Below are 48,248 nucleotides of genomic sequence, written 5' to 3'. Positions count from 1 at the left end.
AAGTTGCCAACTTAAGGATTCTTATACTTTTTTATTTCTTTTCGCCTAATCCCAACATATTATATCATAATTCTACATACATTTCCACTATTTATTTATTTTACCCCCACCCTGTATTTTTTAGTGTTTTCTCAGTTGCCAATTTACTCTATATACAAACTATTCTTCCAATCCCTTATAATCAAATTCAATAGGCACAAACAAATAATAATAATCTCCGGTTGCTGCAACCTTATATTTGTTCATATCAAATCCATACTCCAGAAGATGAATGATAAAGCAATCTTCCTCTAATTGATTAGCCTCCTCATATGTGATATGTTGAATTTCTCTATCTTCCAACTGATATTGTATCCGTTCTACACTCCAGTTTACCCCTTCCATATCCGGATTATATACAAAATAAACCGGGATATCTTTATCATTTGCTTCTATCACAGAGGATATATTGCATAGTTCCGATACTCCTTCCTGCCATATATTCACTGTGTTTTTCAACACATTATTAGAAGATACACTCCAAAATATAACGATAGGAATCACTCCAAGACAGCTTACATATTTCTTTTTTGCTCTGCTCAACAATATAAATATGATTCCCAAAAGAACTGGTATTCCAAAGGCATATCGTACTGCAAACTCATCTAACTCTTTATTATAAAATAAACTCGTTCCCACACTCATTGTAGCAAGATAATCACTTCCCTGATGGATATATCCTTTGATAAACATTCCTAACAAAAGGAAAACTCCTACTGAAAAACCAATTGTCTTTTTAGATAGTTTCTTATTCCTAAAAAGACTTGAAATCCCCATCAATAAGAATGGACCTATCACAAATTCTGTATACCGTCCGTAAAGGATCGCATCAATTCTATATGTCCGAACATTAAATATTGTATTAATTCCCAGCGTTGTCAAAACAGACAGTATGCAAAATAGTGACTCTGCTGAAATTTGCATTCTTCTTCGAAATGTAATCAATATTTCTTTACTAAATACAATTACTCCCCAGACAAATAACATACAGGTAGACGCACACAGATAAAAAACCTTTGCACAAAAACCTTTTACTGCAAACATAAACATTTCACCATCAGAAAAAATTACTTTTAATTTATACATCTGACCTGAATATTCATTAACCCCTACTCGCATTGCATCTGGAGCGTTCCAAAGTGCTTCCTGAATACCGGATTTTATCATAGTATGACATAACAATCCCATGAGCAATGTGAGAAAGAAATAAGCCAATTCTTTCAAAGTGATTTTATGCTTCCATTTTAAAATCAGCAAAACCAAACACACTGATATCACTACACCTACAGACCGCTGGTGTACAGCATACATATATCCTGATAAAAATGCCAAAAGGATGAAATATCTTTTCAGCGGCTTCTCTTTTATAAGAAGCAATACATAAAATATCGCCCAAAAAAGTAAATATAGCAGCCCTTCTCCCCATGCAAGGTTTGCCTGCAAAAGGTTATTTGAATATAATGCTGCTGCAATACAAATAAATATGGATATGTATTGCTTTAAGGATGGGTATATCCTTCTTATGCAGGCGTAGGATATCAGATAGCTCCCAAGATATAGCACCGCATTTATCACAAGAGCTGACTGATATCTTATAATCGGATTTTTAGTCAAAAACAATGGCATCAACAGTATACTGTACCCCCATGAATAATAAGGCGACATAAAAGACACCCCGGACCAGTCATATCCATAGAAATACGCCGCGTTTGCCCAATATCCAAATTCATCATTTAACACCGACATTTGTGTTGTATTTTTGATATTATATAAGGATAACAACATAATCAAGACACCGCCTGCAAATAAGACACCGTGGTCCTTTTTCCCTTGATTTATTATTTTATTCACTTGGCTGCATCTATTTAAATCCCCCATCACTTCTCCTTATTCTTCTTGACTTGTAAGATTTCTTCAATCTGCCATCCCTTTATCGATTTTTTTAATGCAAATTTCACCTTGTAATTTTCTTGTGCATATTCATACGATGCAATATATATATTCTCATTCTCCGAATCCTGTTCTACCCCCCATAACTGTATAAAAAACATATTATCCGGATTTAGCTTTGCAACAACAGTGCCCGCTGATTCACCTAACTCGTTCAGCGTTTTTCCCTCCGCTCCATCCGCTCCCCTAAGAAGATTAAAATAAAAGTTTTTCACCTGAGCTGCAAAATCGCTTTGATTAGCTAATATATCACTTGATGTATGCAGCTTTTCTCTATCATCATCCATCCTCCCATAGCATAACACCATTTGCAAATCTCTTTTTTGTATGTGTTTTGTGAACTCTCCGATCAGATCCTCCGGACTCTTTCCATATGTGGGATTTACAACATAATAATTTGCCGGAAGAAGTGCCTCTCCTGAACAAATCAGTTCTTTTTCCTCTTTTTTTATTTCCTTCTTTTCTTTTCTAACTGTCTCATTAATACTCTCCTCAAGTAACTTTTCTACATCAGCCGCTGCTTTTTTGTCAGTCAGATTTTCATATTCTTCTAACGTTATTTCGCGAATTGCCTTATCTTCTGTAGTTCCACATAATTCTGAAGTCAAAGAGCACACCCGCCAATATCCATCATAGGAAAGCAAACTAAATCCCATCAGATATCTCTGAGAACCATTTTTCAAAAGTACGCTCATTTCCGTCACTGCAGATGCCTGCCATTTTCCGCACAATTCTTGAAATTCAAGCTGCGCCTTTGATTCCAATTGTTCTTGCGGCTTTGCAAAATCAATCCGTTCCACGCTTAATTCGCCTAAATCAGCAGTCTGTTTTTCTACTGTCTCGAATTCTTTTGCAAAAGCACTTGTTAATTCTGCTGAAGTAAGTGGGAAATAATCTGTATATGTTCCTGAAGGAGCCAGCACTGTAGTATACGAAAACACATCCGTTGGCTCAAGCATTTCTGTAACATTTACATATAATCCCATCTCATCAATAGGGAAGCCTCTAAGCCCCATATCTAAATCATTTTTTTTCAAAGCCTCTGCCATATAAAGCGCCATATTTTCTGGATTCATAACTTTCTCTATTGTATACTCTCTGGAAAGCTCCTCCGTCACAATCTTCGGATCAATCATTTTATAATATATATACTTTTGATAGAAAGCCGTTGTCCCAATCAAAAATAATATCAGAACAATCCCAATAACTGTAGTATATCTACTTTTTTTTCTCACCCGATTACACCTGTCCTTTTCCCTTGTATCTTTTTCGTCAGCATACCTATTTTATAACTGATGTTCCCAGAATGTTTTGCTGCTATTCCGGTATATGAAAGCGCAGCCAGCAAGAACGGATTATATGCAATATCAGTCATATGATGTTCTACCATACACTGTACCGCTATAATACCTATCACCAAAAGCATAGGGATATCATCTTCATTTTTTGCACGGACTCCAATAAAAAGCCAGATACATAAAAATACACCCATTATAATCAAGCCGTATTGTAGAATTATAAAAAGATACGAACAATCCATGAAGAAATAGTATTTAGGCTCATTTGTGGAACCTCCCATGCCATATAACTGAATATATCTTCCCCATACAGAAAATCCAAAAACATCAATGCCCTTCTTCCCAAGCCATAGCCTGTTATTTAGAACGTGATCCAAAAAAACCATGACTTTGTTTTCAGGGTTATATAATATCGTAAGTCCGATCATAACGATTGCGCATAATGTTGTAGAAATTGCAAACAGAGTAGTAATCAATTCTTTTAGAACAGACTCTTGTTTTTGTTTCTTCAAAGTCAATTTATAAATCAAAAATACTGCTGCTGCTAACAATAGTGTAATTGTATTAAGGCGTGCATCACAGAACCAGTATACGAATCCCGCAATCCCCACAACCGCACCTATTTCTAAATATGTGATTTTTCTGGAACGTAAATATAACCAGGATATAACACTATAAAATACATGTGCTGAAAAATCCGTTGGATAAATAATTCCAAAAGACTGTCTTGTACGGCGTCCCTCCTGATAATAAACCAGATTTTCTGTAATTCCGGTCAAAGATGCGAGTATTGTATATAATAGCAGGCCTCCGGTAGTAAACAGGTATACTTTTAATATCCGCCGAAAAGATATCCCTTTTGCTCCTACCATTAGAATCAGTAAATTTAACAATTCTTCATACTCATTTCTTCTCCATGCAAATAAGAATGTAATTACCAAAGCAATCAGAAAAAAAGTTTCTTTTAAATCATACCTTTCACTTAAACTGATTCTGGCCATTAATAAAGCCAGCAGAATGGTTCTGACGTTATAATAAAAATACTCTGGCAATTCATAGATAAACGTAGTTGTTCTTAAAAAGAAATATCCTACAAAAACTGCAAACACAAATAAATATATTATTTCCAGAATATTCTCTGCCTGACTCTTTGTTATATTTATCCTTTTATACTTATTCATTCTTTCATCCTCTCAGCAAGCTCTCACCTTTTTTGGCAGCTTCTTGTATTTGCCTCCCTGATTTTATCCTTTCTGATAGTTCACAAATATTTTTCTTCATTTTCTCATAAGCTTCTTGAGTAACACTTTTTATAATCGACTCAAGATGATTCAGATTGTCAATCTCTATTCCTATCCCTTTGCTTGTCACATAATGCGCCAGCGCTGCTTCCTTCCAGATCAGTATTGGCATACCGGCGGCAATATATAGGGATACTTTATGCGGGTTATTATATTTCATATAATTTCCGGTATTTCCCGCGCATGTTGTAATTGAATCTCCATCCCACACAAGACCGAAACGTCCCTCAATAATCCCCGGAAGCTCATCCGGCGGATATGCCCCTTTATACCGAATCGTATCTGTATGCAGCTTGTCCTCCGGAAAGTTAATGCCATAAATGTTAAATGATATGTTTCTAACCTGCTCTAGCAGTTCATATACATATCCCGATTTTTCTGGTGAAAAATTTCCCGCTAAAGCAATGTCTGTTTCCGATGTTATTTTCCCATGAGTTTGTTTTTTATCACTTAATTTCTCCGCTGACACAAGATAGTCGAACACCTCTAAATTGATTAATTTGTTTTCTTCAACATTTCTTTTTTTTATTAAATATTGTATCATCTGAAAATTATGTGCGATAATCACATCTGCAATCTTTAACATGATATCATCTAATTTCCAAAACATAGCACGAAATTCCGGCATAAGCCCCCTCAATGACTCCAAATCGTGAATAATAACTATAATTTTAAATTTTTTTATTTTTTTTGCCATTTTCAAATGCTGCATATATCTAGTCCCAATATAATACGGATGCTGCATAACAAGTATATCTTTTTCTCCAAGACTGTATAACGTTTTATAATTCCATTCATTTTTCAGTTTTCCTAACAGAGTGTCCCCGGAATATCTTTTTAAATGCAAAAGCTCATATCCTTGTGCTATAAGCGCCTGCTCACAATCTGCCATGGCTTTTGAACCTGCGTGATATGCATGGTCACTATCCAGATGTAAAATTTTCTTACCCACTTCTATTTCCTCACTCAGCTTTCAATAACTGTTCCAATTTTTTTACTTCTGATGAAAAATCCATTTCTTCTAAACTTAAATTTTTTTGTACGCTCTTTATAAGCTCTGAATTGCGTTTGATTTCACAAATTCTATCCGCTATAGATTCAGCATTTAATTTACACAAAAAGCCGTTCTCACCATCTTTAATCAACTCTCTATTGCTTGGAATATCTGATACTAGAATGATACATTGCAGCGCTTTTGCCTCTAATACTGTAGTTGAATATCCTTCCGAACGAGAGGGCTGCACATAAAGGTCACAGTTCTTCATATATGGAAGGGGATTTTCCTTTCTTCCAAGAAATATAAAACTAGATTTTAAATTATACGCATCCACCATCCGCTTCAATTGGTTTTTATCTTCTCCATCGCCGATTACAAACCATGTAAACTCAAATTGCCGTTCCCTTAGTATTCTTGCCGCCTCAATTGCATAATCATATCCCTTTTGATCTACCAGTCTGCCTACCGTAAGTATTTTAAATTTCCCCACATACACAGAATCACTCAAAGGCTCTCTCCCCCGCTCCCGGATACGCTCTATATCTGTCAGATTATAAAAAGTCTCTGCCTTTTCTGCATATCTTGGACACTGTGAAACAAATGCAGATTTTACAGCATTTGATACACAATATATTCGCTGAAAATGTAGAAAATATTCACTTATCTTGCCTATCCAGTGTATATTTTCATCATGGATCCACACTGCCTTTCTTTTAGCGGCTATTTTCTCTGCCAGATATGCCGTAGCAAATCCTCCATATCCATAGAAATCAAGAGCCAGATCAAATTCCTCCGTAATGCAATCTGTATATTTTAATATTTTGTGATATAACATATTTTTATCACCGTTTTCCGGATATCTTTTCATATATATTTTTTTTAACAATTTGAACACCGCTATTTTTATACTGCTTGTGGGAACTCTTTTCCCATTTACTACAAAACGGTAAAACTCATTTTGAAATGGAATTTCTTCTATACATATTTCTTTCGGAAACTTTTCAAGAAGTACCCCGGCTTTCCGAATACACATGATTTTCACTTGATATTCTTCTTTTATTAATGCTTGTACAAGCGACAACATCGCAGTTTCCGTACCGCCGCCGTCAAAAGCTCTTGTTAAAATAAGAACCTTTTTCATCTCTCTCACTCCACACTCTCGTATTTTACCAGAATCATACTAACCGCCTTAATTGGAATATATGCCAGTTTCAATTTCAACCACCAATTTGATTTTAAAAAATCTGCTTCTGTTGTCCTGATTACTGTAAGGATTTTTCTCATCTCTTTCCCTGAAAAGTTTTTATTCTTTTTCAATAAACGCTTAAACAACTGTATACAGATGACAATATAATGTCTGTTTATATTTCTGTACAATTCATCATCTTGAAATATTTTGGATGTCTGCTGCATTTTCTCAAATGCATATACAGAGCTAAACCGCCTGTCATTATATTCACTTCTGGTCGCACTTCCTTCTGCCATAACATAATGATACAATGGTTCTCTTATAAAATTAACATGTCTGACATATTTTCCGTATTGGAAACAAAAAAGAAGATCTTCACATATATGGATTGTTTCATCCAACATAATTCCATTGTTCTTAATCGTATCTGTTTTAAATAATTTATTAAACAGAAAGCCTTTGATACCGTACGGTTCAAAAATTTCTCTTAAGAAATCTATTTGCTCCATCTCACTTTTTCCAGACAATTCTGGAATCACATGTTCGCTTCCATGTACTTCATCATATCCACAGACCACCAAATCATTCGAAGGGTTTTCCATATAGACCTGACACATTTTTTCAATAAATGTATCCTCTATATAATCATCTGCATCCAAAAAACTGAGATACTTTCCCACAGCATACGCAATCCCCTTGTTTCTCGCTGCTGAAACACCTCTGTTTTCTTGCTCAAATATTTTTACTCTTGAGTCCTTTTGCTCATATTCAGCACATATTTGCATTGTCCGGTCTGTGGACCCATCATTAATAACCAAAACTTCCAAATTTGAATAAGTCTGACACAATACACATCCTAAACACTTTTCAATTGTTTTTTCCGCATTATATGCCGGTATGATAATTGTAACTAATTCCACGTCTATCGTCTCCTATTCCGGTATTTATTTCCTTTTCTGTAACATATTAAATACATCACACATTACAATCAGTCCATAATACAAACGATGGCGCATCAAAAAAACAAATATCCCGGATTTCCAATCTATGTGTTCTACCCTGATTGTATCAAAAGCATCTTCAAAACCATATTGTCTTAATTTTTGTTTTAATTGAGCAGCTCTCTTTCTCAAACTCCCCTGCGCTTTTGATTCATTCAAAATCGCATGTTTAATCCGAAATGCTTTATGATATTTAAGCTGCTCCTCCATATTGTATTGAGAAGATTTCAATACTTTATCCATATATGTGAGTAAAATCTGGTATTTCTCAAACCGATTTTCATCATATGCATTTGTCATAGACGCTGGATTCTGTCTGTAATGATAAAAATACTCCTTCATGACAAATAGAGTCTTTGCATCTAACAGGCTGGCATATACACAGGCAGCGTCATCCCCCATTGTAATCCGATAATCTGTGCATTGATTTTTTACAAGAATCTCTTTCTTGACAATTTTGTTCCAAACAGGCGGATAAATACCAAACTTATAAAAATTCACATTTTTATCATACAGCATAATCGGATAAATATCTCTCTCCATCGCTTTTTTATCATAAAAACCGTCTGTAACAAGCAACTCTACTTTTTCAACTTGCTTTGGGTAATCCAAATATGTATTGTATGTGATGACATCCGGCTGGTGCGCTTTCACCACTTCTGATACTTTTAACAGCCAATCGTCTTCCACCCAGTCATCCCCGTCAGCATACCCCACATACTCCCCTTGTGCCATTTTCAAGCCCTCTTCTCTGGCTTTGACCGCCCCTTCGTTCTGCTTATGCAAAACTCTGATTCTTTTATCTTTTTCTGCATATTCATCACATATGGCAGGACATTTATCCGGAGATCCGTCATCAATCAGCAGCACTTCAAAATCTTTATATTTTTGTCTGAGAATACTATCCAGACATTGAGGAAGGTATTCTTCCACTTTATAAATCGGAACAATGATACTAAATATTGGTTTCATAACTGCCCTTTCCCTAAAAATACTTTTTGATATTCATTTGAAATATATTCCCAACTATAAAACTCTTTAATTCTTGCCTTTGCCTTTGTGCTTAAAGCATTGATCTCTTCTGTCTGCATCTTATCCGACTTGTCAATCAAAGTGGAAAGATTTCCTTCCTTTTTGCTCCAATACATTGCCCCGTCTTCAGCAACTTCACGGTTGAACCCTACATTTAATAACAAATTCAATTCTGTGGATCCTAATGCTTCTAACAAACTCGGATTCGTTCCGCCGACTTCATGTCCATGAAAATATCCATATGCGTTTTCACGAATTTTCATTAATAATTCTGAATCATAAACTGTACCCACAAAACAAATTCTCTCGTCTGCACGAAATCCTGTTTTTTCTTCCAATTCTGTCAGAAATTTCTCACTTACATTCGTAATCAATGCAAATTTCTTATCAGTTTTACTTCTCATGAACTCACGAATCATCGTTTCATAATTATTTTCTGGTACAAAACGTCCAACAACCAGATAATACTGTTTAGGTTTTAAGCCTTTATTTTGATACCATTCATTGAGCTGCTGATCATCATTTTTAAGCATACTTTTCCTTGTTTCCGCTCCATATGCAATAAATGTCGTTTTGGGGTGATATTTTTTATATTCCCGCTGAATGTATTTCTCTATATTTTTACTATCACATATTAACAAATCTGCATGTTTTGTCATGAGCCTCTCTGATATTTTCCAATATTTTCTTACCGGCGGTGCCCATTTTGCCCTCATCCACTCATGACCATCCGGATTTATATATATTTTTCCGCCAAGACGATGCACTTTTTTTTCAAAATGTGCCATAAACGGCCCGATTCTACAAGCTAAAATATAAATAACCGGCTCTGAAATTTTATGTTCTTTAATATATTTACAACAATATTTCAAAGCAGCAACATCATAGTAAATTGCCTGCGCAGGACCAATATCGGGAACTTTGATTTTAAAGCAATGTGCGTTATGATAACGAAACTCACCATTTTCTTTATCCTTACATGCAACATGATATTGTATATCTTCTAAATTTTGATGATATTCTGTAAGTTTATCTACAAATGTTTCATATCCTCCATATGCTCCCGGAATCCCTTTTGAGCCAATAATAAAAACATGTTGTCTACTCATATTATCTTTCATCCCCCTGTCAAACAGACCCTTCTCTTTTCAATACAGTCTTTATTGTCTGTAGTAATATTTTAATATCCAAACCAATATTCCATTCTGAAATATATTTTGTATCAAGACGCACTACTTCTTCAAAATCCACAATGTTACTTCTTCCACTAGCCTGCCACATCCCGGTCAATCCCGGCTTCACAGCAAGCCGTGCTTTATGATGCATTTCATACTGCTCATATTCATCGACTGTCGGAGGACGTGTTCCTACCAGACTCATATCCCCTTTTAGCACATTCCAAAACTGGGGGAACTCATCCAAAGATGTTTTCCGCATAAAACGGCCAATCGGAATAATTCTTGGATCATTGTCCATTTTAAACATCAAGCCTTGCATTTTGTTTTGCGCCATCAATTCCTTCTTTCGCTCTTCCGCATCCGGATACATAGAACGGAATTTATATATTTTGAATCTTCTTCCATTACGTCCGATCCGCTCTTGAGAAAAGAAAATCGGTCCCGGACTCTGTATGTAAATAATCGGCCCGAATATAATCATTATCAATACCGTTATACAAAGTCCTGCTACCCCGCCTGCTACATCCATAATTCTCTTAAAAAACAGTTGTCTAGAATCCGCAAAACGAATACTTGATGTCAAAACCATATGCTCTGCATAATTATCTACAATCATATTTCCGTTTTGCTCATCTATTGGTCCCAGATTCAGATGTGTCGTAATTCCCATCTCACGGCAATACTTTTGAATCTTTTTCGTCCTCTTCTCATAAATTGGAATATCTAAAAACACTTCGTCTACTACTACCTTTTTCAAAATATCATCTGCAGCTTCGGTGCTCCCCAAAACAGGTATGTTCAAAATTACTTTTGAATCCGGCAGTTCCCCTTCAATCAATATACCACTGATTTCATACCCAGAATATTCTTTTTTTTGCATTGTATGGATCACTTCTTCTGCATGATCTTTCCTCGTAACCAAAATCATATGGCTTAACTGCTCATGATCCCTCATCCTTTTTCGTATTACTTCTTTCCAGACTACTCTTTCAACATACAGTGAAAAAATCCCCAGCCCCCATGACCACATCAATGTAATTCTCGAAAATTCACTGGAACTTTGATTCATAAAAAGAATAACAAATACCATCATAAAATTGATACTTACATAAAAGGTTGTCTTCTTAAACTCTTCAAAATACCCTCTTCTTAAAATATCTCGATAATTATTCATAAAAAAACCAACACATATCTGTGTCAAAAACAGAATAACTTCCAATCCCAAGTACTGTTCAAGAAAATAACTGATATTCCATCCATGGCGAATAACATATGCAAAGATATACATTGTATGCATACAAATAATATCCATTAAAATAAAATCAATATGTTTTTCCCATACTCCTTTTTCTTGTTTGTACATAGCGAGCCTCCTGTTATCCTCTTTTTATCTTCCCCGAATTTTGTTCCACACACTTTGCACAACTTCAATAAACAAATTTTCTTTTGCAGCAGCCAAAACCATTGCATAACATAAAAAGAATAAAACCGCTGTAGCCGTCAAAGTCAGAAACCATGACACAATTCCGTCTATTGGCAATATACCGCCGCACAAATATTTTCCATATACACACAACAATGTAGAAAGTCCAGCTGCAGTCAGTATCTTCCATACCTGTACACTCTTAAATAATCCAAACCCTTGATTACGTAACGCCCATATCTGTACTATCAATACAACCATTTCTGCTGCCAACGTTCCTAAAGCTGCCCCCGATGCTCCCCATTTTGGAATCAGAGCCGCATTGATTATTAAATCTACAACGGCGCCCGCCACTTCTGAGATAAACACCAAGTGCTCCTTTCCCAGTGGAAGAAGTATTTGTATTCCCAATACATTGGACAAGCCAATCAATAATACCGTCGGCATAATAATCTGCATCGGAATAATAGAACCACCATATGCCTTTCCTGATATTAAGAAAATGGACTCTCTTGCCATAATCATAAAATACAGCATAACCGGAACACCAAGAATCCATACAAAATGATATGCTTTCTTAATCAATCGTTTAAATTCATCCATCTGACCATGTTCGATATAATATGTTGCCCTTGGAAGCAATACAGGCCCCAGACTGGTTACTATTGTAACCAGAATATTTTTTATTTTCACTGCTGCATCATAATATCCAACTTCTGTCTGATTCGTCATAAATCCTAACATTACATTATCAAGATTTGTATAAATCGTTGTTGCAACCGACATCGCAAAAAAAACAAGAATTGGTTTCAGATGTTTTTTTAAATTGTAATATTTTACAGGATATAAATATATATGCTTCCTCAAATTAATAAGATTAAAAATATTTGACCCTGTACCTGCAACAATTGTAATTGCACCATACACAACATAATCTGACTTTTCATGTACGAAAAGAAACATAAGTATCAATGCCAAAATTTTGAATGCGATTGAACGTATCGTAATATATGAATATTGTTCTAATCCTCTATATAGCCAATCCACTCCGATCACATTAAGAATGATTGTCAAACTCATAATGCGATAAAGCACAACTTCATCATGCATCTTATCTATATTCAGCACAGCCCAGAAGTAAGCAATATACACCAATACTGTCAGAACCAGATTTATTATTAAAATTTCCTGGACAGTCCTGGATAGTTCTTCCTTATTGTCCCTCACCTTTGAACATGCCCGGATTCCATATGTCGGCACCCCCAGCGATGCTATCATCGTAAAATACGTTACAATAGAATTTGCAAAGCTGACTGCTCCTGTTCCCTCCGGCTGTAGGATTCTTGATACATATGGAAATGTAATCAGCGGAAATATAAAGCTGGATAAGGTCAGTATCGTATTCATAATCGCATTAAACTTGACAGATCGTATCTTTACCTTCTTCTGTTCGTTATTCAAATTTGATATTCCCATTCTTATCTTCACTTTCTGTAAATCATACCTTATCATACGCAGCACGCCCATGTGGAGCATTTAAGTTACGGGATGTCTGAAAGGGTGTACTTTTTCAATCACATCTTCCATGTGATTCTTCTTCTGCCCCATTCGTATAATGAGCATATAGCAAATCACATAAAAACATGTTTTTCGCAGCAAACGGAGAATACCGCTTTCTTTTCCAGATAATTCATACATCCATTCACTGCTGTTTCTGATTCTTCTGTCATATTTTATAAACTGCTGCCGTACAGATTTATCCCCCGCCGGATAACTCATAAAAATCGTCACCTGATCACCGATCATCTGCGCCACACGTTTCCCGATATAATCAACCTTTTTCTGATTTTTCCCTGCTGCCCGCTGTCGGTATGCTTCCGCAAACTTCGTCAGGTTAAGCGAAACCGTAATATGATTTTCTATATGCTTACGGAATCCTGCCATGCTCACACTCTGGGTAACCTGTCCCAGACGGTACATATACACATGCAGGTCATAATATGCCGCTGTCTTAACAAACGGAAGAGGATATAAGATATACTCCACATCAACATAAAAGCAATGCTCGTCCAGCCGGATCTGATGTTCTTTCAAAATGCTTGTTTTCAGTACGAGCGCATGCATGGATGGAATGACTTTTCCTACAATGTCTTCAAATGTTCCATGCCACTCATCTTCCTTTGAATTTTTCAGCAGTCTCTTATATTCTACAGGTGTTTTTGCTCCGCTCTGATCGTCAACTTCATAATAATTCGAGATCACATAATCTGCCTCACAATTCTCCAGCTTCTCTACGAGACTTTTGAAGTCTGCAGTATTAACCCAGTCATCTCCGTCTACAACCTTGAAATATCTTCCTGTGCACTCCTTGATTCCCCGATTAATCGTAGAGCCATGCCCTCCGTTCTCTTTTGAGATTACGCGGAAAGTCTGCGGATATTTATTTTCATATTCTTTACCGATCATCTCCGTTCCATCTTTGGAGCCATCATTGACAATTAATACCTCTATTTTGTCCAAAATGCTTTCTTCCACGAATGATTCCAATGTCTGCCGAAGAAATTTTTCTACATTGTAGGATGGAATCACTACCGATAATATTTTTTCCATGTCATTCTCCTTACTTTCTGTTACGCAGCAAATCCACTCGTTTTCTTATCGCAGATAACCACGTAATCCCCCAATACATTCTTCTTTTCATCAAAGACAGCAGAATCTTATCTTTCTTTGACAGCCACTTTCTGACATATGGATTTTTATCTGCCTGCGGAAATACTCTGAATACATACTGCCGGAATTGATCCCTATATTCACTCTGTGCATCATAATAAATGACTTCTTTGGTTGGTACAAAGTACACTTGTTCAAACATCAGGTATTCCAGTTCATTTTTAAAGGTATCAAATGCTTTTTTTTCTTTAAAATACGCCATCACATCTTCCAGAGCCGCTTTTCTGTTATACAGACTCTTCTTAAAATTCTGGCTTCGCATAATTGAGCCTTCCCGCAAAATGTAATGATATAGTGGTTTACTATCCATATAAACAATGCTTTCTGCATTCAGTAAAAGCTGCGGTGTGATTGTCAGATCCTCGTAAACCCGCCCCACCGGATACCGAAGCCCGCATCTGTCCCAGACTGATTTCCGATACAGCTTATTCCATGCACAGGGTGTTGCAATCAAAAGAGACGGGCATTCTTTTACCGTCAGTTTCTTTTCCCGTGGAATCTCCATGCTCCAGCGTTCTCTCCGTCCGGTCGATTCTTCAATTTCCTGATAATCAAAAATCACAACCTCTGCTTCATGATGTTTTGCACATTCGACTGCTTTTTCCACACATTCCGGCGCAATATAATCATCACCGTCCACATAGAGCAGGTATGTTCCGGAAGCTTCTTCCAGTCCCACATTGCGGACATCAGAAAGACCGCCGTTGATCTTATGGATCACCCGGATCCTGTCATCTGCTTTTGCATAACGGTCACAGATATTTCCGCTCTCATCTGTTGAACCATCGTCTACAAGCAGAATTTCCATCTCTTTCCATGTCTGTCTAATAATACTTTGAATACATTTCTCTATATATTTTTCAATATTATATACGGCAACAACAACCGTTACTGTCAGCATACAATCCTCCTCAACTGGCTGATCTGCTTTTCCAGATCATAGTTCTTTGCTTCTTTCAAGAACTGAACCTGTTCTCTGTCATATTTTTTATGTTTTAATATAAATTCCGCCCATTTTTTAGGTCCTCGTTCCAAATCAAGAAAATAACATTCCTTCTGTATCTGTGTCTCTTTCGTCACTTCACTGCTGAACACACACTGTAATCCGGTATACTGGGCCTCCACACCTACGATCGGCAGTCCCTCAAATCTGGATGGAAGCAGAAATGTATCCATTGCCTGGTAAAGCCGCCCCGTATCGTTTCTCCAGCCCAGAAACCGCACAGAATCCTGAAGATTTTTATCGCTGACAAGCTGCTTTATTTCTTCAAATTCTACACCAGTTCCAATGAGCAAAAGTACAGTTTGTTTATCTAACAAGTGAATCTGTTCAAATACTTCTATCAGAAACCGGCAATTTTTAGGATAGCAGAAGTTTCCTACATGTCCGATAACATAGTTTTCTTCCAGCTCTAGTTCTTCCCTCATTTTAAGCCGGATGTCCGGCTGATAGCAGAACCGGCTTCTGTCCACAGCATTGTAGATTACTTCAAATTTATCGGAATGTACAATTTTTTTTGGATACAGCCACTCTCCTGCTTTGACAGAACATGCATAATAAACAGTTCCTGCTTTGTAGAGAAACAAGCGGCAGATTCTATGAATAAAATTATAAATCATCCTGGACAGTGCACTCTGCCTGTCATTTCCACTGGAATGACTGTGCAGCGCCCTCTCCGGCACCTTCATCTTTTTTGCCGCAAACGCTGCAATACATTCGATTGCAGTAGAGAGATTTAAATACACCATATCATACGTATTTTTCTTCATTACAGCACATACCTGCCTGTATTGCCTGATCGGATGCTTAAGTGTTGTGACTGCATACAGTTTTGAGCCATACTGTTTCAAATTATTTTCCAATTCTTGACTGACTTCATTTGTCAAAAAATCAATTTGTATATTCTCTCCATGAACAGCTTCCAGAAAATTCAGCAGATACCGATCAACACCGCCTGCTTTTCCATCGCCTATAAAACCTGCCAATATCCGTTTCATAGATTTGGCGCCTCCTTTTCTTTCGTCAGCGCATGCATCCCATATCCCAGGAAAAGCCAGAAGCAGAAACTCTGCGGCGCATTGACATAAAAAATAAAGGATAAAAATGTAGAAGCCACCCCCAACGCCAACGCTGCTGAAAGCATAACTGCAATAAAATGATCATCTGCGTTCTGCAATACTGAAGCTCTTCGTATGATTTTCCAAAGCATATGTATCAACAATGCCAGAAAAATTATCATACCTGCAATTCCCTGACTTACCAGCACATCCATCTCTAGATTGTGCATGGAATCATAACGGATTCTGGCTGCATTTTTTACCATATAGGAATCAGGAAAATGCTGCTGTGCATATCCGCTCATATTTCGATACCCTACTCCGATTACAGGAGAAGATTCCATAATCTCCAATCCGCTGCCCCACAATTCCATTCTGCCGTTACTATAATCTTGTTTTAGCTTCTGTTTTCGCCCGTTATTGACCGATGATGAAATATTTTGTGCCTCTCTCTTTCTCATCATTGCATCTACCGGTGCATATGCTGCTTTCAACGCCACATCCCCTGCAAATATTACTGCGGCTGTTACAGTTAAAATCAGTATCCTTTTCCCGGCTGTGCGCCTGTCTCTCACGATCTGCAAAATTGTATAAAGCACCAGCCCTGTTACAAGACACAACATACCCGTTCTGGAATCAGAGAGGGCGATATAAGCATACTGGATAATACCGCAAATAACAAGCAGTATTTTCTGCCACAACTTCCTTGTCTTTCCAAACAAATAAATCAATAATAAGACTGCGATTGCACTAATTGTTGCCCCATGGTTTGGGTCGTCATAAATTCCCCACAGCCGTCCCCATCGATAACCGATAGAATGGATTGTCCCTGCCGGATCTGTATAATCATACTTCCATCCCCATGCAAGCATACTCAGACTGATAGCATCTGCCGCAGTACAGTACACAATATACAGACTGGCAAGACTTGTTAATTCTTTGTGCATTTCTTCCCCGCTCATATCAAACGCTGAAGCATACAACACTATACTTGGAAGCACCAGCCAAATAAAACCTTTGGCATTTTCCGCTATCCCAGCATAAGAAATATGAGTAACTGCACTGACAGCATAACTTAGTGCAAACAATTCCAATAAAACAATGCCTACTGCTTTCTTATACCTTTTCCATCGCAGGAATATCCAGATGCACAAAATTCCTCCCCCGGCTGTAATTCCATAAGCAGCCAGATTCATCCATGACATTCCGTTCACAAATGCATTGAATGCAAGAAGCAGATACATCAAATATATCATCTTAAATCCAAACAAGCATCTTTTTAACTGATCCACTTTCCTCTACCTTCCTGACTTTACCTTAGAATATAGCATTGGCATTCCGCCCCGGATTACATGAATTCCTCTCCCCATCATCAGACACAGCATCGTTTTTTTCCATCGGAGAAGAACCAATGCGATTGACAGCACTTTACTGTCCTTTGCCCGTGCAGACGGAATCAAATCTTCAAATAACCCATCACAAAACACAGCTCTGCACCACCGATAGCGCCGTGTATGAGACATTCCAGAACGTTTATCACAGTTTCGCTCTAATGCAGAAACTATATAACGTCCATACAGACTTCCCAGTGTCTGCCTCACTTCTTCTGTACACAGATTCCAGTATTTATGCTGTTCATACAATAATTCAATTCTGCGCCTGTGTACCTCAAAATATTCCGGCACAAACTTATTGGTCAGATTCGCGCTCAAACGTTTTGCATAATGGTATGGTGTGATTCCCAGCACATTCAGCCGTCTGATATCCATAAAGAACCTGATATTGAATTCAATATCTTCTATCAGTTTGACATTCTGGTACAAAAAGTGATTTTCCTTCAAATACTGCAAACTGTAGATTTTATTCCACGCATATCCATATAATGTTTCCTGCTCATAATGAATTACTGCATTCCGTAATTCCTCCTGATTGTCATACAGTTGTTCTATAGGACGGATGGCATGAGTATAATCCAGTTCTCCATTTTGATCGTAGTATTCTTCAATCAATCCAAACATCACAACTTCTGCCGGATTCTTATTCAAAGATGTTTTCACTTTCTCCAATACATCGGCATCTACATAATCATCCGGATCCATAAACCATACATACTTTCCTGCTGCTTCCCGGATTCCGGTATTTCGCGCAGCGCTCAGTCCTTGGTTCTTTTCATGATGTATGATCCGGATCCTGTTGTCCTTCCCTGCCATCTGTTCTGCAATTTTTACACTTGTATCTGGAGAACAGTCATTCACGATAACAATCTCCCAATCTTGATATGTTTGTTTCATAATGCTTAGAATTGCATGTTCTATATACGCTTCCACTCCGTAAACCGGCATTACAATACTGAAAAAAGGCTGTTCTTTCACTTTACTTGTCCTCTGTATTTCCTAATTTCTTGTAGCAGTTCAGCCAAAGGCTGAACTGTTGCTTTCTTTCTGTTATTTCAGCAGTTCCTGAATCAATTCTTCTATCTTCCTATAAGAATGCGGTCTGTCAAACTGTTGTTCCGCAATTTTCCGGGCCTTTTCACCCATTTCTTTACACTTTTCCGGATCCTCATAAAAATCTTCGATTGCATCCGCAAGAATTTTCACATCCTCCGGCATAATATTGACTCCGAATCCGTCATGTTCTACTTTGGCACGGAACTCCGGACTCATACATGTATTGATCATAGGCCTGCCTGCTGCCAGATAATCTCCGATCTTAGTCACAATACTCTGAGGCGCTTTTTTCACAAAAGAGTTTACAAGCACATCAGATTTTTTCAGGTAAGCTGCCATCTTTTCATATGGTGCATATCCGACAAATTCAACATTAAAAATCTGCTTTACATCTGCCATACTGCGCAGTTCCTCTTTCATTGGACCACCACCCAGTATCTTAATTCTGATATTTGGCATTCCTCTGTTAGCAAGCTCTTCAGCCGCCAGCACCATGGTTTTGATGTCATAGCTTGTTCCGATCGTTCCGGCATAAGTTACCCAAAACTCATCTTCACCTTTAAAGACTTCTTCCTGATTTTTCTCTGCTCCTTCATCGAATACCGACAATTCATTACCTACATAAACGGTCCGTTTCGGGATATTCCGCTGCTGATTCCGAAATGGTCGGTCTCGGTATTCATCAGAAGTTCCGATGACACCGGAAACAAGACGGTATACTTTTTCTGCGTCTCTCTGAAGCGGATAGAATAGAATATCGCTGACCACCGGAATATCCAATACCATCCTCATTGCTTCCGGCCACAGGTCATTGACGTCTGCTACAAAAGGAATCCCCTTTTCTTTGGCATACTCTGCCGCTGCAAGAGCCACGTCATTTGGGGGAATCTCAGCATAGACCAAATCATAATTTCCTTCTTTTTCCAACAGGGTACGCAGATTCTTCGCCGCAATCCGATGACTGCGGATTCGTTTCAAATCCACATTTTTCTTATATCCCGGTTCATAAATGAATTTGATATTAAATTTGTAGTCCTCTTGTTTGATTTTTGCAATATTACGCTGTTCTTTTTCCCAGTGCTGGAACGTAGTTGTTATCAAATCCACCTCATATCCCGCATCTGTCAGAAATTCACATATATAACGAAATCTAGTATATCCTGGTTCGTCATTTAACCGGACTCCCATTGTAACTACAGCTATCTTCTTCATATCTGCTCCTCTCGGTATCTGTCGATATCTTTTATCTCAGTATCACTTGACGGCTCTGTCTTATATCATCTAGTGTATCACAGCAAGCACCGTATCAATCATAATCTTCAAATCTCCTAACACACTAAATTTTTTCAGGTATTGAAGGTTGTATTTCATTTTTTCGGGAAGAACATAGCGGATATAGACTTCATCCACGCTCTCTCCGGTCTCTTTCAGATATTTCTCCATCACTTCATCTTCATCTTTATAAACTATACTTGTTCTAGAAGTAATTCCTGCCGGCAATAATAATGTTGCTGTCATCTCATCAGTATAAGCATCCACGTACTTCTTTACTTCTGGTCTGGTTCCTACAAAGCTCATGTCACCGGTCAATACATTAAATAATTGCGGCAGTTCATCCAGACGGCATTTACGCAGGACATTCCCCATTCTCGTAATACGTCTGTCTCCGCTCTGAGTGATTGCCGGACCTCTTTTGTCTGCATCTGCGACCATGGTACGAAACTTAAAAATGCGGTACATTTTCCCATACTGTGTGACTCTTTCCTGACGATAAAACACCGGACCTCTGCTGTCGATTTTGATACAGACGGCAAGTATCAGCATCACCGGAGAGAGTACGGCCGTCAGACAAAAAGCAAGCACAAAATCCAGTATCCGTTTTATGCGGATACTGGTTTTGTGCTTGCTTAACATCTGATAATAAGGTTTTATTTTCTCATTTTGAAACTGCACTGGCAGTTCATTCCACTGTTTATAATGCATCTTTAAACTCCTTAATCACATACTCTATCTGCTCATTGCTTAAGCAGGTATGAAGCGGCAGTGTAATCTCATTTGCAAACTGCCTATATGCGTTCGGATAATTTTGTATATCAAATCCCCTATTTTTATATGCTGTAAGTAATGGCAGCGGCTTATAATGTACATTAGAAGCAATATCCTTCTTCGCCAGCCTCTCAATGACTGCATTGCACTCCTCCCGTGTCTTTCCGGTTAGACGTACCATGTAGAGGTGTCCGCTGGAAATGTTCTGCCCATCATAATGTGTAAGCACTTCAACAGGCAGATCTTTCAAAGCCCAATCATATTTTCCAATGATTTTTCTTCTTTTTTCCAGAATTTCTGGATAACGCTTCAACTGTACCAGACCGATAGCAGCCATAATATCCGTCATATTACATTTATAATAAGGATCTGTAATATCGTACTCCCACGCTCCCGCCTGAGTCTTCGCCAGGGCATCCTTTGACTGTCCGTGCAAGGATAAAAGCATATAATCTCTATATAACTTTTCGCTGTCTATTCCAGATTCAGTAACTGTTTTTGACCAGACAGCCGCGCCGCCCTCTGCAGTTGTCAGATTCTTCACTGCATGGAAAGAAAAACAGGTGAAATCTGCAATCTGTCCGCATATTTTTCCATTCTGCTTTGCACCGAATGCATGCGCGGCATCTGACATCACCATGATTCTGCCTAATGCCTGCTGACGTTCATTTGACGGATGGAACAATACTTTCTTTTCTTCCGCAATTTGAAAAATTTCATCATACTTACTATAGATGATTCCTGCCAGATCTACACAGATAATTGCTTTTGTTTTCTCTGTAACAGCATTCCTGACCTGCTGCGGATCCATCTCAAATGTGCCCGGCAGCGTATCCACCAGTACAGGTGTCGCACCCACATGGCAAATGCAGCTGCAAGTCGCAGTGTAAGTGTATGCTGTTGTTATAACTTCGTCTCCGGCGCCGATTCCCATAACACGCAGAGACTGTTCCAGACATGCCGTTGCAGAGTTCAGGCAAACCGCTTTTTCCGTTCCACAGTATTCAGCGATCTGACGCTCGAATTCCTTGGTCCTTGGTCCCGTTGTAATCCATCCGCTTCTGAGCGCTTCAGCAACCTCATTGATTTCTTCTTCTGTAATATCCGGCGGTGAAAATGGTACTTTCATTGTTCTTTATTTCCTTTCACATCCATATCTGCCACTCCCCTGTTCAAAAACGCATCCGGAAGATTAGAGCTTGCATCTGAAAATGTCTGTTTCCAGCCTTCCTATATCTTCTGGTCGCGAATCACATCTGCCTGCCGCAAGTGGTAGGTTGGGACGATTTTATTTATAATCGTTTTCATATGATCTGTCTCAGCATAGGCTGCCTGATACAACTCTTCCAAATCTTTGAGAAATTCGTCTTCATCAAAGTCAATTGGTTTACCGATATGAATCAATTCATTCTCTGTATTCTGAAGTCCTTCCTCATCCATCAAAAGCTCTTCATAGAGCTTCTCACCCGGACGAAGTCCGGTATACTTAATTTCAATTTCTACGCCTTCCTTGTATCCCGACAGACGGATCAGGTTCTTGGCAAGATCGGCAATCTTTACAGGCTGTCCCATATCCAGCACGAAAATTTCTCCGCCCTTTGCACTGGCTCCCGCCTGAAGGACCAGTGAAACCGCCTCGGGGATCGTCATAAAATAACGAATGATATCCGGATGGGTCACAGTCACCGGTCCTCCTTCCTCAATCTGTTTCTTGAACAGCGGAATCACACTACCGTTGCTTCCCAGCACATTTCCAAAACGAACAGCCACATACTCTGTCTTAGAACGGCTGCTAAAGAGTTGAATGATCATCTCGCACATTCGTTTGGAAGCGCCCATGATATTCGTTGGATTGACTGCCTTATCTGTAGAAATAAGCACAAACTTACTTGTTCCATACTTATCTGCTGCCAGTGCCACCTTATAGGTTCCGAATACATTATTCTTAATCGCCTCATTCGGACTGTCTTCCATAAGAGGTACATGCTTATGCGCAGCCGCGTGATAAACGATATCGGGTTGATATTTCTCAAACACACTGTTAACTTTACGTCCATTACGTACAGAACCGATCAGCACGACTAAATCCAGATTTGGATAAGTCCTCTTCAATTCCTGCTGAATGTCATATGCATTGTTCTCATATATATCAAAGATAATGAGCTGGCGCACACCGTTTGCCGCAATCTGACGGCACAATTCACTCCCGATGCTTCCGCCTCCGCCTGTAACGAGCACGACCTTATCCGATACATATCTTCCAATCTTTTCTGTTGTAATCTGGATCGGGTCTCTGCCCAGCAGATCTTCAATTTCCACATTACGAAGCTTTGACACACTCACCTCTCCGTTTACCAATTGGTACACACCCGGAAGAATCTTCAACTCACATCTCGGCACCTGCTGACAGATTTTCAAAATCTTCCTCTGTTCTCTCTTATCCGCACTTGGAATTGCAACAATAATTTCATTGACTCCATATTTATTCGCAACGGGTACAATCTGGTCTCTGCCGCCCATGACCTTCACTCCATGAATGTAGGTGCCGTACTTTCTCGGATTATCATCAATAATCGCACAGATACGGGAATCCAGCTCTGTACTCAGTTCCAGCTCTTTCATGACCACATTGCAGGCTTCACCGGCCCCGATAATCATCGTATTACGCACATGACCTCCATGAATATGGCTGCGGTACAAAAGGCGTACCAGACGATAAGAAAAACGGCTGATGCAAGTCAGAATGAACAGTCCGGCGCCATACAGTATAAAGTAGCTTCTGTAAATCGGCTTATAAGTGAAGAAGTACAGGAAAATATTGACCAGTACCGAACCTGCACATCCCTCAATTACATAAACCAGTTCTTTAATGCTTGCAAACCTCCACAGGCTGCTGTATAGCTTCAAGACCGCAAATATTGCCAGTGTAATTATTGTATTCCATACTGCCACATCTAATACCGACTCCATATACCACGATTCGATTTCTGAAATATGCATATTAAACCGAAGCCAGAGTGCCAGAAAGGAACTTAGGTTAATAAAAACTGCATCTAATACCACAAGAAAGTATTTGTACGTAACAGATAAATCTATTTTTTCCTTCCACTTTCTTTTCAACTCTTTCATCTATTTTCCCTCTGTATTCTGTATATTTTAGGTAATGTCCTGATTTAAATATGTTCCGGGCTTTCTTTCCTGCTTACTGCGCTACTTCTGAATCTTGGAACACTTCTCCTGCTTCTACCGCGTCAATAGCTTGCTGAATTGCCGTGATGGAGTTCATATCCGGCTGCGTTACATACAGAAGCGTTTCCCCTGAAGAATAGCAGTACTGCTCATCCCCTGTTCCTTCTGCCGCCATAGATTTGATGTTCCATGCCGCAGGATTTGACAACTGACTCCTGATCAACGTCTGGATCTGTTCATGGCTCATATTTGTATCCACATTGCCGCTGACGCTTTCCAATATACCGTTTGCCCCCATCAGGATTGCCGGTGATACGGCCTTTTTAATCATAGCAGTGATTACCGCCTGCTGATTCTTTCCTCGCTGGAAATCGCCGCCGTCCACATTCTGACGCTCTCTGGAGAATGCCAGCGCCTGTTGTCCGTTGAAATGGTTCACGCCCTGCACTACATCCATTACCAGCCCCGAATCATAGCTTGTTGTAAATGACTGCTCGGAATTGACTTCCACTCCGCCCAGCGCATCAATCATTGTGACAAGCGATGTAAAGTTCACACGCGCATAAAAATCAATGTCTGTGTCATACAATGCGCCCAATGTAGACATTGACGCATCTACACCATAGATTCCCGCATGAGTCAGCTTATCTTTTGCCCCTCCGGAAATACCCGGTATTTCTACATAGAAATCTCTCGGCGTTGTCACAAGCAGAATCTGATGTGAAGTCGGATTCACTACTGCCATAATATTCACATCACTTCGGCTGTTAGTCTCAATTGCGCCATAGACGTCAATACCACTGATGTATACAGTAAAACTGTCATCCTCAACTTTCACTTCTGCCGCCTTATTCTCCACTTTGCTTTCAATGTTATGTGTGTAGATTATTTTTACATTGCTGCTAAAGTCGCCAAACTCTTCTTCCAGAATACTAAGGTATGCTTCATTATATATAATCGCCTGCACATCACCATTGTGGAGAGCAGCCGCCTGTGCCTGTACACTCTTATACTCTGTTGTCGTAATCTCATTTCCAAGCTCTGTATTAATGGCTTCAACTGTTTCACGCACATCATCGCCTCTCATTGCATATTGCACGCCGAAGATGTAATCTGCTGCATCCTGTATCGTCTCTGCCGGATCATCTGCAAGAACAGCAACAACCATTTTATCTAATTTAACACCGCCATTGCTGATTGCCTGTACAGTATTGTTTGTCTTAAAGATATAAAAAGAACCAACTGCCAGTACAATAGACATCAACACACTGATCGCTTTACCCGTAATTCCTTTTTTCTTTGACAGCAGCTGACTGAACAGCACTGCCAGAAATACAATGAAAAGAAGCAGCGCCACTGTCCCCAAATACTTCATCGGAAGCATATTCAGTACAAACAGCGACAGCATAAAAATCAAGGAGATTACGAGCTGAATACCTGCCAATGCCATGCCAATATTTCTGCTAAGCTGATTTTTACTCCTCTTCTTCGCTGTAGATTTTGAAGCACCATGTACGGTCTTGGCAGGATTACCGCTAGCTGCTTGCTTTCTGCGTTCCTGTGTTTTACTTTGCCGCCGTTGTTGTTCTCCTTTCGTCATAGGACGATTGCTCTGACTTTCTCTTTTTGTTGTAGCTTGTTTTTTATTGTTTCGATTTTGTCTATTCCTATTCTCAGCCATAAACATATCCTTTCGTAATTTTCCCCAAAATCATTTACATTAATATTCACTTGAATTATATCAGTTTTATATAATATCATTTTTTAACATTTTCCGCAATCACTTAAACAATTTTTGCAACAATTTTGTAAAATTTGGCAATATATTCCTTATTTTTATCATATCACAATGTCAAATCTATTCGTCCATCCATAATTTTTAATACAACATGTGATATCTATTCCGTACAATACCATAATATTAATAAAACACCCCATTATTTTCTTTTCGGGGTGTTTTATATCTTCTATTCTACTTATTCCACAAAAATCATAACCATCAGAGATCTATGAAGTCAACATCATACTTCTGTTTTCGGTCATCATCGTCATCATCGTCATAGTCGTCTTCGTACTCATCATCATCATAGTCGTCTTCATACTCATCATCGTCATAGTCATCATCGTACTCATCATCATAGTTGTCTTCGTACTCATCATTGTCATAGCCATCGTCATCTTCATAATCATCATCAGAGAATTCTTCACCCGATTCATCATCGTCATCATAATCATCATAAAAACTATCCAGCTCAGCATTTCTGCGGCTCAATTTCACTGTCAATACAATAATGACAATAAACAGAATCAATAAAAGTGCTGCTATGACTGCTGCCATAATCAGGAAATAATGGTCAACCAGCTCTTTTACCTTAGCAAGTACGGGACTGTCCTCCTTTGTCTTTTCCGCTTTCTCCATCGACTCAAACACATATCTCTGATATGTCCCTTCTATCGAATCATACTCATAATACCCTTTTGTTCCTCCGCTGCTCAACGCATACACAAGATAATATTCCTTGGCATTCATATTCTGCCATGCTGGAAAATTGGTCCCGTTGATTTCGATATTTGCCTCCTGAAACTGTTCCGGTAAAGTGCTCGCATCACCTTCACTTAAGACAAACACAAAAAATTCATCGCTGATTCCTATCTGCTCAGCTATCACAAAGCTGCTCTTTTCTTCATTATATACAGCCATTACCGGATCATTTTCCCCCGCAATCAGGTAAACCATAATTTCACCGGATACGTCCTGTATAATTGCATTGTGTTCTCCGCCGTTATAATTGATTGTTGTTTTTGAAAATCCTTCCGGTATCAAAGCTTCTGTGAAATTTTCATAAATTCCGTACATTGTACCGAGGACTTCCACATTTGCCTCACTTACCTGCCGTTCTCCTGATTTCCCGGTCTCAGAATCTGTTCCTGCTGCTGTTGTTCCGTCTGCTCCTTCAATCGTGACCACTCCAGTCCCTGGTGTCAGATTGAGCGTTTCATCTGAAAACAAATAAGCAGTAGAACTTGTCACTTCAATGTTTGTACTTCCCTCTGCCAGCGCCTTAAAATTCAGTTCAAATGCCAGTTCTGTTTCTGTCCCCGTCCCTGATGCAGATAATTCTATTGTTCCATTTCCCCCTGTTGCATTGGTTCCGTTGACAAACTCTAGCTTTGTACTATCATATGAGATGGTTGCCTGTCCGTCTCCGATCGCAGATCCTCCGGCCTCCATCTTCACTTTAACCAGTATCTCCTCTCCAACTTTTCCAGTTGGATCAGAAAACGCAATTGTTCCCTCCGCTGCATAGCTCACGATTGCCGGTATAAACAACACTGCGCATATCATCAGACTGATCGTTTTCAGTTTTTTTACTATTTTATTCATATTAGACCTCTTCTTGTATGTTTTCTCATGCTGCTGTGCATCCGTAATTAATATCCAGATTCCCCGCTGCCGTCACCGTACACTCCCGAATCGTTCCACGTATCATTACCGCCTGTTGTATCTGTTCCGTTCCACTGTGAATCCATACCGTCATTGCTTCCAGTACTGTTTCCTGTTTCATAGCCGCTATTCACAGCGCCCATATCTCCCTCATAGCCATTTCCGGCAGTATTACCGTTATAATAGTCCTCTGTGCCAGTATATGTGCTAGTACCTGCTGAACCCACATCTGTATATATTTCCGTATCGTTTCCTGCAAATCCAGTCTGATCTACGATTATCTCACTGATTGTTTGAACCGTAGAAGTCGGGGTATAACTCTCTTCTGCACCAAACAGATATTTGTGAAGTTCAATAACATTCCCTTCCAATGTGACCGGTATAACAGAGTCTCCCTGCCCCGGATAGGACATCGTATCCTTTTCCATCGGAAATCCAAGTGTTTCGCCCAGCTTGTACTTCTTCACATCCTTGGCATATGCCAGAATTTCAGTCAATGTGAAGTTGGTCTTCAGCTTCGGGAATACCTTGTCAACAATCTTATTCAACGTTGCGATATCAGCTGTCTGTGCTTTTTCCGCCACCTTTGTCAATACCGTACGCTGTCTCTCTGCACGCTTAAAATCATCCCCCAATGTCTGGCGGATACGGCAGTAAGAAGTTGCCTGAACTCCGTCCAACACCTGAAGACCTGCGTTATATACATAATCTGTAATCACGCCCGTCTCAGCGGCAACTTCGGTTCCATACCCGTTGATAAAATCAACCTCTTCCTCAGTAACATCAATTTCAACACCGCCCAGTGCATTGATTACATCAACCAATGCTGAGAAATCTACTGTAACATATTTTTGAATATCCAGATCCAGATTCCTGTTCAGCATGGAGATAGCTTCTTCTTCCTCGCCAAACGCGTACGCTGCATTTGCTTTCTGTAGATCTACATCTGAATAATTGTAGTATTCACCTTCTTTGACTTTTACATCCGTCATCTGCAACAATGTATCCCTGTATACAGATGCAAGCTTGACCTCTTTGGTCTCACGGTTCAGACTTGCGATCATAATTGTATCACTTCGCGATACTCCTGATAAATCCTCATTCTTCTCTCTTGTATCTAATCCGAAGAGAGCTACATTGAGATAGCCTGTCTGATCCATCTCCAACTCGTCCGAAATGCTCAGATTATCCGTATCAATATGATCCGTATTCAGCTTGCTCAGCTTACTTGCCATCACACCAATGGCTGCAAGCACAAAAACCAGAAGAATGACGCAGAAAGCAATTGCCGCCTTGCTTCCAGCCGACATACCTTTTCTTCTTCTCTTCCTGCCAGATGCGTTATTTCTTCCTTTTCCCGGTGCTCTCCCACGATTCTCCGTAGAACGCTTTCCACTCGACGCGCTGCGCTTTGCTTCCTTTCTTTTCAATTCTGTCTCTCGACCAGAAGATCGTCTTTTATTTGCCATAATCTTTCATCTCCACTGTTTACTTTCAACAAAACTGCATATTATTATACAATATTTTGTCTCGAACATCAATCATCAATCTTCTTTCACATCTGTAACTGTTAACCAGTATCCCGGATTCATTGTACATCTCCTGATCATCCAGCGGGGCAGTTTTTTGTAATTCCGCCCACACCTGTATCCTAAATATTTAAATCCGCTTGTAATGACCAATGACGGAATCAACCATGGTCTTCCCCTATTTATCAAATATTTTGCAGTATCCTTTACAAGCCGGATACCTTCTGTTTCAGATTTGACAGCCTCAAAAATCTCTGGATGATCGCTTTGAGAGACCGCCAGATCAAAATTCCTCTGAAACTGCTGTATCCATCCGTAATTATGGGAATGAATTACTCTGGCTTCTGCCGCATATGCAACCCGGTATCCTGTCTGTATAACTCTCGCCGCCATGATCATATCTTCATTAAAAATTGCTCTGCGCTCAAACCCCCCCAATTCTTCATAAACAGATTTCCGGTATGCCGCACATACATCGGAACAAAAGTATGTCTTAATTCCCATCTGCTTCAAATCCGCTGCCGATTTCACAAATCCCTTTTCCGGATAATTAAAACTCCTTGTATATCGTTCGATAAATTTACAGTCTGCTGCCGGCATCTGCCTCCCGTATGCAATCGCAACCGTTTCATCTTCAAAAGGCTGCAAAAGTTTCTCGATCATCCGTTCATCCACCGGGACTGCATCCTGTGTCATATAAATCAGGAAATCTGCTCCAGATGTCTCTGCTCCAAAATGCCTTGTTCCGCCATGATCAAACTTCGTTTTCGGAATGTGTGTAACCCGCACCTTTTCTAAACAATATAACTCCTCTGGAAACACTCCTGTTTCTGTATTGATCAAATGAATTTCATGAATCGGATATGTCTGTTTTAGCAATCGCTTCACCAGCATAACAACTGTTTCATCTGGTTTATATGTGGGTATAATCACATCCGCTTTCTTCTGTCTTGTAAACATCTGCTCCCTTTCTGTCTCTTTTCAAAGCTTTATCTTCTTTAATCAATATGCATTTTTATTAATGAACCCTTTAAAGAATGTCAAAAAGATAATTTTAAAATCAAATCCCGGTGTCCAGTTTTCAATGTAATACAGATCGTACTCAATCCTTTTCTTAATCGAAGTATCGCCCCTGTATCCATTGACCTGCGCCCACCCGGTAATTCCCGGACGTACCTGATGCTTGACCATGTATCTTGGGATCTCTTCTTTAAAGCTCTCTACAAACTGCGGCCGTTCCGGTCTCGGACCAACAAGACTCATATCGCCCTTTAACACGTTAAAAAACTGCGGCAGTTCATCAATGCTTGTCCCACGCATAAACCTGCCGAAAGGCGTCACCCTCGGATCGTTCTTTTTCGTCCATTCTTTCTCCTCGTCACACTCTTGCTGAACAATCATAGAACGAAACTTGTACATATAGAACGGCTTGTTCTTCCAGCCAATCCTTTCCTGTTTAAACACAACCGGCCCTGAGTCCGTCAATTTCAAAATTATAACAACAAACAGCATCACCGGTGAAAACAAAACAATTGCTAACAATGCGCCGAAAATATCAATGCTTCTTTTTAGCATCCGGTTCAGCGTATCCATCAATGGAACATGCCGGATATTAACTACCGGAAGCCCTTGTATATCCTCTGTATACGGCTTCGTGGGGATGATATTATTATAATCTGGTATAAACTTCGTGTGTATTCCAGATTTCTCACACATAGACACAATTTCTTCCAGCCGATAGTATTCATTCAGCCCAAGTGTAATCGCAATCTCATCTAATCGGTTCTGAGGTAAGATTGTCAGCAGGTTTTCAATTGTGCCGATGATTTTGATTCCTTTATATTCAGTTCCTGCCGGATGATTATCATCCAAAATCCCCCTTACATTATAGCCCCACTCCGGATTGGCTTTAATACGGTCGATATACTGCTCTGCCGCACGGCTGTAGCCTACCAGAATCATATGCTTTTGATTATATCCATTTCTACGGATGTTCCTCAGTATCATACGCAGAACATTACGTTCCAGTACTTCCAGAAATATATTAACACATAAAAAGATAAATAGCATCTGTCTGGATATATCTGACTTTTTTGTCAGATACAAAAACAGTATCAAAACCATAACACCAATCACATTGGCCTGAACAACACGCCATGCTTCTAAACGTCTTCCAAGAACTCGTTTCGGTACATACAAATGAAACAGGTAATACAAAATCAAATACTCAGGTATAATCAGTATGAGCAGACGCATATATTCCCCACGGGAGTAATACCATTCATCCAACACAAAGAGTCCACTTTCAAATCGGAGATACCAGGACAGAAAATAAGCCAAAACAAGTACAAATGCATCTAACAGCACTTGAATCCGGTTCAGCATTTTTTGATTTTTCTTTATCATTTATAAACATCTTCCTTTATATTCCACCTTTATTTTCCGTATTATAATACTATATTTCATTCAAAATCTCAACTAGAAATACAAAAGACATATATTTTTAAGTAATATTTTTGTAACATTTTAAATTTTTTTGAAATATTCATTTATATTTGATATACTATATGCAAACAGAATGAATGAAACTCAAAATAGAAATGAGGGCACTATGAAAGTAACAATTATTATTCCTAATTATAATGGAAAACATTTTATGAAACCTTGTCTGGAGTCTCTTGAAAGTCAGACGAATAAAGACTTTCAGATTCTGGTAGTAGATAACCATTCCACCGACGGAACAATCGAATACATGAAAGAAACCTATCCAGAAATTGAGCTGATTGCATTAAAAGAAAATTATGGATTCAGCACTGCTGTAAATGTGGGAATCCGCCGTGCCAAAACACCTTATGTTATCCTGTTAAACAATGATACCATCGTTGACGAACACTACGTTGAAGAAATGATCTGCGCCATCGAAGCATCTCCTCATATCTTTTCTGTCAGCAGTAAGATGATTCAGATGTACAAACCGTCTCTGATCGACAGCGCCGGAGATATTTTCACGATTTTAGGATGGGGCATCTGCCGCGGCAGCAATAAATCTGTCAAACAGTATACCAAACCAGATTCTGTATTTTCCGCCTGTGCCGGCGCAGCCATCTATAAGCGCAGTGTATTTGAAAAAATCGGATATTTTGATGAACTCCACTTTGCATATCTTGAAGATATTGATATCGGTTTCCGCGCCAGAATCCTAGGTTATAAAAACACATACTGTCCGACTGCTCTCGTTCAGCATGTAGGCAGCGGAACAAGCGGATCCAAGTACAATACATTCAAAGTGAAACTTTCTGCACGTAACAATATTTGGCTGCTTTATAAGAATATGCCTCCATTACTGCTGCTGATAAATGCATTCCCTCTGCTGCTTGGCTTTCTTGTCAAAACGGTTTTCTTCTATAAAAAAGGATTTGGACAAGAATATGTCTCCGGCTTGAAAGAAGGGTTAAGGCGATGCAGAGAATGCCGAAAAGTCCCCTTCCGCATACAGAATCTTCCGCATTATATTCTTATCGAACTGCAATTAATCAGATATACATTCTCTTATGTAATAAGCCGGTTTTATTGAGCAGTCGTCATTAAAAAAGACCTCTGGGTATCCATCTCCATAATCAAACACCCGGGGTCTTTTTTATACTCGTTCCTAATTTAGATATATATTAAAATCTCCTTCAGAATAACTTCTCCGGATACATTCCTGCATCCACAAGCGCCCTGACGGATGCAACCACACTGTCCTTATCTTCTTTGTAGGTCACTCCAAACCACTTATCATTTGACTCCAGTACTTTGACTGCTATCTTATCTTCCTCCAGAAGACCGCCGATAATGGTAGGCAAAAGATATTCTGCTTTCAAATTGCCTTCTTCAATATTGGAAAGAAATATATCGAATCCACTCTTCAGAATTTGAAAGAATTCCGGATAAAGTCCCCACATATTCATGGAAACAACTGAATTTGCGTCTACAGCTCTTTCTCCCGTTTCACTGCGGATGACTGCTCCGTTATTACTCTTTTCAACTCCTTGCGTCTCTACGATATCCGTCAGCATTCTATTCCCATCCACATGGCAGATCCCTCTTGTCACGCTGCCGTTCTCACTCAATGTATTCTTCAGGACAAATCCCACCATACATATTTCCATCTTGTCAGATTTCTTTTTCTCTGTCAGATAATGGAATGCTTCTACATATGCCTGTTTTCCATAATAGTCGTCAGCATTGATTACAAGAAACGGAGAATCTACTACTTCTTTACAACACAGGATTGCCTGTCCGGTTCCCCATGGCTTTGTGCGTTCTTTGTACTGTTCTGCATAGTGTGATGGAATATCTGATGTTTCCTGGTATGCATACGCCGTATCTACAACTTTTTCAATCCGATCGCCTATCACTTCTTTGAAATCCTTCTCCAAATCTTTTCGGATAACAAAAACAACTTTATCAAATCCTGCCTCCATTGCATCATAAATCGAATAATCCATAATAATCTCGCCATTTGGTCCTATCGGCTCCAACTGTTTGATTCCTCCGCCGAAACGGCTTCCAATTCCCGCTGCCATAATGACTAACGTTGCTTTATTCATGTGTATTTTCTCCTTTTTACTCTTGCATATCTGATTTTCTGACTATTCTCCAAGTCCGTCTTCTACAATCTGAACCATAGCTTTCAATGCGTCTTCCTCGTCCTTTCCTTCACAGGCAATGGTAATCTCATCACCACTTTTGATACATGAACCAAGAACACTCAAAACACTTTTCGCATTGGCATAAATTTCCTCTCCCTGATTTTTCCTTTCTATGGTAATTTTGCACTCAAACTGTATTGCAGTCTTACAAAAGAGTCCGGCCGGTCTTAAGTGCAGCCCCGTCGGATTTTTAATTATAACCTCTTGTCTTACCATCGGGGAATCCCTCCTATCTTATTACTCTGTTGTCCCGGTTGATTCATTTTCCTCTGCCTTTTGTGCCAGAGTAACCGTAACTACTGGATTATTCATCAAAACAACATCGGAATCTACTGCTATATAGACCGGAACTTCATAAGTCCCAGGTTCTGTATAATCACGCAGATCAATAGAAGCCGCATTTTTGATGTCCAGTTTCTCCAGAAGCTCTTCTTTTCCTGTAAAATATACTTCCAGGTCTCCGCTTACTTCCATTGTCGCACTGAGATTTTCAGCAAGATTATTAATCCTGATCGAGCCTACCTGAAGCAGGAATGTTCTGGTTCCATCTTTCTCTACCATAACTGTAACAATCACATTATTGGCAGTCTCATCTGTCAGCGCCACACCTTCTGGAAGATATGGTGAAATATCAATCGTATATTCCCTCTTTGAATCTACGCCGCTGATATCAATTACCTTTGCAGGTATTTTAATAGAATCCAGTCCTTTCAGCGCCTCCTTTGTACCATATACCTTAATCGTCTCCGGCACACTGCTCAGTCCTGTATAATAATAACCTTCCGCAGGATTGCCTGATACCTCAAACTCCAGCTTCACTTTTTTACTCGGCAGAATCTGCACATTGACACTGACACCCTTGTCTCCAAGATTCATCTGTAAGCCATTCTGATCCATCTCATTGCCATTTCCATCAAAAATATGCAGACTTGCCTTAATCTCACAATCCTCTGATATACCAATTACATCTATTTTCGCAACAACTTTCTGGATATCCTCTATGGTACTTTCGGAACCGCTGATTTCAACCCGTTCGGGATTAACCTTCATTTCTCCCAGTTCATACCCATCCCTTGGATTATTCTCAGTCATAACAGAAATCGGAAAACTCTTGCTCGCCTCATTCTCCACCTTAATCAAAATATTATTCGGGTTAGTTTCTGTTGTTATCTTCAGACTCTCCTCATAGCCAGACACTACTGCTTTAATCGGGACTACCCCGGTATTGGAATCCCGCTGTCTCAGATCTACAACTGCTGTGATATCTCTTCTATTAATGTTGTTCAGAATAGAACGGGGTGCACGGACAACTACACGCACAGAGTCAATGTCATCCATAATCTTAAACTTTTTACCGTCATTCGTAATAATTTCTTCATTCTTGAGTGTAAACGGAATGTTACTGAATGCTTCGCTCTTAACCGGGTCGTCAATAAATCCAACCGCAAGCCAGAGTATCGCAGAAAATACAAGAGCAATGATTTTAAGTCCAAGATTGCTGGAAAACTTATGCAAATTAGTTTTCTTCATCTTTATGCCGTCCTTTCCGCAGACTAAACCGCTTCCTTGTATCCGGCATCCGGTACTGTATCTGAGACAGCCTTGTCTCAAGATATTCTGCCGTAACTCCGCGCACAAGCTGCCCGCCCATTGCAACAGATACTTTTCCCGTCTCTTCGGACACTGCGATCACAAGTGCATCACTAACTTCACTGATACCAAGCGCAGCCCGGTGTCTTGTTCCAAGATCTTTACTGATCTGCATATTATCCGATAACGGCAAATAGCAGGTAGCAGATGTAATCCTGTTCCCGCGTATGATAATAGCCCCGTCATGGAGCGGCGTATTATGTTCAAATATATTAATCAGAACCTGCCGGGAAACTTTACAGTCCAGTTCGATTCCGGTCATTTCATACTCAGTCAGATGAATCGCCTGTTCTACTACGATTAATGCGCCTGTCTTCACACTTCCCATATCAAAGCTGGCTCTTACAATGCCTTCTATTGTATAATCAGAAAATCTCTGATTCTCTTTATTCTTATCAAATAAAGAAAATGAACTGAATAGATTTTTCTCTCCCAGCTTCTCCAGTGCACGACGCAGTTCCGGTTGGAATACTACAACTGCTGCGACAGCCAGTACATTAATTGCTGCTTCTGCCAGATAGAGAATGGTATGCATCCGAAAAATTGCTGCAAACAGAATAAATGCTGCCAAAGTCAGCATTCCCCGCAGCAACATCCATGCCTTTGTATTTTTAATCCAGAGCATAATCTCATATACGATAACCGTAATAATCAATATTTCCAGAATATCGGTTAAACGAATAGCCGGAAAGTACCAGTCACCGATATATTTGTTCATAAAATTCTGAATCCATAACTGCATCTTTCCACCTCCGTTCTTCTCTTCTAATAATTTATTTTGTCCTCTTCAATATTTGCTTATTCTATCTAGCTGTGTCTCTCTATAATTCTTTATTATTTATCTTTTGGTCTTTCGTCCAGCCCCAGTTCTTTATTCAGACTTCTTGTCAGCAAAAGCTCCTCTGTATGCTCTATTGAATTATTTTCCCTTTTTCTTCCCACACCTGTTCTTCTCCCGGAAAACTCTTCCCTTTCTTCACTATCCTGACGCTCATTGATATGCTTCACACTCTTTTCCGGAACAGTCACACCTATTTTAGGAACTGCCTTTACATAATAATGATACTCGTCATCTTCAAACTCCAAATGTTCTGTACGCAGATAATCCACTGACAGAAATAAAATCTCTAACAACAATCCCACAACGATAGCCGCAATTCCGCTGATGAACAATGAATAATAGGAAATGTGAAGTCCCAATGCAACATTTCCTGCCACTGCGATAACAATCGCTGTTACAGCTCCTGCTCCCGTTGCAATTTTCCAGGAATGATCAATACCTCTGGATTTGATACCATATACAACAAGTACACATAAAACAACAGCTGCAACCATAATCCACATCTCTTTATTCATCAGAGACTGCTTCGTAAATGTCATCACTCCATCTACCAGTGCTTCTACACCGCCTCCTTCTCCTTTAAAAGAACTTGCCGATATTTTAACAAAGTGAAGCATATAATATGTAAATGTTCCGCATACTGCTGGTACAAGGCATACTGGACTTCCAAGAAGTCCAATCGCAACCGGAACCACAAGCGGCATCTGCAAAGAAAAGCCTGCCGCTGTTAACAATACAAGCCAAGCCTTCTTTGAAGAAAAACGAAAATAAAAGATATACATCAAAATAAAAAACAATGCGGCAACCAACGTAATCGGCAAAGACAATACATACAAATGCATCAGTATCAAACCTGTTGCCCCCAGTACCATAACAATCAAAGGAAGAAATGCGCAGACAACTGAAAGCCCGATTGTAACTACGACAGAAGATGCCGCCTTCATGAACCCCACATTATAATTAATCAATCCGAATATCAGCACTCCCAGCGCAAACCGCATACTAAGCGTAATATAAAACGAATACTTTGCATAAATCTCTTTCAACTGCTCTCGTATACTAAGTAATGTGCTCATAACCTACCTGTTCTCCTTTATATCCATCTTTTCCAAACGTGCCAGATCTCTGTAAAACTTCTTTACGCGCTGCTTCGCATGATTATGCTTCGCCTTATAAAAACTACTGGCACAGACACAATAGATAATAACCAGCATCAGATAAACACCCACTGCAATTCCTACCAGAAGAAACAGTTTATTCAAATCCAGATTCTTCAAAATCGCATCCATATTGCAAAGGGCATACAGACCAGCCACAATCACATAACCAACCGTAATCCACAAAAGTGTAATCAATGTATTCAAACTTGCATAATCTTTTTTATAATATGTACTAATCTTCAAATCCTGCTTAATATGGTTCTTTTCATATGCAGACATTCTTGCCATCAATCTGATTCTTCTTTTATCTAACATACCTGCCTCCCGAATATGTATCCAAGGTCTGTTTAGAATTAATCTTATGTCAACCCATCATTTTTAGTATAACATATATTCAGAGTCCTTGTCCAATGCTTATGGTTAAAAAAAACACTTTTTGAACACCTGCTTTTTTCAAGACTTTTGCAATCCTGTGTATCGTATTTCCTGTTGTATAAATATCGTCTACAAGTAAGACCGTCCTTGCCGGTTTCCAGTCTGTCCGTACCCCAAAAGCCCCTTTGAGATTTGTCTGACGCTCTTCATGACTCAGCTTTTTCTGGGGACTGGTCTTTTTAATTCGCACCACCGCATTTGTCTCCACTGAAAGCCCGGTCAGTTTTCCAAATTCATTTGCCAGCAATTCAGCCTGATTGAATCCTCTGCTTCTTCGTTTAGAAAAATGCAGAGGAACAGGGATAATCGTTTCAATTCTATTCATCTGAACCCAGTCTCCATAGTATTCTGCCATCTCCTGTGCAAAAATATGGGCATAATACCGTTTGTTATGGAATTTAAAGCGATAAACAGCCTGCATAACACTTCCTGTATGGATCCACAGACTCCTACCTTGCTCGAAGGCAAGTTTATGCTTTGCACAGTCAGTGCAGTATTCCTGTTCTTCCATTGGCACCGGTTTTCCACATTTCATACAGCGCTGCTCACCAATATAAGGAAGTGTCTGGTTACATTCTGTACAAATACAGTGCCTGTCCTTCTGTGTCCCTCTGCGATATCTCATCTTATTGCTCTGTGCCGCTGCAGTATTCTTGATTCCCCTGTTTTCTGTAATTATTTCTCCACAGAACGGACAGCGCGGCGGATAAAGCAAATCCAAAGTCCTTTCTAAAATCCCTCTGCAAATTCTTGTATACGTTCCGCCAAACTTGTATAACGGTTCTGTTCGTTTTCGTTTTGTATCATTTCCTGAAATACATCTTCACTCCCTACAATTGTAAGACACTTTTTTGCTCTTGTCACTGCTGTGTAAAGAAGGTTACGGTTATATAACAGTCTCGGTCCCGGCAAAAGCGGTATGATCACCGCCGGATACTCACTTCCCTGAGACTTATGTACAGTAATTGCATAAGCAAGTTCTAGTTCATCTACAGCTTCAAAAGGATATTTCACCTTTCTATGCTCGTCATATTCAACTTCCAAAATCCGGTCGTATTTGTTGATTTCAGATACAATCCCCATATCGCCATTGAAAATCCCCTGTCCGGTATCCACTGTCAATCCGTATTTTGTCCGTACCTCCCATTCTAGCTGGTAGTTATTCTTAATCTGCATAACCTTATCACCCACGCGGAAAATACGTCCGCCGATTTCTTCTTCCTCTTTCGATGGTTCCGGCGGATTTAAGTATCTCTGAAGCATATGGTTTAACCGCTCCACGCCAAGCAGCCCTTTCCTTGTCGGCGTCATGACCTGAATTTCATTTTGCAAAGCATCTACATATTTCGGAAGCTTTTGCTGAATCAATGTAATGATCACACGGATAATTGTATCTGCATCCTGTCGGCGCAAAAAGAAGAAATCACGGCTCTTGTTATCTGGCACCACCCGTTCTCCCGCATTGATCTTATGGGCATTGACCACAATATCGCTTTCTCCCGCCTGACGGAAAATACGTGTCAATGTCACTACCGGAAAACATCCAGATGCAATAATATCTTTCAGCACACTTCCCGCCCCCACTGATGGAAGCTGATCCACATCTCCCACCAATATCAAACGAGTCCCGACTACAACCGCTGATAACAAAGCATGCATCAATGACAAATCCACCATGGACATTTCATCAATAATAATCACGTCAGCTTCCAACGGATTCTCCCTGTTCTTTAGAAATCCGTTAACGCTGCCCTCTTCCTCCGGATTTCCGCTCACTTCCAGAAGCCGATGAATGGTCTGAGCTTCATATCCGGTCGCCTCCGTCATACGTTTTGCTGCACGTCCTGTCGGCGCTGCCAGCAATAACTCCATCCCTTCGTTTTCAAAAAACTGAATCATCGTATTGATTGTTGTCGTTTTGCCCGTTCCCGGTCCTCCGGTCAAAACCAGAAGTCCGTGCTTAATTGCTTCAATAACCGCCTTGTGCTGCATAATGTCCAGTGTAATCTTCTCACGTTCTTCTATTTTTTTTAGCCTTTTTTCCATCATTTCCTCAGGCATGTTACAATCAATGTCTAAGTCATGAAGCATTTTCGCCGTATTCAGCTCCAGATAATAAAAGTGTGCCGGATAAATGCGGTCTTCTCCATTCTCTTCTTTTAATATTACTTTTCTGTCAATGCATAAATCCATTACATATTTCTCTGCATCAATAATCTCCACATTTAAAAGCTGAATGGCTCTTTGCACCAATACTTCCTGCGGCAGATAAATGTGTCCCTCTCCTACAGCCTGCTGCAAAACATAAAGCAGACCGCTCCGAATGCGAAAATCTGAATCCGCATGAATCCCGATGCGAGAAGCGATTTCATCCGCAGTCTTAAACCCCACTCCGCCTATATTGTCTGCAATCTGGTAAGGATTCTCTTCCAGCACTTGATAAAGCTTATTGCCGTAAAACTGATAAATTTTCACACCAAGGGATGTGGAAATACCATATTTCTGTAAAAATATCATTGCCTTGCGCATATCTTTCTTTTCTTCTACCTGCGCAGAAATCTCCCTTGCCTTACGTTCACTAATTCCTTTCACTTCTGCAAGACGCTCCGGCTCCTCTTCAATAATCCGGAACGTATCTTCCTTAAATCTTCGGACGATCCGACCCGCCAGAGCTGCTCCGATCCCCTTAATTGCTCCGGAACCCAGATATCTCTCAATAGACATCAGGTCCTCTGGCTCCTTCACACGATGAGAGTTCACTTTCAGTTGTGTACCATATACATTGTGATTGACATAGTCCCCCTCCAGTTCCAGCAATTCCCCTTCATTAATATAATTGAAACTGCCTACACAGGTTACTTCCCCATCATCTGCATCAAGATTAAATACAGTATATCCATTTTCCTGATTCCGAAATACGATATGGTCTACATATCCGGTTACTGTTTCCACACTGTTTATCTCCTGTTTTTCATTTCTATCTTTTAGTAATCCCTGACTCCGCTCATAAATTCTACAAACTGACCTGTTCCAATTGCAACAACCTTCAATGGATCCTCGGCTGTTACCGTGCTGATTCCTGTCCGTTCCTCAATCAAGTCTTCCAGCCCGCGGAGCATAGCCCCGCCTCCTGTCAGTACGATTCCTCTATCCAGAATATCTGCAGATAACTCCGGCGGCGTCTGCTCAAGCACATTAATAACCGCCTCCACAATCTGACTTGTTGTTTCACGCAATGCCTCTTCCGTCTCGGATGATGTAACTGTCACGGTCTTGGGAAGTCCTGTTACCAGATTTCTTCCCTTTACCTCTAATGTCTCTTTGTCTGGAAGGGGATATGTGGTGCCAATCTTAATTTTAATATCCTCCGCTGTACGTTCCCCTATCAAAAGATTGTGCTTTTTCCGCATATATCGCACAATCGCTTCATCAAAGTCATCCCCTGCAATTTTAATGGATGTATTTACAACTGTTCCTCCCAGAGAAATCACTGCGATATCTGACGTTCCGCCTCCCACATCCACAATCATATTTCCGCAAGGCTTGGAAATATCAATTCCTGCGCCTATTGCCGCCGCTACCGGCTCTTCTATCAGATTAACCTCTCTTGCACCTGCTGCAAAAGTCGCTTCTTCCACCGCTTTCTTCTCTACCTCTGTCACGCCGCTGGGCACACAAATACTGATCCGCGGTTTCTTAAACGTCCGTCTTCCCATAGATTTCTGTACAAAATATTTGATCATTTTCTCAGTAACAGTATAATCAGAGATTACCCCTTGGCGAAGCGGCCTTACCGCAATAATATTTCCCGGAGTCCTCCCCAGCATCAGCCGGGCTTCCTCTCCGATTGCCTTGATCACATTGGTGTCTCTGTCAAATGCGACTACAGACGGCTCTTTGAGCACTACTCCCTTTCCTTTTACATAAACAAGCACACTTGCCGTCCCTAAGTCTATTCCTATATCTACAGACATATAAACGCTCCCTTCAAATTCCCTTGCTACTATTTTTTATATCATTTGTACTGTATGTCCTTGTCATCTGTATCCTCAGTGGAGCGTATTTTATGATATAGGAATCCATATTTTTTCATTATGAATATCCAATAAATATCACATGCCATTTCCTATAACATAAAAGTTGCACTACCAGTATAATCAATTTAGTCCAAAATAGAAACCCTTAATTTGTATTTTTTGTAATGTCCTAAAATTTTATACAGTCTGCACAATAAATGTACAGACTGTATAAAATATCATGATTCACTATAACTATATTACCGCATCTTGTACAATCAAATGCCTATGAAGGCAGATTACTATACAAGTCCTTATTTTTTCTTCAGAACCGCATCTATATATTTCCCTGTATATGACTTTTTACACTTGACAATCTCTTCCGGCGTGCCTGTAGCAACAACTGTTCCACCCTTGTCACCGCCCTCCGGACCGATGTCAATGATATAATCCGCAGTCTTGATCACATCCAAATTGTGTTCAATAACAATGACCGTATTGCCGTCATCCGCCAGTCTCCGTAAGATTTCTGTCAGCTTATGCACATCTGCAAAATGTAATCCCGTTGTCGGCTCGTCCAAAATATACACTGTCTTACCAGTACTGCGCTTGCTCAATTCCGTTGCCAGCTTGATTCTCTGTGCTTCTCCGCCAGAAAGCTCCGTAGACGGCTGTCCCAGTCTGATATAAGAAAGCCCAACATCATACAATGTCTCCATCTTTCTGCGGATACTCGGTACATGCTCAAAAAACTTCACCGCCTCTTCTACAGTCATGTTCAGTACATCGTAAATACTCTTGCCTTTGTACTTCACTTCTAACGTCTCACGATTGTACCGCTTTCCGCCGCATACTTCACAAGGTACATAGACATCCGGCAGGAAATGCATTTCAATCTTCAAAATGCCGTCTCCCGAGCATGCCTCACAGCGGCCGCCCTTTACATTAAAACTGAATCTGCCCTTTTTATAGCCCCTCGCCTTGGCATCCGGTGTTGCCGCGAATAAATCACGAATTAAATCAAATACTCCGGTGTAGGTTGCCGGATTGGAACGGGGCGTTCTTCCGATTGGTGACTGGTCGATGGCAATTACCTTATCCACCTGATCCAGTCCTTCGATTTTCTTGTGCTTTCCCGGAATGGTTCTGGCACGGTTCAAATCCCTTGCCAGACGCTTATATAAAATTTCATTGACAAGCGAACTCTTCCCTGAGCCGGATACGCCTGTGACACAGGTCATCACGCCAAGCGGGAATTCCACATTGATATTTTTCAGGTTATTTTCTCTTGCTCCGACTACTTTCAAATATCCAACCGGCGACTTCCGCGCCTCCGGCACCGGAATCTTCCTTTTTCCGCTCAAATATGCTCCTGTAACAGAATCCTTGCACCCCATCAGTTCCTGCGCTGTTCCTACTGCCACTACTTTACCGCCATGCTCTCCTGCACCCGGACCAATATCCACAATACAGTCTGCTGCAAACATGGTATCTTCGTCATGCTCTACAACAATCAAAGAATTTCCCAAATCCCGCAAACGCTTTAATGTCAATAGTAATTTATCATTATCCCGCTGATGCAGTCCGATACTTGGCTCATCCAAAATATACGCCACTCCCACCAGTCCGGAACCAATCTGGGTTGCCAGACGGATACGCTGCGCTTCACCGCCGGAAAGAGAACCTGTCGCTCTCGCCAGCGTCAAATAGTCCAGTCCCACATCCATCAGAAAACGGATCCTCGCTTTGATCTCTTTCAGAATCTGGTCACCGATCAGGTGCTGTGTATGCGTCAATTCCAGATTCTCAAGAAACTGCTGCAGTTTCTCAATCGAAAGCGCCGTCACCTCTGAAATATTCTTATCTCCAACTGTTACTGCCAGCGCGCTCTGCTTCAGACGCTGACCTTTACATTCAGAACACGGTGTAATATTCATAAATGTCTCATACTCTGCTTTTGATGCCTCTGAATGTGTTTCCCTGTATCGTCGTTCCACACTTTTTATCAGACCTTCAAAAGCCACATCATAGACGCCCTCACCACGCTGACCTTTGTAATGCACCTTAATATGCTGTCCGTTTGTTCCGTAAATCAGCACATCATGTATCTCTTTGGGATACTCCTCAATGGGGGTATCCAAGTCAAAGCCGTAAGCCTCTCCAAGTGCACGCAAAATTGCATTGGTAAAGCTCCCCTTATCAGCACAGGACTGCCAGCCCATCACTGCAATCGCTCCTTGATTGATACTCAGAGACGGATTTGGAATCATAAGTTCTTCTGAAAACTCCATTTTATATCCCAGTCCAAAACACGCCGGACATGCCCCAAACGGATTATTAAAAGAAAAACTTCTCGGTTCAATTTCTTCAATACTAACCCCGCAGTCCGGACAGGAAAAGCTCTGGCTGAAATTCAACATCTCCCCATCGATCACATCCACCACAAGCAGACCCTCTGCAAGACTCAATACGTTTTCAATAGAATCTGCCAGACGCTTTTCAATCCCCTGTTTTACAATAAGACGGTCCACAATAATTTCTATATTGTGCTTGATGTTCTTATCAAGTGTGATTTCCTCAGAAAGCTCGTACAAATTACCATCCACACGAACACGAACATATCCACTCTTCTTCGCACGCTCAAATAACTTGGCATGGGTTCCTTTTCGCCCACGGACAACCGGAGCAAGCAGTTGAATCTTCGTCCCCTCCTGCATAGACATAATATGGTCTACCATCTCGTCCACAGACTGCTTCTTAATCTCCTTACCGCATTTCGGACAGTGCGGGATACCGACTCTGGCATATAAAAGCCTGAAATAATCGTAAATTTCCGTCACTGTTCCCACAGTAGAACGGGGATTATGATTCGTTGATTTCTGGTCAATGGAAATTGCCGGGGATAATCCCTCAATACTCTCCACATTCGGTTTCTCCATCTGTCCTAAAAACTGTCTTGCATAAGAAGAAAGAGATTCCATATACCGCCGCTGTCCCTCCGCATAAATGGTGTCAAAAGCAAGAGACGATTTTCCCGAACCACTCAGTCCGGTCAGGACAACCAGCTCATTTCTTGGAATATCCACATCGATATTTTTCAAATTATTTTCATTTGCCCCTCGGATTTTAATATATTTCCGGGCATCCATTTTTATTCCCATAGTTCTGTCTCCTGTGTATTATTCTAATCACGATCGTTATATGTTTTTATGCCCCTTGCGGTAAGCGCATTTTCATTTATATTACTCTTCCATATCATGTAAAGCCTTTTTTAATTCAAGTAACTTGTCACGTAGCTCTGCCGCTGCCTCGAAATTCAAATCTGCTGCTGCCTTCTTCATCTTCTTTGTTACATCTGCAATCAACTTCTCCAATTCTTCCCTGCTCATAGACTCCGGGTCTTTCTCTAGCTGCATCTGTGCACTGTCAACTTTCTGTGAAATGCTGATCAGATCACGTACTGCTTTCTTAATGGTCTGTGGCGTGATTCCATGTTCTTCGTTATACTGCATCTGAATCTCACGGCGGCGCTTTGTTTCCTCAATTGCCATCCGCATAGAGTCAGTCACTGTATCCGCATACATGATAACATGTCCTTCCGCATTACGAGCCGCACGTCCGATGGTCTGTATTAATGAAGTTTCAGAACGCAGAAATCCTTCCTTATCTGCATCCAAAATTGCCACCAATGTAATCTCTGGAATATCCAGTCCTTCCCGCAGCAAGTTGATTCCCACAAGCACATCAAACACATCCAGACGCATATCACGAATAATTTCCGTTCTTTCTAATGTATCCACATCCGAATGCAAGTACTTTACACGAATTCCCACCTCTCTCATGTAATCAGTCAAATCCTCTGCCATACGTTTTGTCAGAGTCGTCACAAGAATTTTATTTTTCTTTGCGATCTCTTTATTAATCTCACCGATCAAATCATCAATCTGACCTTCTACCGGGCGCACTTCCACCTCCGGGTCCAAAAGACCTGTCGGACGTATCACCTGCTCTGCACGAAACAATTCATGCTCTTCTTCATACATGCCTGGAGTTGCAGACACAAACAAAACCTGATCTATTTTACCTTCAAACTCTTCAAAATTCAAGGGACGGTTGTCCTTTGCTGATGGAAGACGAAATCCATAATCTACCAGCGTTGACTTTCTGGACTGATCCCCATTATACATACCGCCTATCTGCGGCACCGTCTTGTGGGACTCATCTATCATCATAATAAAATCCTCAGGGAAATAATCAATCAGTGTATACGGCGCCTGCCCCGGAGCTAGTCCTGCAAGATGTCTGGAATAATTCTCGATACCGGAACAAAAACCCGTCTCCTTTAACATCTCAATATCAAAATTCGTACGCTCCGCTATGCGCTGCGCCTCCAGAAGCTTGTCCTGCCGCTTGAACTCCTTTACACGCTCCTCCAACTCTTCCTCTATCGCCTTTACAGCACGGTTGATATTCTCCCTGTCCACAACATAGTGCGATGCCGGAAAAATCGCTGCATGCTTCAGTTCGTCTTTGATCTCCCCTGTTAAAATGTCGATCTCCGTGATCCGGTCGATTTCATCTCCAAAAAATTCAATCCGAATCGCCGTGTCAGACTCATATGCGGGAATTACTTCCACAACATCTCCCCGCACACGGAAAGTTCCTCGATGAAAATCCATGTCATTGCGGTCATACTGAATCTCAATCAACTTTGCCATCAACTCGTCACGTTCCTTTATCATCCCCGGACGCAGGGAAATCACCATATTCTGATAATCCATCGGGCTTCCCAGACCGTATATACAGGATACACTGGCAATGATAATGACATCCCGCCGCTCAGTCAACGCCATTGTGGCAGAAAGACGCAGCTTATCAATTTCATCATTAATAGAAGAATCCTTTGCAATGTATGTGTCTGAGGAAGGAACATAAGCTTCGGGCTGGTAATAGTCGTAATAGGACACAAAATACTCCACGGCATTCTCCGGGAACATCTCCTTGAATTCTCCGTAGAGCTGCGCCGCAAGCGTTTTATTATGTGCTATAACGAGAGTGGGTTTCTGTAATTCCTGAATGACATTCGCCATCGTAAATGTCTTGCCGGAACCCGTAACCCCTAGTAAAGTCTGGAATTGATTGCCCTCTTTGAAGCCTTTGACCAGCTCGGCGATGGCCTGCGGCTGGTCGCCGGTGGGCTTGTAGGGGGCTTGTAATTTGAACTCTGGCATATGAAAACCTCCAATTTGTGACCGAAAAAAGTTTGCCTATTCGCCCGAAATTCGTGTAATTTGATTTTCGATTCGTGTAAAATGGGCTTGCAAAGCTGGCGAATAAGCGTTAAAATAGCAATTCCACGAATGCAGGTCACAAAACCGTATTTTTGAAACGAAACAACACTGAATAATACCAATCAGTACAGATAGTATTATCCAGTCATTTGGTTTTTCATTATAACATATAAGTCAAAAAAAGTACAGACCAAAATCGAACTTTTGTTCTGTACTTTTTTCATGCGATTTAATTATGCCAGTATCTTATTTTCATGCAAGAAACTCACTGATTTGTTCTATATAATTATCTTCTGAAAAATCAGTACCGCTTTCACATTCTTCCTTTGGGATTACTTCATCAATAAACGGCTGGAGATCGTCTAAGCAGTCTTCCTATGAGTTGTTCTTTATTTTACCCTTTATGTATACTAATAATATGTTCATAAGACTTTCCATTTATGGAATTTTGTAAAATCTCGCAAAATTCATTATCCAAATATCGCTCTACCCACCCCGATTCATATATCATAAAATATTCTTCTTTTGCCTCTATATCATCTCTGATATACTCTTTCTTTAACCAAAGAATACCTTGAGACATCTTTGCATGAAACTTTTCAATTAATTGTTTTCTATTTTCTTTTATATAATCCCAGATTTGTTTAATCCACCATGTCTCGTCTATATTTATTTCTTCCAAAAGATTCAACAACTTAATTACCGCCTGCTTTCTGAAGCCATTATGTTGACTTGTCGCATTAAACAAATACACTTGTAAGTATTTTTCAGAAATACAAACCAAACTATCATTCTCAATCCAATCAGAAACATGCGACCTATCCATTCTTTCCTCACAGAATAAAACCGGTTCAGGAAAATTCTCAATAAATTTTTTCGCTTTTTCTTCTTTTCCACATACTCTAAAATGATTCCACATATTTACTTTACTAACATATAATTTCCCATTATATATCATAATGTCAACATTATGTCTCCATATATCACTGCTATTTTTTATAGTTTTCAACATAACATAAATATTGCATGCATCTTTATCCAACTCCTTTTGGCCATTTTCAATAACTTCCATTACTTTTTTGAGTATTCCGGGCGATTCTAAACCGCCATTCCGGTGACACAGGTTCTTCCGCAATTAACCGTTTTGTAGTTTCCTATATTATCAAATATGTAGTATACTTAACATATCAAACGAGATGAGGAGGCTGTCAAATGCCAGGTTCACACAATACGTTATGTATAGATAGTTTTTATCCGGAAACGGAATTAAAGATAACAGAGATACAACAGGATAAGGAGCAGATTT

The 48,248-nt window shown here is 40.0% G+C and carries 37 protein-coding genes; 1 reads left to right on the top strand and 36 read right to left on the bottom strand.

What is annotated here, in order from left to right:
• Window positions 1-159 precede the first annotated feature (159 nt).
• From NFS18_RS13265 to NFS18_RS13150, 24 genes are all read right to left on the bottom strand, one after another.
• Entirely contained in the window at window positions 160-1,917 is a 1,758-nt protein-coding gene (locus NFS18_RS13265; protein WP_251390906.1) for a hypothetical protein, read from the bottom strand.
• Window positions 1,917-3,224 (bottom strand): hypothetical protein, encoded by a 1,308-nt coding sequence (locus NFS18_RS13260; protein ID WP_251390904.1) that lies wholly within the window; start codon window positions 3,222-3,224, stop codon window positions 1,917-1,919. The genes NFS18_RS13265 and NFS18_RS13260 overlap by 1 nt, the downstream gene beginning before the upstream one ends.
• A complete protein-coding gene (locus tag NFS18_RS13255; RefSeq protein WP_251390901.1) occupies window positions 3,221-4,468 on the bottom strand; it encodes a hypothetical protein in 1,248 nt (415 codons plus the stop codon). Before NFS18_RS13255 ends, NFS18_RS13260 begins: the two co-directional genes overlap by 4 nt.
• Window positions 4,469-4,472: 4 nt before the next feature.
• On the bottom strand, window positions 4,473-5,540 hold the full coding sequence (locus NFS18_RS13250; protein ID WP_251390899.1) for a hypothetical protein: 1,068 nt from the start codon (window positions 5,538-5,540) through the stop codon (window positions 4,473-4,475).
• Window positions 5,541-5,550: 10 nt separating this feature from the next.
• Entirely contained in the window at window positions 5,551-6,726 is a 1,176-nt protein-coding gene (locus tag NFS18_RS13245) for a glycosyltransferase (protein ID WP_251390897.1), read from the bottom strand.
• A 5-nt stretch (window positions 6,727-6,731) separates the two neighbouring features.
• On the bottom strand, window positions 6,732-7,694 hold the full coding sequence (locus NFS18_RS13240; protein WP_251390895.1) for a glycosyltransferase family 2 protein: 963 nt from the start codon (window positions 7,692-7,694) through the stop codon (window positions 6,732-6,734).
• Window positions 7,695-7,718: 24 nt separating this feature from the next.
• Window positions 7,719-8,747, bottom strand: coding sequence for a glycosyltransferase family 2 protein (locus NFS18_RS13235; RefSeq protein WP_251390893.1), 1,029 nt, complete (start codon window positions 8,745-8,747; stop codon window positions 7,719-7,721).
• Entirely contained in the window at window positions 8,744-9,916 is a 1,173-nt protein-coding gene (gene cps2T, locus NFS18_RS13230; protein WP_251390891.1) for a beta 1-4 rhamnosyltransferase Cps2T, read from the bottom strand. The genes NFS18_RS13235 and cps2T overlap by 4 nt, the downstream gene beginning before the upstream one ends.
• A gap of 19 nt (window positions 9,917-9,935) precedes the next feature.
• On the bottom strand, window positions 9,936-11,348 hold the full coding sequence (locus tag NFS18_RS13225) for a sugar transferase (RefSeq protein ID WP_251390889.1): 1,413 nt from the start codon (window positions 11,346-11,348) through the stop codon (window positions 9,936-9,938).
• Between the two features lie 24 nt (window positions 11,349-11,372).
• Complete coding sequence (locus tag NFS18_RS13220) at window positions 11,373-12,920, bottom strand: flippase (RefSeq protein ID WP_251390887.1); 1,548 nt, start codon at window positions 12,918-12,920, stop codon at window positions 11,373-11,375.
• Between the two features lie 24 nt (window positions 12,921-12,944).
• Window positions 12,945-14,018 carry a glycosyltransferase family 2 protein gene (locus tag NFS18_RS13215; protein ID WP_251390885.1) on the bottom strand — a complete coding sequence of 358 codons (1,074 nt, stop codon included), beginning with the start codon at window positions 14,016-14,018 and terminating at the stop codon, window positions 12,945-12,947.
• A gap of 10 nt (window positions 14,019-14,028) precedes the next feature.
• The gene (locus tag NFS18_RS13210; RefSeq protein ID WP_251390883.1) at window positions 14,029-15,039 is read right to left on the bottom strand and encodes a glycosyltransferase family 2 protein; all 1,011 of its coding nucleotides are present in this window, start codon (window positions 15,037-15,039) and stop codon (window positions 14,029-14,031) included.
• Window positions 15,033-16,136: a glycosyltransferase gene (locus tag NFS18_RS13205; RefSeq protein ID WP_251390881.1), complete on the bottom strand. Its 1,104-nt coding sequence runs from the start codon at window positions 16,134-16,136 to the stop codon at window positions 15,033-15,035. Before NFS18_RS13205 ends, NFS18_RS13210 begins: the two co-directional genes overlap by 7 nt.
• Entirely contained in the window at window positions 16,133-17,488 is a 1,356-nt protein-coding gene (locus tag NFS18_RS13200) for an O-antigen ligase family protein (protein WP_251390880.1), read from the bottom strand. The genes NFS18_RS13205 and NFS18_RS13200 overlap by 4 nt, the downstream gene beginning before the upstream one ends.
• A 6-nt stretch (window positions 17,489-17,494) precedes the next feature.
• A complete protein-coding gene (locus NFS18_RS13195; protein ID WP_251390878.1) occupies window positions 17,495-18,568 on the bottom strand; it encodes a glycosyltransferase family 2 protein in 1,074 nt (357 codons plus the stop codon).
• Between the two features lie 72 nt (window positions 18,569-18,640).
• Complete coding sequence (locus NFS18_RS13190) at window positions 18,641-19,858, bottom strand: glycosyltransferase family 4 protein (RefSeq protein ID WP_251390876.1); 1,218 nt, start codon at window positions 19,856-19,858, stop codon at window positions 18,641-18,643.
• A gap of 69 nt (window positions 19,859-19,927) precedes the next feature.
• Window positions 19,928-20,629: a sugar transferase gene (locus NFS18_RS13185; protein WP_251390874.1), complete on the bottom strand. Its 702-nt coding sequence runs from the start codon at window positions 20,627-20,629 to the stop codon at window positions 19,928-19,930.
• A complete protein-coding gene (locus NFS18_RS13180) occupies window positions 20,619-21,821 on the bottom strand; it encodes a DegT/DnrJ/EryC1/StrS family aminotransferase (RefSeq protein WP_251390872.1) in 1,203 nt (400 codons plus the stop codon). Before NFS18_RS13180 ends, NFS18_RS13185 begins: the two co-directional genes overlap by 11 nt.
• 101 nt (window positions 21,822-21,922) lie before the next feature.
• Window positions 21,923-23,821, bottom strand: coding sequence for a polysaccharide biosynthesis protein (locus tag NFS18_RS13175; protein ID WP_251390870.1), 1,899 nt, complete (start codon window positions 23,819-23,821; stop codon window positions 21,923-21,925).
• A gap of 73 nt (window positions 23,822-23,894) precedes the next feature.
• On the bottom strand, window positions 23,895-25,562 hold the full coding sequence (locus tag NFS18_RS13170) for an LCP family glycopolymer transferase (protein ID WP_251390868.1): 1,668 nt from the start codon (window positions 25,560-25,562) through the stop codon (window positions 23,895-23,897).
• A 318-nt stretch (window positions 25,563-25,880) separates the two neighbouring features.
• Window positions 25,881-27,266, bottom strand: a complete 1,386-nt coding sequence (locus tag NFS18_RS13165; RefSeq protein ID WP_251390865.1) for a cohesin domain-containing protein — start codon at window positions 27,264-27,266, stop codon at window positions 25,881-25,883.
• Between the two features lie 47 nt (window positions 27,267-27,313).
• Window positions 27,314-28,795 (bottom strand): LCP family protein, encoded by a 1,482-nt coding sequence (locus NFS18_RS13160; protein WP_251390863.1) that lies wholly within the window; start codon window positions 28,793-28,795, stop codon window positions 27,314-27,316.
• Window positions 28,796-28,870: 75 nt separating this feature from the next.
• Window positions 28,871-29,815, bottom strand: a complete 945-nt coding sequence (locus NFS18_RS13155; RefSeq protein ID WP_251390861.1) for a glycosyltransferase family 2 protein — start codon at window positions 29,813-29,815, stop codon at window positions 28,871-28,873.
• A gap of 42 nt (window positions 29,816-29,857) precedes the next feature.
• Window positions 29,858-31,261 carry an undecaprenyl-phosphate glucose phosphotransferase gene (locus NFS18_RS13150; protein WP_251390859.1) on the bottom strand — a complete coding sequence of 468 codons (1,404 nt, stop codon included), beginning with the start codon at window positions 31,259-31,261 and terminating at the stop codon, window positions 29,858-29,860.
• 205 nt (window positions 31,262-31,466) lie between these two features.
• Between NFS18_RS13150 and NFS18_RS13145 the strand changes: the two genes are divergently transcribed.
• A complete protein-coding gene (locus tag NFS18_RS13145; RefSeq protein ID WP_251390857.1) occupies window positions 31,467-32,429 on the top strand; it encodes a glycosyltransferase family 2 protein in 963 nt (320 codons plus the stop codon).
• Window positions 32,430-32,532: 103 nt separating this feature from the next.
• Here NFS18_RS13145 and NFS18_RS13140 read toward each other — a convergent pair whose 3' ends face one another.
• The 12 genes from NFS18_RS13140 to NFS18_RS13085 form a co-directional block, all read right to left on the bottom strand.
• A complete protein-coding gene (locus NFS18_RS13140; RefSeq protein WP_251390855.1) occupies window positions 32,533-33,447 on the bottom strand; it encodes a sugar phosphate nucleotidyltransferase in 915 nt (304 codons plus the stop codon).
• 42 nt (window positions 33,448-33,489) lie between these two features.
• Window positions 33,490-33,765, bottom strand: coding sequence for an HPr family phosphocarrier protein (locus NFS18_RS13135; RefSeq protein WP_251390853.1), 276 nt, complete (start codon window positions 33,763-33,765; stop codon window positions 33,490-33,492).
• Window positions 33,766-33,786: 21 nt separating this feature from the next.
• Window positions 33,787-35,079, bottom strand: coding sequence for a CdaR family protein (locus tag NFS18_RS13130; protein WP_251390851.1), 1,293 nt, complete (start codon window positions 35,077-35,079; stop codon window positions 33,787-33,789).
• The gene (gene cdaA / locus NFS18_RS13125; protein WP_251390849.1) at window positions 35,066-35,941 is read right to left on the bottom strand and encodes a diadenylate cyclase CdaA; all 876 of its coding nucleotides are present in this window, start codon (window positions 35,939-35,941) and stop codon (window positions 35,066-35,068) included. The genes NFS18_RS13130 and cdaA overlap by 14 nt, the downstream gene beginning before the upstream one ends.
• Window positions 35,942-36,033: 92 nt before the next feature.
• On the bottom strand, window positions 36,034-37,116 hold the full coding sequence (locus NFS18_RS13120) for a hypothetical protein (RefSeq protein WP_251390847.1): 1,083 nt from the start codon (window positions 37,114-37,116) through the stop codon (window positions 36,034-36,036).
• 3 nt (window positions 37,117-37,119) lie between these two features.
• Complete coding sequence (locus tag NFS18_RS13115) at window positions 37,120-37,515, bottom strand: hypothetical protein (RefSeq protein WP_251390845.1); 396 nt, start codon at window positions 37,513-37,515, stop codon at window positions 37,120-37,122.
• Between the two features lie 79 nt (window positions 37,516-37,594).
• Window positions 37,595-38,350, bottom strand: a complete 756-nt coding sequence (locus NFS18_RS13110) for a ComF family protein (RefSeq protein ID WP_251390843.1) — start codon at window positions 38,348-38,350, stop codon at window positions 37,595-37,597.
• Between the two features lie 14 nt (window positions 38,351-38,364).
• The gene (gene recD2 / locus NFS18_RS13105) at window positions 38,365-40,587 is read right to left on the bottom strand and encodes an SF1B family DNA helicase RecD2 (RefSeq protein ID WP_251390841.1); all 2,223 of its coding nucleotides are present in this window, start codon (window positions 40,585-40,587) and stop codon (window positions 38,365-38,367) included.
• Between the two features lie 32 nt (window positions 40,588-40,619).
• Window positions 40,620-41,609 carry a rod shape-determining protein gene (mreB, locus tag NFS18_RS13100; protein WP_251390839.1) on the bottom strand — a complete coding sequence of 330 codons (990 nt, stop codon included), beginning with the start codon at window positions 41,607-41,609 and terminating at the stop codon, window positions 40,620-40,622.
• 356 nt (window positions 41,610-41,965) lie between these two features.
• Window positions 41,966-44,812, bottom strand: a complete 2,847-nt coding sequence (uvrA, locus tag NFS18_RS13095) for an excinuclease ABC subunit UvrA (RefSeq protein ID WP_251390838.1) — start codon at window positions 44,810-44,812, stop codon at window positions 41,966-41,968.
• Between the two features lie 81 nt (window positions 44,813-44,893).
• Window positions 44,894-46,882 (bottom strand): excinuclease ABC subunit UvrB, encoded by a 1,989-nt coding sequence (gene uvrB / locus NFS18_RS13090; RefSeq protein ID WP_251390835.1) that lies wholly within the window; start codon window positions 46,880-46,882, stop codon window positions 44,894-44,896.
• A gap of 454 nt (window positions 46,883-47,336) precedes the next feature.
• The gene (locus NFS18_RS13085) at window positions 47,337-48,014 is read right to left on the bottom strand and encodes a hypothetical protein (protein WP_251390833.1); all 678 of its coding nucleotides are present in this window, start codon (window positions 48,012-48,014) and stop codon (window positions 47,337-47,339) included.
• Between the last annotated feature and the right edge of the window lie 234 nt (window positions 48,015-48,248).

Source organism: Mediterraneibacter agrestimuris (genome assembly GCF_943193195.1).
GTDB lineage: Bacteria > Bacillota > Clostridia > Lachnospirales > Lachnospiraceae > Schaedlerella > Schaedlerella agrestimuris.
This window is presented reverse-complemented; position numbering and strand designations above follow the sequence as displayed.

Coding starts and splice junctions, on each gene's coding strand:
- NFS18_RS13185 (WP_251390874.1), bottom strand. CDS start 20,629: ATGCATTATAAACAGTGGAATGAACTGCCAGTGCAGTTTCAAAATGAG.
- NFS18_RS13135 (WP_251390853.1), bottom strand. CDS start 33,765: ATGGTAAGACAAGAGGTTATAATTAAAAATCCGACGGGGCTGCACTTA.
- NFS18_RS13265 (WP_251390906.1), bottom strand. CDS start 1,917: ATGGGGGATTTAAATAGATGCAGCCAAGTGAATAAAATAATAAATCAA.
- NFS18_RS13150 (WP_251390859.1), bottom strand. CDS start 31,261: ATGATAAAGAAAAATCAAAAAATGCTGAACCGGATTCAAGTGCTGTTA.
- NFS18_RS13190 (WP_251390876.1), bottom strand. CDS start 19,858: ATGAAGAAGATAGCTGTAGTTACAATGGGAGTCCGGTTAAATGACGAA.
- NFS18_RS13210 (WP_251390883.1), bottom strand. CDS start 15,039: ATGCTGACAGTAACGGTTGTTGTTGCCGTATATAATATTGAAAAATAT.
- NFS18_RS13115 (WP_251390845.1), bottom strand. CDS start 37,515: ATGTTAGATAAAAGAAGAATCAGATTGATGGCAAGAATGTCTGCATAT.
- NFS18_RS13175 (WP_251390870.1), bottom strand. CDS start 23,821: ATGAAAGAGTTGAAAAGAAAGTGGAAGGAAAAAATAGATTTATCTGTT.
- cdaA (WP_251390849.1), bottom strand. CDS start 35,941: ATGCAGTTATGGATTCAGAATTTTATGAACAAATATATCGGTGACTGG.
- NFS18_RS13255 (WP_251390901.1), bottom strand. CDS start 4,468: ATGAATAAGTATAAAAGGATAAATATAACAAAGAGTCAGGCAGAGAAT.
- NFS18_RS13170 (WP_251390868.1), bottom strand. CDS start 25,562: ATGGCTGAGAATAGGAATAGACAAAATCGAAACAATAAAAAACAAGCT.
- NFS18_RS13235 (WP_251390893.1), bottom strand. CDS start 8,747: ATGAAACCAATATTTAGTATCATTGTTCCGATTTATAAAGTGGAAGAA.
- uvrB (WP_251390835.1), bottom strand. CDS start 46,882: ATGCCAGAGTTCAAATTACAAGCCCCCTACAAGCCCACCGGCGACCAG.
- NFS18_RS13130 (WP_251390851.1), bottom strand. CDS start 35,079: ATGAAGAAAACTAATTTGCATAAGTTTTCCAGCAATCTTGGACTTAAA.
- NFS18_RS13165 (WP_251390865.1), bottom strand. CDS start 27,266: ATGAATAAAATAGTAAAAAAACTGAAAACGATCAGTCTGATGATATGC.
- cps2T (WP_251390891.1), bottom strand. CDS start 9,916: ATGAGTAGACAACATGTTTTTATTATTGGCTCAAAAGGGATTCCGGGA.
- NFS18_RS13085 (WP_251390833.1), bottom strand. CDS start 48,014: ATGGAAGTTATTGAAAATGGCCAAAAGGAGTTGGATAAAGATGCATGC.
- uvrA (WP_251390838.1), bottom strand. CDS start 44,812: ATGGGAATAAAAATGGATGCCCGGAAATATATTAAAATCCGAGGGGCA.
- NFS18_RS13160 (WP_251390863.1), bottom strand. CDS start 28,795: ATGGCAAATAAAAGACGATCTTCTGGTCGAGAGACAGAATTGAAAAGA.
- mreB (WP_251390839.1), bottom strand. CDS start 41,609: ATGTCTGTAGATATAGGAATAGACTTAGGGACGGCAAGTGTGCTTGTT.
- NFS18_RS13145 (WP_251390857.1), top strand. CDS start 31,467: ATGAAAGTAACAATTATTATTCCTAATTATAATGGAAAACATTTTATG.
- NFS18_RS13245 (WP_251390897.1), bottom strand. CDS start 6,726: ATGAAAAAGGTTCTTATTTTAACAAGAGCTTTTGACGGCGGCGGTACG.
- NFS18_RS13220 (WP_251390887.1), bottom strand. CDS start 12,920: ATGATAAGGTATGATTTACAGAAAGTGAAGATAAGAATGGGAATATCA.
- NFS18_RS13155 (WP_251390861.1), bottom strand. CDS start 29,815: ATGTTTACAAGACAGAAGAAAGCGGATGTGATTATACCCACATATAAA.
- NFS18_RS13120 (WP_251390847.1), bottom strand. CDS start 37,116: ATGAGCACATTACTTAGTATACGAGAGCAGTTGAAAGAGATTTATGCA.
- NFS18_RS13180 (WP_251390872.1), bottom strand. CDS start 21,821: ATGAAAGTACCATTTTCACCGCCGGATATTACAGAAGAAGAAATCAAT.
- NFS18_RS13225 (WP_251390889.1), bottom strand. CDS start 11,348: ATGTACAAACAAGAAAAAGGAGTATGGGAAAAACATATTGATTTTATT.
- NFS18_RS13205 (WP_251390881.1), bottom strand. CDS start 16,136: ATGAAACGGATATTGGCAGGTTTTATAGGCGATGGAAAAGCAGGCGGT.
- NFS18_RS13140 (WP_251390855.1), bottom strand. CDS start 33,447: ATGAATAAAGCAACGTTAGTCATTATGGCAGCGGGAATTGGAAGCCGT.
- NFS18_RS13215 (WP_251390885.1), bottom strand. CDS start 14,018: ATGGAAAAAATATTATCGGTAGTGATTCCATCCTACAATGTAGAAAAA.